The 55,513-nt window shown below is 58.6% G+C and carries 63 protein-coding genes and 1 pseudogene (1 of these 64 cut by a window edge); 15 read left to right on the top strand and 49 right to left on the bottom strand.

Features of this window, described 5'->3' with window-relative positions:
• The 4 genes from OO25_RS09745 to OO25_RS09730 form a co-directional block, all read left to right on the top strand.
• Positions 1–181, top strand: the end of a protein-coding gene (locus OO25_RS09745; RefSeq protein ID WP_040179874.1) for a glutathione S-transferase family protein. Its footprint begins 512 nt before the window's first position; 181 of the gene's 693 nt are visible here — the last part of the coding sequence; its start codon lies beyond the left edge, outside the window; its stop codon occupies positions 179–181.
• 126 nt (positions 182–307) lie between these two features.
• A complete protein-coding gene (locus OO25_RS09740; protein WP_082035322.1) occupies positions 308–718 on the top strand; it encodes a GNAT family N-acetyltransferase in 411 nt (136 codons plus the stop codon).
• Positions 719–762: 44 nt separating this feature from the next.
• Positions 763–1,152 carry a VOC family protein gene (locus tag OO25_RS09735; protein ID WP_040179872.1) on the top strand — a complete coding sequence of 130 codons (390 nt, stop codon included), beginning with the start codon at positions 763–765 and terminating at the stop codon, positions 1,150–1,152.
• Entirely contained in the window at positions 1,133–1,750 is a 618-nt protein-coding gene (locus OO25_RS09730; protein ID WP_040179871.1) for a uracil-DNA glycosylase family protein, read from the top strand. Before OO25_RS09735 ends, OO25_RS09730 begins: the two co-directional genes overlap by 20 nt.
• A 636-nt stretch (positions 1,751–2,386) precedes the next feature.
• Here the strand turns inward: OO25_RS09730 and OO25_RS09720 are convergent.
• Together OO25_RS09720 and OO25_RS09715 are read right to left on the bottom strand one after the other, a co-directional pair.
• Complete coding sequence (locus tag OO25_RS09720) at positions 2,387–2,656, bottom strand: hypothetical protein (protein ID WP_040179869.1); 270 nt, start codon at positions 2,654–2,656, stop codon at positions 2,387–2,389.
• 160 nt (positions 2,657–2,816) lie between these two features.
• Positions 2,817–2,996 carry a hypothetical protein gene (locus OO25_RS09715; protein WP_040179868.1) on the bottom strand — a complete coding sequence of 60 codons (180 nt, stop codon included), beginning with the start codon at positions 2,994–2,996 and terminating at the stop codon, positions 2,817–2,819.
• A 43-nt stretch (positions 2,997–3,039) separates the two neighbouring features.
• Here OO25_RS09715 and OO25_RS09710 point away from each other — a divergent pair, with 43 nt between their 5' ends.
• Positions 3,040–3,519: a hypothetical protein gene (locus tag OO25_RS09710; protein ID WP_175304818.1), complete on the top strand. Its 480-nt coding sequence runs from the start codon at positions 3,040–3,042 to the stop codon at positions 3,517–3,519.
• On the opposite strand, the gene OO25_RS09705 is transcribed toward OO25_RS09710, so the two are convergent.
• Positions 3,476–4,165: a hypothetical protein gene (locus OO25_RS09705; protein ID WP_139044769.1), complete on the bottom strand. Its 690-nt coding sequence runs from the start codon at positions 4,163–4,165 to the stop codon at positions 3,476–3,478. The two genes, OO25_RS09710 and OO25_RS09705, sit on opposite strands and share 44 nt — an antisense overlap.
• Positions 4,158–4,949 carry an AAA family ATPase gene (locus OO25_RS09700; protein WP_040179865.1) on the bottom strand — a complete coding sequence of 264 codons (792 nt, stop codon included), beginning with the start codon at positions 4,947–4,949 and terminating at the stop codon, positions 4,158–4,160. Before OO25_RS09700 ends, OO25_RS09705 begins: the two co-directional genes overlap by 8 nt.
• Positions 4,950–5,626: 677 nt before the next feature.
• Here OO25_RS09700 and OO25_RS22770 point away from each other — a divergent pair.
• Genes OO25_RS22770 through OO25_RS09685 form a run of 3 tightly spaced genes read left to right on the top strand, consistent with a single transcriptional unit; the run spans position 5,627 to position 9,986 of the window.
• Positions 5,627–6,175: a helix-turn-helix domain-containing protein gene (locus tag OO25_RS22770; RefSeq protein WP_040179864.1), complete on the top strand. Its 549-nt coding sequence runs from the start codon at positions 5,627–5,629 to the stop codon at positions 6,173–6,175.
• Positions 6,168–8,042, top strand: a complete 1,875-nt coding sequence (locus tag OO25_RS09690; protein WP_040179863.1) for a relaxase/mobilization nuclease domain-containing protein — start codon at positions 6,168–6,170, stop codon at positions 8,040–8,042. Before OO25_RS22770 ends, OO25_RS09690 begins: the two co-directional genes overlap by 8 nt.
• 12 nt (positions 8,043–8,054) lie before the next feature.
• Complete coding sequence (locus OO25_RS09685) at positions 8,055–9,986, top strand: type IV secretory system conjugative DNA transfer family protein (protein ID WP_052465646.1); 1,932 nt, start codon at positions 8,055–8,057, stop codon at positions 9,984–9,986.
• Between the two features lie 58 nt (positions 9,987–10,044).
• Here the strand turns inward: OO25_RS09685 and OO25_RS09680 are convergent, their stop codons facing one another.
• The 30 genes from OO25_RS09680 to OO25_RS22520 all read right to left on the bottom strand — a co-directional run bounded on the left by OO25_RS09680 (position 10,045) and on the right by OO25_RS22520 (position 38,726).
• Positions 10,045–11,235, bottom strand: coding sequence for a GIY-YIG nuclease family protein (locus tag OO25_RS09680; RefSeq protein ID WP_040179862.1), 1,191 nt, complete (start codon positions 11,233–11,235; stop codon positions 10,045–10,047).
• Complete coding sequence (locus OO25_RS09675; RefSeq protein WP_040179861.1) at positions 11,228–13,276, bottom strand: pseudomurein-binding repeat-containing protein; 2,049 nt, start codon at positions 13,274–13,276, stop codon at positions 11,228–11,230. The genes OO25_RS09680 and OO25_RS09675 overlap by 8 nt, the downstream gene beginning before the upstream one ends.
• A 175-nt stretch (positions 13,277–13,451) precedes the next feature.
• Positions 13,452–14,924 (bottom strand): ATP-binding protein, encoded by a 1,473-nt coding sequence (locus OO25_RS09670; protein ID WP_082035320.1) that lies wholly within the window; start codon positions 14,922–14,924, stop codon positions 13,452–13,454.
• Complete coding sequence (locus OO25_RS22945) at positions 14,921–15,070, bottom strand: hypothetical protein (protein WP_175304817.1); 150 nt, start codon at positions 15,068–15,070, stop codon at positions 14,921–14,923. Before OO25_RS22945 ends, OO25_RS09670 begins: the two co-directional genes overlap by 4 nt.
• Positions 15,067–15,483: a hypothetical protein gene (locus tag OO25_RS09665; protein WP_040179860.1), complete on the bottom strand. Its 417-nt coding sequence runs from the start codon at positions 15,481–15,483 to the stop codon at positions 15,067–15,069. Before OO25_RS09665 ends, OO25_RS22945 begins: the two co-directional genes overlap by 4 nt.
• Positions 15,480–18,206: a DNA methyltransferase gene (locus OO25_RS09660; protein WP_040179859.1), complete on the bottom strand. Its 2,727-nt coding sequence runs from the start codon at positions 18,204–18,206 to the stop codon at positions 15,480–15,482. Before OO25_RS09660 ends, OO25_RS09665 begins: the two co-directional genes overlap by 4 nt.
• Entirely contained in the window at positions 18,203–18,625 is a 423-nt protein-coding gene (locus tag OO25_RS09655; RefSeq protein ID WP_040179858.1) for a type II toxin-antitoxin system VapC family toxin, read from the bottom strand. The genes OO25_RS09660 and OO25_RS09655 overlap by 4 nt, the downstream gene beginning before the upstream one ends.
• 3 nt (positions 18,626–18,628) lie before the next feature.
• Entirely contained in the window at positions 18,629–18,877 is a 249-nt protein-coding gene (locus OO25_RS09650; RefSeq protein ID WP_040179857.1) for a plasmid stabilization protein, read from the bottom strand.
• Positions 18,878–18,968: 91 nt separating this feature from the next.
• Entirely contained in the window at positions 18,969–20,228 is a 1,260-nt protein-coding gene (locus tag OO25_RS09645) for a TRAFs-binding domain-containing protein (RefSeq protein ID WP_040179856.1), read from the bottom strand.
• Between the two features lie 2 nt (positions 20,229–20,230).
• A complete protein-coding gene (locus tag OO25_RS09640) occupies positions 20,231–21,664 on the bottom strand; it encodes an alpha/beta fold hydrolase (RefSeq protein WP_139044768.1) in 1,434 nt (477 codons plus the stop codon).
• Positions 21,665–21,687: 23 nt separating this feature from the next.
• Positions 21,688–22,242, bottom strand: a complete 555-nt coding sequence (locus tag OO25_RS09635) for a hypothetical protein (protein ID WP_139044767.1) — start codon at positions 22,240–22,242, stop codon at positions 21,688–21,690.
• The gene (locus OO25_RS09630; RefSeq protein WP_040179854.1) at positions 22,239–22,706 is read right to left on the bottom strand and encodes a TIR domain-containing protein; all 468 of its coding nucleotides are present in this window, start codon (positions 22,704–22,706) and stop codon (positions 22,239–22,241) included. Before OO25_RS09630 ends, OO25_RS09635 begins: the two co-directional genes overlap by 4 nt.
• A gap of 1 nt (position 22,707) precedes the next feature.
• A complete protein-coding gene (locus OO25_RS09625) occupies positions 22,708–23,298 on the bottom strand; it encodes a 7-cyano-7-deazaguanine synthase (RefSeq protein ID WP_040179853.1) in 591 nt (196 codons plus the stop codon).
• A complete protein-coding gene (locus tag OO25_RS09620; RefSeq protein WP_040179852.1) occupies positions 23,295–23,993 on the bottom strand; it encodes a DNA lyase in 699 nt (232 codons plus the stop codon). The genes OO25_RS09625 and OO25_RS09620 overlap by 4 nt, the downstream gene beginning before the upstream one ends.
• Positions 23,990–25,402, bottom strand: coding sequence for a toll/interleukin-1 receptor domain-containing protein (locus tag OO25_RS09615; protein ID WP_040179851.1), 1,413 nt, complete (start codon positions 25,400–25,402; stop codon positions 23,990–23,992). Before OO25_RS09615 ends, OO25_RS09620 begins: the two co-directional genes overlap by 4 nt.
• Positions 25,403–25,466: 64 nt before the next feature.
• Positions 25,467–26,606 (bottom strand): carbohydrate kinase family protein, encoded by a 1,140-nt coding sequence (locus OO25_RS22200; protein WP_052465644.1) that lies wholly within the window; start codon positions 26,604–26,606, stop codon positions 25,467–25,469.
• Positions 26,607–26,623: 17 nt separating this feature from the next.
• The gene (locus tag OO25_RS09605) at positions 26,624–27,097 is read right to left on the bottom strand and encodes a TIR domain-containing protein (protein ID WP_040179850.1); all 474 of its coding nucleotides are present in this window, start codon (positions 27,095–27,097) and stop codon (positions 26,624–26,626) included.
• A 244-nt stretch (positions 27,098–27,341) separates the two neighbouring features.
• The gene (gene virB11, locus OO25_RS09600; RefSeq protein WP_082035318.1) at positions 27,342–28,331 is read right to left on the bottom strand and encodes a P-type DNA transfer ATPase VirB11; all 990 of its coding nucleotides are present in this window, start codon (positions 28,329–28,331) and stop codon (positions 27,342–27,344) included.
• 110 nt (positions 28,332–28,441) lie between these two features.
• Entirely contained in the window at positions 28,442–29,899 is a 1,458-nt protein-coding gene (locus OO25_RS09595; protein ID WP_052465643.1) for a TrbI/VirB10 family protein, read from the bottom strand.
• Positions 29,900–29,901: 2 nt separating this feature from the next.
• Complete coding sequence (locus OO25_RS09590) at positions 29,902–30,618, bottom strand: TrbG/VirB9 family P-type conjugative transfer protein (RefSeq protein WP_040179849.1); 717 nt, start codon at positions 30,616–30,618, stop codon at positions 29,902–29,904.
• Positions 30,619–30,621: 3 nt separating this feature from the next.
• Complete coding sequence (locus tag OO25_RS09585; protein ID WP_052465642.1) at positions 30,622–31,266, bottom strand: virB8 family protein; 645 nt, start codon at positions 31,264–31,266, stop codon at positions 30,622–30,624.
• Between the two features lie 2 nt (positions 31,267–31,268).
• A complete protein-coding gene (locus tag OO25_RS09580; RefSeq protein ID WP_040179847.1) occupies positions 31,269–32,270 on the bottom strand; it encodes a type IV secretion system protein in 1,002 nt (333 codons plus the stop codon).
• The gene (locus OO25_RS09575; protein WP_139044766.1) at positions 32,270–32,758 is read right to left on the bottom strand and encodes a hypothetical protein; all 489 of its coding nucleotides are present in this window, start codon (positions 32,756–32,758) and stop codon (positions 32,270–32,272) included. Before OO25_RS09575 ends, OO25_RS09580 begins: the two co-directional genes overlap by 1 nt.
• A 3-nt stretch (positions 32,759–32,761) precedes the next feature.
• Complete coding sequence (locus OO25_RS09570) at positions 32,762–33,571, bottom strand: type IV secretion system protein (RefSeq protein ID WP_040179845.1); 810 nt, start codon at positions 33,569–33,571, stop codon at positions 32,762–32,764.
• Positions 33,561–34,592 (bottom strand): lytic transglycosylase domain-containing protein, encoded by a 1,032-nt coding sequence (locus OO25_RS09565; RefSeq protein ID WP_175304816.1) that lies wholly within the window; start codon positions 34,590–34,592, stop codon positions 33,561–33,563. Before OO25_RS09565 ends, OO25_RS09570 begins: the two co-directional genes overlap by 11 nt.
• Positions 34,593–34,814: 222 nt before the next feature.
• The gene (locus OO25_RS09560; RefSeq protein ID WP_052465640.1) at positions 34,815–37,184 is read right to left on the bottom strand and encodes a VirB4 family type IV secretion system protein; all 2,370 of its coding nucleotides are present in this window, start codon (positions 37,182–37,184) and stop codon (positions 34,815–34,817) included.
• Complete coding sequence (locus OO25_RS09555) at positions 37,174–37,449, bottom strand: type IV secretion system protein VirB3 (RefSeq protein WP_040179843.1); 276 nt, start codon at positions 37,447–37,449, stop codon at positions 37,174–37,176. Before OO25_RS09555 ends, OO25_RS09560 begins: the two co-directional genes overlap by 11 nt.
• Before the next feature lie 23 nt (positions 37,450–37,472).
• The gene (locus OO25_RS09550; protein ID WP_040179842.1) at positions 37,473–37,757 is read right to left on the bottom strand and encodes a TrbC/VirB2 family protein; all 285 of its coding nucleotides are present in this window, start codon (positions 37,755–37,757) and stop codon (positions 37,473–37,475) included.
• Complete coding sequence (locus OO25_RS22525) at positions 37,754–38,164, bottom strand: lytic transglycosylase domain-containing protein (RefSeq protein WP_082035317.1); 411 nt, start codon at positions 38,162–38,164, stop codon at positions 37,754–37,756. Before OO25_RS22525 ends, OO25_RS09550 begins: the two co-directional genes overlap by 4 nt.
• Positions 38,165–38,384: 220 nt before the next feature.
• Complete coding sequence (locus OO25_RS22520) at positions 38,385–38,726, bottom strand: hypothetical protein (RefSeq protein ID WP_082035316.1); 342 nt, start codon at positions 38,724–38,726, stop codon at positions 38,385–38,387.
• Positions 38,727–38,923: 197 nt separating this feature from the next.
• Here OO25_RS22520 and OO25_RS09535 point away from each other — a divergent pair, with 197 nt between their 5' ends.
• From OO25_RS09535 to repC, 3 genes are all read left to right on the top strand, one after another.
• The gene (locus OO25_RS09535; protein WP_040179839.1) at positions 38,924–39,193 is read left to right on the top strand and encodes a hypothetical protein; all 270 of its coding nucleotides are present in this window, start codon (positions 38,924–38,926) and stop codon (positions 39,191–39,193) included.
• A gap of 85 nt (positions 39,194–39,278) precedes the next feature.
• A complete protein-coding gene (locus OO25_RS09530; protein ID WP_040179838.1) occupies positions 39,279–39,932 on the top strand; it encodes a hypothetical protein in 654 nt (217 codons plus the stop codon).
• A gap of 226 nt (positions 39,933–40,158) precedes the next feature.
• A complete protein-coding gene (gene repC / locus OO25_RS09525) occupies positions 40,159–41,310 on the top strand; it encodes a replication initiation protein RepC (RefSeq protein ID WP_242407018.1) in 1,152 nt (383 codons plus the stop codon).
• A 120-nt stretch (positions 41,311–41,430) separates the two neighbouring features.
• On the opposite strand, the gene OO25_RS09520 is transcribed toward repC, so the two are convergent.
• The 14 genes from OO25_RS09520 to OO25_RS09460 all read right to left on the bottom strand — a co-directional run bounded on the left by OO25_RS09520 (position 41,431) and on the right by OO25_RS09460 (position 51,188).
• A complete protein-coding gene (locus tag OO25_RS09520) occupies positions 41,431–42,138 on the bottom strand; it encodes an IS6 family transposase (RefSeq protein WP_040179836.1) in 708 nt (235 codons plus the stop codon).
• A 94-nt stretch (positions 42,139–42,232) separates the two neighbouring features.
• The gene (gene cysE, locus OO25_RS09515) at positions 42,233–43,066 is read right to left on the bottom strand and encodes a serine O-acetyltransferase (protein ID WP_040179835.1); all 834 of its coding nucleotides are present in this window, start codon (positions 43,064–43,066) and stop codon (positions 42,233–42,235) included.
• A gap of 19 nt (positions 43,067–43,085) precedes the next feature.
• Positions 43,086–43,775, bottom strand: coding sequence for an SDR family NAD(P)-dependent oxidoreductase (locus OO25_RS09510; RefSeq protein WP_040179834.1), 690 nt, complete (start codon positions 43,773–43,775; stop codon positions 43,086–43,088).
• On the bottom strand, positions 43,768–44,100 hold the full coding sequence (locus OO25_RS09505) for a putative quinol monooxygenase (RefSeq protein WP_040179833.1): 333 nt from the start codon (positions 44,098–44,100) through the stop codon (positions 43,768–43,770). The genes OO25_RS09510 and OO25_RS09505 overlap by 8 nt, the downstream gene beginning before the upstream one ends.
• Positions 44,101–44,979 carry an SDR family oxidoreductase gene (locus OO25_RS09500; protein WP_040179832.1) on the bottom strand — a complete coding sequence of 293 codons (879 nt, stop codon included), beginning with the start codon at positions 44,977–44,979 and terminating at the stop codon, positions 44,101–44,103.
• Positions 44,976–45,611: a TetR/AcrR family transcriptional regulator gene (locus OO25_RS09495; RefSeq protein ID WP_242407016.1), complete on the bottom strand. Its 636-nt coding sequence runs from the start codon at positions 45,609–45,611 to the stop codon at positions 44,976–44,978. The genes OO25_RS09500 and OO25_RS09495 overlap by 4 nt, the downstream gene beginning before the upstream one ends.
• 164 nt (positions 45,612–45,775) lie before the next feature.
• Entirely contained in the window at positions 45,776–46,069 is a 294-nt protein-coding gene (locus tag OO25_RS09490) for a DUF1330 domain-containing protein (protein ID WP_040179831.1), read from the bottom strand.
• Positions 46,070–46,088: 19 nt separating this feature from the next.
• On the bottom strand, positions 46,089–47,051 hold the full coding sequence (locus tag OO25_RS09485) for an SMP-30/gluconolactonase/LRE family protein (protein ID WP_040179830.1): 963 nt from the start codon (positions 47,049–47,051) through the stop codon (positions 46,089–46,091).
• 89 nt (positions 47,052–47,140) lie between these two features.
• Positions 47,141–48,043, bottom strand: coding sequence for an AraC family transcriptional regulator (locus OO25_RS22195; protein ID WP_052465637.1), 903 nt, complete (start codon positions 48,041–48,043; stop codon positions 47,141–47,143).
• Positions 48,044–48,198: 155 nt separating this feature from the next.
• Positions 48,199–48,336: a hypothetical protein gene (locus tag OO25_RS22940; RefSeq protein WP_175304815.1), complete on the bottom strand. Its 138-nt coding sequence runs from the start codon at positions 48,334–48,336 to the stop codon at positions 48,199–48,201.
• Positions 48,337–48,405: 69 nt separating this feature from the next.
• Entirely contained in the window at positions 48,406–48,786 is a 381-nt protein-coding gene (locus OO25_RS22190) for a hypothetical protein (protein ID WP_139044765.1), read from the bottom strand.
• Positions 48,787–49,246: 460 nt separating this feature from the next.
• The gene (locus OO25_RS09470) at positions 49,247–50,056 is read right to left on the bottom strand and encodes an RNA polymerase sigma factor (RefSeq protein ID WP_040179829.1); all 810 of its coding nucleotides are present in this window, start codon (positions 50,054–50,056) and stop codon (positions 49,247–49,249) included.
• On the bottom strand, positions 50,053–50,454 hold the full coding sequence (locus tag OO25_RS09465; RefSeq protein ID WP_040179828.1) for a hypothetical protein: 402 nt from the start codon (positions 50,452–50,454) through the stop codon (positions 50,053–50,055). Before OO25_RS09465 ends, OO25_RS09470 begins: the two co-directional genes overlap by 4 nt.
• A gap of 119 nt (positions 50,455–50,573) precedes the next feature.
• Positions 50,574–51,188, bottom strand: coding sequence for a CGNR zinc finger domain-containing protein (locus tag OO25_RS09460; protein ID WP_040179908.1), 615 nt, complete (start codon positions 51,186–51,188; stop codon positions 50,574–50,576).
• A gap of 174 nt (positions 51,189–51,362) precedes the next feature.
• Here OO25_RS09460 and OO25_RS09455 point away from each other — a divergent pair, with 174 nt between their 5' ends.
• From OO25_RS09455 to OO25_RS09440, 4 genes are all read left to right on the top strand, one after another.
• Positions 51,363–52,310 carry an alpha/beta fold hydrolase gene (locus tag OO25_RS09455; RefSeq protein WP_040179827.1) on the top strand — a complete coding sequence of 316 codons (948 nt, stop codon included), beginning with the start codon at positions 51,363–51,365 and terminating at the stop codon, positions 52,308–52,310.
• Positions 52,311–52,345: 35 nt separating this feature from the next.
• Positions 52,346–52,975 (top strand): FMN-dependent NADH-azoreductase, encoded by a 630-nt coding sequence (locus OO25_RS09450; protein ID WP_040179826.1) that lies wholly within the window; start codon positions 52,346–52,348, stop codon positions 52,973–52,975.
• Positions 52,976–53,232: 257 nt separating this feature from the next.
• A complete protein-coding gene (locus OO25_RS22515) occupies positions 53,233–54,447 on the top strand; it encodes an ISL3 family transposase (RefSeq protein ID WP_175304814.1) in 1,215 nt (404 codons plus the stop codon).
• A 9-nt stretch (positions 54,448–54,456) separates the two neighbouring features.
• A complete protein-coding gene (locus tag OO25_RS09440; RefSeq protein ID WP_040179825.1) occupies positions 54,457–55,167 on the top strand; it encodes an IS6 family transposase in 711 nt (236 codons plus the stop codon).
• Between the two features lie 42 nt (positions 55,168–55,209).
• On the opposite strand, the pseudogene OO25_RS22510 reads toward OO25_RS09440, so the two are convergent.
• Positions 55,210–55,513: pseudogene (locus OO25_RS22510) on the bottom strand (DUF1403 family protein); the annotation flags it as partial.

The following is a 55,513-nucleotide window of genomic DNA, read 5'->3' as shown; positions in this document are numbered from 1 at the left end:
TGTGTTCGATGGGCTGGAACGGGTCATAGATTGGCGCTGCGAGCTGGCCGACCGCCCCTCGGTGCAGGGCGCCGTCGGACCGGACTACGACAACCTGCTCGCCGGATTCATCGAGCGGCGCGGTGGTGCCCTGTCGCGAATGCTCGGACAGGGCGCTCGCGCTGTAGCATCATTTGCCTGAAACTGGAGTTCAAGGTTGCAACAACTGACACAAGAACGACGCGTGCGGCGGACACCTTGGCGGTTTGCCCCCGCGATCACCTTCGCCCGGCTGACCGAGGTGCCGCCCGATCTCCTGGTCGCGCACATGTCCGATCCGCGGATGGCAGAACACATGCCACTGTTGACCGAACCTTGGGACATCGCCGTCGCCAAGCGCTTCGTGACGGCAAAGGAAGCCACATGGCAGCGCGACGGGCTTGGTCACTGGGCGATCCTCGCCGATGGAAGCTATGTCGGATGGGGCGGGTTCCAGAAGGAAGGCGATGAATGGGACTTCGGCCTTGTCCTGCGGCCAGACGCCTTCGGTCTTGGCGCTGCGATCACCCGAGCCGCACTGGACTTCGCCCGGGCTGATCCGCGGATCGCCTTCGTGACCTTTCTGCTGCCGCCTTCGCGCCGCAACCTCGGCGCGCTGGCACGGTTGGGCGCCCGTTTCGTTGGCGAGGTGGAGCATGCCGGGGCATCGTTCCGGAAATTCCGGCTTGAGATGGATTGAGAGGCCGTACGGCCGGGGCAGAGCACAATCAGGAGAAGAGGATCATGACCATCATCGATCACATGAGTCTCGGCGTCGCGGACGTACCTGCAGCGAGAGAATTCTATTTGACGCTGCTTTCCAAACTCGGGATTAACTGTCTTGCTGAGGGAGAGGGCTTCGCCGCCTTTGGGCGCGCGCGTGTGGAGGTCCTGCTGCTGGCACCCTTCGATGGCCGCGCGGCGAGCGCCGGCAATGGTGCACATGTCGCCTTCGCCGCGCCCAACCGGGAAGCGGCTACGAAAGCCCATGCCGCCGGCCTTGACGCAGGTGCAAGCGACGAAGTCGCGCCTGGCATGCGCGCGGCCTATCCGATGCCAGACGTCTTTGCCGCCTACCTGCGCGACCCATGGGGCAACAAGACCGAACTGGTCCATGGCGGATTCAGCGCCTGATCACGGCCGGGCCGAGATCGAAGGGCTGCGCGCGCAAGTCGCCGCCTGCACGGCATGCGCGGACCTGCCCCTCGGGCCGCGTCCGATCGTTCAGATCGGTGCAGGCGCGCGCATTCTGATCGCGGGCCAGGCACCGGGGCGGCGGACGCATCTTGCTGGGCGCCCATTCGACGACGCTTCAGGGGTGCGGCTGCGACAGTGGCTCGGCCTCGACGAGGCCACCTTTCGGGATCCTGCGAAGGTTGCCATCCTGCCGATGGGTTTCTGCTATCCCGGAACCGGCCGATCGGGCGACCTGCCGCCACGCCCCGAATGCGCGTCGCGATGGCGCCAACGGGCTCTCGATCTGCTTGCTAACGTCCAGTTGACCGTCGTCATCGGACGCCATGCCCAGGCTTGGCACTTACCGGACACCGCAGGCCTGCCGCTGGTGGAAGCAATGCGCGACTGGCGGGTGCGCTGGCCCGAGACCGTCCTGCTGCCGCATCCAAGCCCGCGCAACTCAGGCTGGTTACAGCGCAACGGATGGTTCGAAACCGAGCTGTTGCCACGTGTGAAGTCTCGGATAGAGGCAGTCCTCGGTGATTCAACGTTGTGACGCACACAATGGCCCAATTCCTGTCCAGCGAAATCATCGGCGAAGACCACCAACCTGACGATAGGCTGCGAAAGCATGGTAAAGTCTTTTTTCCCGGCCACGGAGCCACGCGTGGGTGGATAGGGCTCATAGAGGATCAAAGCGCCAGTCTCGCCCCTAACTGCAATGGAATTGAGAACTTCTCCTAAGAAGGCAGAGTAAGTCCGACGCTGGCCCATCCTCTCCGGCATGTGTTGTTTGTGGGTGCCGCAAACCGAGCCTTCCGCAAAGCTGCCGGTGAAGCCCTTTGCATCGAACGTCCGCTTTAGGCCGAACACGATGCTGCACCTGCGAAGTAGGCTTCCATGCTGCGATGTGCATGACTGTCTACAATGGTGAAGGTTTCAACATGGGCAAGCCCCGTAAGCGGGGCCGGGCTGCTGAGGCTCCGCCCTGAATTCCGACCTTGCTGTCTTCCTGTGCCAATACGTCTTGGTCTGTCTCATCCTGAGCCATCCCAAAACGTTTGCCACATGGTCGCCTTCACGATCCGCTTTCAGCCCTGACGGGTCTGCATCCCTCTTGCAAGGTGGACGCTGCCGCCGGGCGAAGCCGAGGGGCTCTAGTCTTCGCCACCTGGCATAAGACTCCGAAGGGCTATGCGTCTGGCTTCTGGTCGAACAGAATAACGTGCGCGCCTTCTTCACTGTCAGGGTTGCCTACCAGCACGAACGGCATATCCGACCCGTACTTCTCGTAGAGACAGCGGTATTTCATCTCGCCGCTGAGCGGATCGCGCACTTGGTCATAGCGAAAGCTGTGCTGAACGCCGTCTTCGATCCAGGCCTTGACGCCATCGGGGGTCACCAGTGCAAGCGGCGCGCCGTCCAGCAAGATTGTCTCGCCAACGTTGAAAATCTCTTTCATCTCATGGGTCTCCTATCGGTCTTCTTTGGCAGCGTTACAAACCATCGTCGCCTTTGCAACGATCTCTGCCCCGCGTGTTCTCTCTCTCGGTGTCATTGCCCCCGGATCACAATCGTGTCCTGCTCCGGTCGCTCGCGAGCATTTTAGGGCTGGAGGCGTTCTATCCTGCGTCCTCATAGGGCTCGTACCTCAGGTTCGCACCGTCCGACGGCTCAAAGTCATCGGACCATCTGGTACGGCGCATGCCGCAGATCCACTGGAACACGACGCCAACCTCGACATCTTCACCGTTTACCGTCGCCCAAATGACTTCGACCGGGTAACCCGCATAATTCTTCATGCTCAACTCCTGACCTCCATTTGGTCGGAGCCGCAGTTATCAGGTGGCAGGTATCTGCCTGTCCCTATATATGCTTGGCCAACACAAAACGGAGTTTACAAACTTGCTTTACAGGCCTCTACATATTGCGCTCTTTCTGGGCGCGGCTTCATCGGCTGTCGCTGCCGAGTGGGAGATCGGCTTGTCGCGAGGTCTGGAGACCTATGCTGCGACTGCAAACGACGGGACCTTGCTCTTAGTTTGCGATCCTGACCGTGTCTACAACCCAAACGAGAGCCATGCGTACTTTTTGTCGCGTCAAAGCGATGACAAAGCGCCACAACGCATTGTCTTTCTCGCGGCGACCGGAGAGCAGGCTGCCTTTTCTGTGCAGCACGGGATCGCAACGCAACGAGATGCTGATCCTGCCGAATGGGCACAGCTCATCGATATGATCGAGGCGGGCGGTCAGATTGCTGTCGTGACCGCACGCGATGCCTTTACGCTGGATCAGGACGCGCTGCCCGGGCTTCGATGCCGCTGATCTTTTGAGCGAGCTCTTCGATCTCGGAGTGCAGCAGCGCCTTACCGAAGGCGGATAACAGCTGCGTCACCCCATAGACGTTGAGCGGGTCATCAATGCTTGTCTGCAACGCCGCCATATGGGCGGCGTCGAGCCTGATCATCGATTTCATGAAGGGGGCACCAGTGCCTTTGGGCTCGGCCAGGCGTGGTCGTGCAGCGGAGGCAACCTCATGCCAGGTCGCGGTGTCGCGCAGGTTTTGCATGCGGGCGCGAACCGCTTTGATCAAGGCACGCCGAACGTAGTCCGGATCAAGGCCAGATCGTTCTGCCAGCGCCTCAATCCGTGCCTGATCCTCAGCTCCGATGCGCACGTAATAGGTTCGAGACTGCCCTTCGGTGCGAGTGTTGCAAGCATCATCCGCCACCGGCTGGGTGGATACCCCCGAGTTGATGCGCGCCGTTTCAGCCGCGGCTGCCTTTTCCCCTTTCCGGGGTTCATTCTTGACCACTGATTTTACCGCTGGGCCTTCTGTCGCGACCGCTTCCGCCGTACTCTGATCGAACGCGGCATATTTCGTGGCGCTCGTGGCGAACTGCCGCGACCGCGCCAGCCTGTCTTCGTTCGAGACAGCGGTCCCGGACCGGTTTGGAATCTTCCTAGCCATTGGCAGCATCCACCACGGCCTCGATGTCGCCAAGGATCTCACTGCATAAGGCGAGGGCGGAGGAAAGATGCCCCGCCTGCAACCGATGACGAAGATCTTGTTCATAAATGTCCCGCACATATCCCAGTGGCCCGGTCAGCGGCATGCGCTGGATCGCGGCGAGATGGGGCACCGGCGTGGGCAGAAGTGGCAGGGTTGAAATCACCTCGAAGACCTCAAGGTCCTGCCGGTGAACCCTGCGTCTTGCCGCATCACGCTCAAAGTCATCGCCTGCGGTCACGAAATCGATCGCGCGTTTGTCCGCGTTCATCAATACCGCGGAAAACAGCGGGGCGGGGTCATCCGGCCCGAGGGTCTCGATCATGCGCATAACCCATGTCAGGGTTTTCAGGGCCGCCACGAAATCCGATTGTACCGGCACGGCCGGCACCAGGATCATGTCGCAGGCCAGCGCCAGTGTTTCGGTGTCGGGGTGCTCGCCGGGGCGGGTGTCGATCAGAACCAGATCAACACCTTCAGCCTCAAAGCTGTCCAGCGCGTGGTAAAGGCCTTCAACGGTCTCGGGGGCATCGGCCACGGTCAAGCCTGCGGGCCATGGTAGGCGTGGCAGATCACCGAAGTCGGCGCGCGCGCTTTTTGATTCCCATTCGAGGATTTGCTTGTCAGCATCCGCATCCATGACATGCACACGGCGGCCGCGTGCCAGCATGGCGGACGCAAGCATCTGTATGAGAGTTGTCTTTCCCGAACCGCCCTTCGCGGAGATGGCCGTCACAACAAGCATTCTTCGACTCCATAACGTATATTTTGCGCCGTTATGGCAATGCCTCGGGATGGCGTCCAGACCTTGCGGGATACAGGCGTTCACCCTTTGGGTCGGACAGATGTGCAGCTGCTGAGGCGATGTGCTGTTTTGGCGATCATCTGCGTACGCGTTCGGTCAATTGGTCAGCAGGTCACTCACGCCGACCGTGATTGCAGTGTCCATCCTTTTCGCCATCGCGTCGTTGTGGCAATTTCCCAATGCTGCCATCAGCCTTCGAGGTGTCGGGTCACCTGACCATCGACTATCCGTATCAGCGCCGACGTAATACGCACGGTGCTGCGCAGGCGTTCCAATCCCACAAGGTCTTCTTCTCCTTCCGGGAGAACCCCTTTGAGCATTCAACGCCAATGAAGGGATATCGTGTCGGCTGCGCCGACGTCATTCCCGCGCCTGTTCAGGATCCGGGCCGGGGTCCCGGATCGCGGCGCGGGGGAGGCGGTGTCCCTTCGGTCTGTTCGTTGTCGCGAGGGGTTTACAGCAGGCATGGCCAAGACCCTGCCTGCTGATCACCGAAGGTGCGACAACGGACCGAAGGGACGTTGACAGGAACGGTATTGTGTATGACAAAACTTGTACGGCGACTCATTAGAGTTTTCGTGTCTACAAAAACTATCTAATGATAAATCTTGCCGCCCATGTCGAAACGCCTCTCCACCATAGCCCGACAGGAGGTTCTCCGGCTTGCCGCTCAAGGGCTTGGCGATGGGGAGATCGCCGTGCGTGTTGGCTGCTCCCGACCCACTGTCGCCCGCGTGCGGGCGCGCGGTGTGGTGACGGATCGAACCACAAAGGGCCGCGTGCTGCAGGTTCGGGTGTCCGCCCGTGAGGCCGAAGCATTCGAGGCGCTTGTGGCTGAGACTGGCATGACCACGTCGGGTTTGCTCCGGCACATGATCCGTCTCTCATCCGGCATTGTCGCGTTTCGCCGGGACGAGGTCACGGCGCTCAAGGCGTCGGCCAATCAGCTCAATGCCTTGGCGCGCAATCTTGTCCAGATGCTGAAGCTTGCCCATGCGGGCAAGCTGCGGTGGAACGCGCGCGACGCGGCAATGGTCGGTCGGCTTGCGGATCGGGCCGAAGAGGTTGCCCGGGCCGTGCAGGCTTTGCGCGCGGCCTCGCTGCGCGGGTCCTTCGTCCGGGTGTCCGATTTTCGGGACGTTGGGGAGGGGCAGCACGATGGCTGAAACACGCACCCTCCAGCAGGCGGTATTGGGCGAGATTCTGCCTCATGTGGGGCGGCGGTCTGCAGCCATGGCAGGCGAAGCGCGCGTATCGTCGGGCCGTCGGCGTGGCACGTCCGGCGGGGCAGTTGCGGTAATGTCCTGGAACGCGCTGCGGGTGCCGCAAAGCGTGGTGAAGCGGGTCGGCACGGGCGGGTGTCATTCGCCAAAAGAGTTACGCCGACAGATGAAATACATTCTGCGCGACGAGGCGCGGGTCGCAGCCTGGTCGAACCAGATCGGCATCGATCGCGTCTTTGGCGAGCGTGGCATGGAAAATGTCATTGCCGATTGGAGTGCTTCCTGGTGCGGGGCGCCGAAACGGGGTCATACCGATCACATCATCCTGTCTTTTCCCAAGGGAACCGAGGCGGAATTGGCGGAAGCCATCTCGCGCGAATGGGCGCAAGAGGTGTTCGGCGGGGATTACCGGGATCGATATCGGTATGTGGCGGCCCTCCATTGCAACACAGACCATGTGCATGCCCATGTTCTTGTCGACAAGGTCGGGATGGAGGACGGCAAGTTCCTCTCGATCAGCCGCCATTCCGAGATCAGCTATGACATGATGCGCGAGCTGCATGCGCAGATCGCGGGCGAGCACGGGCTGGTACTGAACGCCTCTTCCCGTCTGTCGCGCGGCATCATGGAAAACGCCCCGCGGGACACTGATTTGCAGGCGGCCCGCAAGGAGGGACGGGAGCCAGTGGTTGCCCCGCTGGATCCTGAATGCCGCGCTCTGCGAGAGGCCGAGATACGCAGACACGCCGAGGGGTATCGGCAGCTGGCGCAACTTGCGGGGATGGGCCTGGAGGCCGACACCCCTCCGGATGGATGGATGGGGCGCATCGCGGAGGGCGCAGAGCTTGCCGCCACCAACTTGATGAAAGGAATGCCGGTGAAAGAAGGGTTTGCCGAAGGGGTTGATATCCCCGCTGCCGGAGCGGATGTGATCGGTCGTCTGATCGCCGCCCGCGAGACATTGCAAGCGGAAGCCGACACCGCGTGGAGCGCCATTCAGGACATGGCTCCCGGTGCCGAAAAGGTCGAACTGGAACAGCTCTTTGCGGGGCAGGCCCGCGAAATGGGCAGGCTTCTGGGCCGCGACTTTCTTGCGGATCATTCTTCATCGGTGTCGCCCGAGCGCGATCCCTACAGAGTTCAGGGGATTGCGGGGCTGGCCGCACGGGCAGCAGAGGAGGGCAATCCGCTCGTCGCTGAGGCCGATGCTGCACTGGGTCGTTTCAGAGCGGAATTGGCGCGCGTTCTGGCACCGATGGAGGCACGATTCGAGGAGGCGGGCAGCAGCATCGAAGAAGTCGCTGCCCGTTTCACCGCACCCCATCGCAGCGAGGCGCAACTCGAAGCCTCACGCCCAGTGGACGCCCAGGAGCGCTCGGACTGGCTTGGGCTCGAACGCGACCAGCAGGCGCGCGCGCGTGATGTTTTTGCGGGGCTGCACATGGATCGTGATCTTTTGGCGGATCTGGCGCGTCAGGATATTCTTGACGCGGGGCAGGGCAGTCGCCTTGCCGACATCGCCACGCTGGACAAGCTGATCTCCGACGTGCGGCAAGACCTGCGCGACGGGGATATGGATCAGCTGGCCGCTGGCCGGATCGATCCGCTCATGGACCGCATCGAAGACCCCGGTCTGCGACAAGCCGTGTTCTCGGAGCTAAAGGCCATCGCCGCAGTGGATGCGGGTGATGACATTACCGGGCGCGACAGCGAACCAGCCGCCACCTACCGGACCCGGATCGAGGCTTTCGAGCGCGCCGAGGAGCGGGGGCGCGACCGGGACGATACCAGTGGCGATTACGGCCTCTAGAGGATTCAAAACATGCTGCATTCAATGGAAAGCCGTTGGCGGTATCCAATCGCCATCCTGCTCGGTCTCGGTATTGGCACCTGGATCGGTGCCGCGATCGCCACGCTCTATCTGATGGCGCGATTTGGCGAAGACCTGGGTGGGTTCGATATTTTCGAACTTTGGCTGCTCAATCTGTCTGATCCACGGGTCAAGGCAAACCCTGCGGTGGAACATACTGCGTGGCTCATCACGGCACTTCCTGCCCTGCTTCTGGCGGCGACAGGAGCGACATCCGTTCATCGCGGGTCGCTCACCGATTATGATGATGCGCATTTCCAGTCGCGTCCCGAGCTCCGCCGCAACCGTATGTCTGCGTCTCTTTCCCAGAACGGCTTTCTGTTCGGCAAGCTCGGGTCACCTGCGTCCCGTGCGCCTTTCGTGTCGGCCACGCCAGATCGCTTCCCACACGCAATGATGATCGCGCCAACGGGCCGGGGCAAAGGGGTAGGCTTCGTTTTACCGAACCTTTTGCACTTCCAGGGCAGTGCCGTGATCCTCGACGTCAAGGGCGAGAATTTCGAGAAGACATCCATCCACCGCCAAAAGGCGCTGAACAATCAGGTCTGGTACTTTTCGCCCTATGACTACGTTCAGCCCGAAGGCAAGAACGGGCCTGTCCTGACCCGCACGCACCGGTTCAATCCTCTCCAGCGCATTGCCGATCTGCCCAGCCCCGAGCAGCAATACACAGCCGTCAACACCATGGCGGACTTGTTCCTCATCGTCGAAAGCGTGAACGCGCAGAGCTTTTTCCAGGCCGGACGCAGCCTGTTCGTGGCGTCTTGCCTCTATGCCATCGAGACCGGAAAACCGACGATCGGTGAGGCGCTGCGGATCATGACCGGCGGCGGCAATAAAAAGGAATTCTACAAACGGGCCGCGATGCAGACTGCGAACTCGGTGGTGTCAGAGATTTTCCTGAGCATGGCCGACGAAGTGGACAAGATTCTCGATTCCTATGTCAGTGTGATCCGCGGGGCCGGATTGGAGCTTTGGCTCGATCCGGCGGTGGACCGGGCGACACAGGCAAGCGATTTCGATTTCGGGACGTTCCGACGAGAACCACAGTCGCTCTATATTGTCGTGCAGCCGGAGCACCTGAAAACACTTGCCCCCCTGATCCGGCTCCTGTTCGCCGATGCCATCGCATGTTTGCAGCGCGCGCATCCGGGACCGGACGAGCCGCATCCCGTCATGTTCCTGATGGATGAATTCGACCAGCTGGGCAAACAACCCCTGGTCTTGCAAAGCATCAAGACGATCCGCTCCTATGGCGGGCGGCTCTTTATTATTTCGCAGTCGATCCCCGGTCTTGAGGGCATCTACGGCGAAACCGACCGCCGCGCACTGCAGGCCGGTGCTGGTGTACAAATTTACATGACCCCCCAGGATGATCGCACCGCCGACGTGCTGTCCGCAGCCCTCGGCAAGCGCACGATCGTGGGCAAGACCAGATCACAGGCAACCGTGCGCAAACTCTCGGAAAGCGCAAATATCAGCCGTCGCTCGGAAGAACGGGCGCTGGTATCCCCCGCTGAATTGCTGCGTTTCCCGCTCGACAAGGTCCTTGTCCTGCCCGAGGGGCAATATCCCATCAAGGCGGATCACATCCGTTACTATGCGGACCGACATTTTGAGGAGATCGACAAAGCACGGCAGGGGCATGCCTTGCCCTATCCTCCTGCTGCTGCGCCAAACTCGAGCAGGCCGAAGAAAATCACCCTCGAGCAACCAGAACCCGCAGCACCCGCGGCGATCTCCATGGGCGACAAGGAATTCGAGACTGCGGTCCAGACCTATACAGGAGCACTACAGGGATACGCAGAGGCCGCTAGGGCACAGCCAAAGAAAACACGATCAGGTAGTCGGACGCGGCTTTCGGAAGCAAAGGCGAGGGGATGATCTAGAAATCGAACGTGGCTGTGCTGTTACCTCGCTCGGAGCAATTGCTATGCGCCAGCTACGAGACAGATACCAATCGCGCCTGTTTCGGGTCATAGACATAGCCCGAAATCGTCCCGTCCTTGATCCGTTCGACCGCATCCTTGATCGCGAATATTGGCACGAGGAACCACTCCCTCGGAATCACGGGTCGACCGAAGCGATCCATGATTTCGATCTCGAGTCGTGCGGGTTCGAAAATGCGATGGATCAGGTTCTCCAGCTTTGTCCGGTTGATGTTGTATAGTTCATAAGCTGCAACCACCTCCACATTCGCCATGAGAAACGTTGGCTGCAGATGCGCGCCAGCGATCCGCTTTTCAACGCTCATATTGGTGACGCCGATCTTGTGTACGAGGTCTCGATTTTCGGCGACAAGTGGATGATCGGATTTGCTGCGAAGCACATAAATCGTCCCGCTCGCCTCATCGCCATCGATTGTCTGATCCGAAAAAAGTGGCCCTGCCGATGGGTCTGTGATCCGGCGTCCGGCGTCGTCCTTGTTCAAGGCGCGCTGAAGCGAGCGCATCAGCATGTTGCTCTCGGTTCCGTTGTCGAAAATCACCCGCAGACGCGCGTCCGTGCGACCTTGCTCGTTGGTGATGGTCTCGCCCTTGTCGGCGACATAGGCTATCTGACCGCTGACGATGAAGAAGCGTCCCTTCTCGATCTCGGCCTTCATCTCGAATGGGCGGGTTTCGCGCAAGCCGCTACCCAGCTCTTTCTGGACCTGCTCGAACAAGGGTTTGAACGTCGCAAAATCCTCGCATTTCTCGCGGTTTGCGACTTCATCTGCCGCCTTTTTCTCGGCCGTCGACCGGACATGCTTTAATTCCGTGAGTGGTGATTTAGCGACCTCCACGCCCAGTTCGGCGAGAAGGGCATCGTCATCGAGGTCATCGGATTCCGACTCTAAGTGCGTAGGGGAGCCTGCGAGGAGTCCCTGCTCGTCCAGTGGGGCCAGGAGGTCGCGACACTCCTGCAATTGACGGATCTGGTCAAGACGCACCGCGTAGAGGCGTTCGAAGATATCGCGGTCCTCCCCGTGCTGGGGAGGCCGACCATGCTCCTCTGCGAATCGCAGGATTTCCTCGAAGCCTGCGATGATGCGCTCTTCGCGTGGTGTGCGGCTGAGCTGCTTCTTGACCTCGACCTCGACGCCGAGCTCAGCAAGAAGGGCGTCGTCTTCGTCGGTGAAACCCTTAGCCATTGGCAGCCTCCTGTTTCATGCGCGCGAGATAAGCCACGCCTTCGGCCATTTTCTTTTCCCAGGGGTCCGGCGATGTAATCGACGGCAGGCGGCCTCGCTCTTGCTTGAACTTGACGGCTCGCTTCGCAAGATCGCGCGCCTCATCCGGTGACAGCTGCACTTTCTTCGCTGAGATTACAGCCTGAACCTGCCGAAGGCTTTCTTCGCTCATCGTTTTGGCCAAGATCGAATAGGCTTCGCCGAACGGATTGATGCGATCGATCAGGTCGATATCGAGCTCTCGCACGTCCATTGCGAATTTCCGCACACCGTCGATCAAGGCGGTATTGCCGTTTGTTTCTGTGTCATCGCGGCTCGACAGCGCGATCTCTTTCGCCTTCTGGGTCAGATTCAGTGCGGCGACTGCATGTTGGCGAACTGCTTCCTGATCTTCGGCATCCAGCTCCGGGAACCTGGCGCCGACGATCTTGCCCATACGGACCTGCGTCAGTTCCTCCGGCACCAGCTCTTCGTCGAATAGGCCCCGTTCGATCGTGGTCTTGTCCTGGACGAAGGCGGTGATCACCTCGTTCAGGTCTTCTTGGCAGATGCGCTTGGCTTCCTTGCTCTTAGGCGGGGCCAGCCCCTTGATCTCGATCTGGAACTGCCCGCTGGCCTCGTTGAAACCGACGTTTTCCTTGGCGGGATCATAACCGCCTTCTCCATACTCAAACCCTTCGACAGGGCCACTTTTGGGGGTCTTGGGCGTGAAGTTGAAACGCGGAGCCAGCACCTGCTCCATCAAAAGGCTCGCGGCGATCGCCTTCAGCGTATCGTTTACCGCCTCGGTCACGGCCTCGGCTGCCGCGTCCGGCTCCGCGATCAGGTTGGTGAACCGCGCACGGGTCTTTCCCTCGGCGTCACGAGTGGCACGGCCAATGATCTGCACGATTTCCGTCAGGCTGGCGCGATAGCCGACCGTCAGGGCATGCTCACACCAGATCCAGTCGAACCCCTCTTTCGCCATCCCGAGGGCGATGATGATGTCGACATGGTCGCGGTTGTTCTTCTGCGCGGGGTCTTTCAACGCGGTGGAAACCTTGTCACGCTTGGACGACTCGTCGTCCACCAGATCGGCGATGCGCAGGACACGTCCCTCGGGCGCCCTGACCAGCTGAAAGCCTGTGATGGGATCCGCTCCCTGCCAATCGCCCAGGGCGTCAATGATATGCTCGACTTCGCGATGTTTGTCCTTGGTACTCTCGCGCGAGTTCACATTTGGGATGTGCAGGATCGTCTTCTCGGCCGGGTCCAGCACCTTGAGGATGTCGTCCGCATAGGATCCGGAATAGAAAAAATAGCCGATATCTAGCGTTTTCAGGTATTTATAGCCGTTCAACTGCTGATAGTAGGTATAGGTGAAAGTATCGAACTTCGCCTCATCTTCGGGCGACAGAACGGCTTCGGCATCGCCGCGGAAATAGGACCCAGTCATCGCAACCAGATGCACCTTGTCGCGCGCGACAAGGGCGCCCAGATGCGTGCCCAGCTTGTTATCAGGGTTGGCAGAGACGTGGTGAAATTCGTCTACCGCGATGAGCCGATCGTCAAACGCTTCAATCCCGAACTTGTCCACGGCGAAGCGGAAGGTCGCATGGGTGCAGACCAGAACTTTGTCGTCGCTCGCCAGGAACTTGCCGACAGCGCCCACTTTGCCATCATCCCCGCCGGGAGCGTTGCACAGGTTCCATTGCGGTTGCACGGTCCAGTCTGCCCAGAAGCCGTACTTGCTCAGCGGCTCGTCGTTGAAGCTGGACCCGATGGATTTTTCAGGCACCACGACGATGGCCTGACGCAGGCCTTGATTGTGCAGCTTGTCGAGTGCGATGAACATGAGCGCGCGGCTTTTGCCAGATGCCGGCGGCGACTTGATCAGCAGGTATTGCTCGCCCCGCTTCTCATAGGCACCCTCTTGCATTTCGCGCATGCCAAGCTCGTTCGATTTCGTCGAGCTTCCATTGGCAGCGTAATTGACAGAGACGGAAGGAACCTGCTTTGTCATGATGCTTTCCTTCTGAGGGGCGCGGAATCATTCGCTTTTCGGCAGGCAATCAAAACCCGATCAAGTAGCCATACCGCACCCTGTCTATCGTAACGGTATGATTTATATGTATTTTCCAATTTATGCCCTCCAGCCCACATACGCACAATCAAAACCCGATCAAATGTTGTCCCTGTCACGCCCATGAGGGGACATAGCCAGCACGAGGGCGTTCAGCATCAGCTGGACGGATCAGATCAGCATCCAGCGTTGCGCGAATAACCCGTGACGCCTGCGCAGCGTTCTGGTCGTCGATGCCAAGCCGCTCACGAAGTGTCGCGTTCGTCATCTTCTGACCGCCTACGTATTTGAGCGCGGCGTGTTGGTAACACGCTCGCACGGCTTCTTCCGGTGTCATGTCCGCAAAGCGGCGTGGTGCAAACAGAACCACACGCACAGCGTCACCCTCCATACGAAAATCCGGTGGGGGCAACTGGTGGAGCTCAACCGCCGAGATCACCTTGTCGATGCCGGTGCCTTGTTCTTCGCAAAGTTTCATGCGCCGCATCAACGACGCAAGGGCTTCATTTCGTGAACGCGGCGGTGAGTCCAAAAACCGGTCGGGGCTAACTAAGGGGGCACCTGGATTCGTGATCTCCATTCGATCACTGAACAACTCGATGAGTGGTCCTGCGCCGGTGATCGTCATGTCCTGGTGGATCAATGCGTTGGCAATCAATTCGCGGATCGCTATCGACGGATAAAGCGGACGCTCCTCGCGGAATGCTTTTCCGATCAGCTCGTTGCGAGGCAGAAGGCCGTCGATGTAATCCACCAGCCCCTGAAATCCCGCTGCATAGCCGCGCTGGCCATCTTGGCGGTGACTGACGTCATCGGCACGTCCGGTACCGGCATAGGCCACGAAGCGGACGCCTTTACGCTCCACAGAGGGGCCGAAATCGGCAAGTTTTTTGGCATATAGGATTGCACCCAGATTGGTGATGTTCCAACGGTCGCTTACATCTTTCTGGATCAGGCGATCCGCCAATAGCTTGTCGAAGATCCCCTGCCTGTTATCTGGCAAGGGCTGGCTCGTGAGGTCGAAGTAGTTGGCGTAATTCAGCCGCTCAAGAACGTCGTCGCCAGTCAGGAACTGCGCCGCTACCCCTGTCTCCCAAGCGTAGGGTTGCAACTTGGCCCAGAGGGCGCGCAGGCGTTCCGGATGGTCGGACAGGCGCGGCGTGGCGCTGCCGATGCGTAAATAGGCTGTGCGGTCGAATTCTACCGGGGCGGTTGCGGCGGCAGGGATGGTCAGCAAGATCAGGCCCCCCCCATCGTGATCGACCTCTTCGAAACGGAACTCGATGCTTGGCGATAGGTGGTTCGCAATCCACAATTCCAGCGGCTGCCCCTTTTCCTTCTTCGCCGTAGGCTCAAAAACCGTGCCGACAGCCGCATGATCACGGTCTCGCACCCCCCAGACCACATAGGCGAAATGCTGATCGGCGAGACGTGCGGCGTTGGACAAGGCCGAGATCAGCTTGCCGATCAACGGTCCGTCGGCATTGTTCTCCTTGAACTCGATCCAGGTGGTTTCCGCTGGTTTAGCGCGTAGATCGTCCACCAGTTTGCGGGTGCGTTCCGCGCTCATCACTGGGTCAAGCGTCATCGTGTGTTCACTTTCTGACCCATCACGACCGACCTGCTCTTCTCATAGGTGTGTTCCTCAGTCGCGTGCATACCCTGCTCGTTCCAAGTGGTCGAGCTGCCGTTCGCGGCGTATTTGACGGAGACGGAGGGGGCACCTTTGGTCATTGCGAAATCCTGTACTCGTTCAAATAGCTGATGGCCCAGGTGGGTGGACTCGGCCAACTGCGAAAGCCCTTCTGGTGCCAGGTCACGCTATTCGCGCCAATCTTGTCGTTTGCTTCCATGAAGCCGACGAGGGCATCGTGATCATAGAGATATAAATCGCCGTCATGAAGAAAGGCGATGTGAATGCCCTTGCCCGTGTATTTCCGATTGATGACGAGCCGCCCCTTGAGTTGAACCTTCAGGAAAGTCTCACCATCGAAATGCACGGCGATGAAATCCGCGCCCTGCCAGTCATCGGTCAGGCGGATGCTGTTAAAGCCGAAATCGGCCAGTCGCCCGGCGACCTTCTGGAAGTTGTAGTTCTCTTTCTGCCGCGAGTTTAAATCGGCATAGGCGACGCGCTGGAGCTTCATGCGCTCACCTTCGTCGTCATCTTCGTATACATATCGAACAGCCTTTCCAGCCGTTCAGTGTCGTTGCGGAAGCGGCGGCCGATGTAAATGCGTTCCAGCACCTCGTCGTTGTGGTCATGGGCGGCGCGGAGGTTGGCGGGCATTTTTTCAGGGTCGTAGAGGTCGGCGATGGTGGCGGGGAAATGCGACTCGCGGGCCAAAAGGATGTCCTCCGCCGCCGATGTCAGGTTGGCGCGGTTTTTTTCGGTCAGTTTCGGGACGGGGAAAGTGTTGTAGCAGATAGCAGACGAATATCTAATGTCCGTCTTAAGGCGCCCAGCCAAAACCTTGATCCACGCCATATGTAGTTGGCTCAGAAGGATTGCTAAGTGCCAAATTGGCGCATCATATATCGCCTGTGCTGAATCAGACACTATTGTATCAGATGAAAGAAGCCCAAATGGAATGTAGGGCCTGTTTTCCGAAGATACGCGCGGAACGATAATTACTCTTTCGTTCGCTGTGTGGGTGTATCGAAACTTGTGTGGGCGCTTAGAGAGGGTTTTTGCAACTTGACCGCCCATCTGTCGCACTGCGGAAACGGCGTCAAATCTCTTCTTAAGTTCTGGTATTTTTGCGGCTTCAACTACATCAGTATCCGCCACCCAAATGCAGTATCTTTGCTCTCCACTGATATAATCCTTAGAGCCATATATCTTTTTTATGAATCTACGGGCTTCCGGATAAGCATTGATGAGTTTTGCGCGCCCTGCCTTGTCAATAATGAGGTTCCCGCCATCATATGGGCTATTTCCTGTCAACATTGGTGTAAGCCCTGAAATTGAGGTCAGAGATTGCATCACCACTTGCTCAGTATTTGGTATCAGATAAGGCCCGATACTCTCTACACGTTGAGCCAAATCATTCTCGAAGAGAGTTTTTGGCAAGTTTGATCTTTGTTGAAGGCCGAGAATCGAACAGATCACCGCAGCGTTGTTTGTTGCATTATTACTCCATCTTATGCTCTTATGAGCAAAACCTATCTCGACTCCTTTTGAGAAAACGATGGGCCAAAGTTGATGGACTTGTGCTCCTTGATTTAGAGAATTGGTTGTAACAAAGGCTGCTTTGCAAGGCTGGATATTGATAAATTTCACTGCTTTAATTATCCAGCCTGAAACATAATCCAACTCGCCGATTTTCCCTTTAGTGTCAAATACAGCAGTCAGTTCAGCTTTTTGTTCAGTTGTCTGACCTTTGCCTCCAAGGTACGGCGGGTTCCCGCAGATATAGGTCTCGCCCCCCTCGTTCGCGAAGTCGATCTGCGCTTGATCCAGCGGGGACATGAACAGGTCGTCGGCCTGAAACTTCACCCCCGTCCCCGTGGGCGGGCAGACCGACAGCCAATCCAGCCGCAGGGCGTTGCCGCAGGTGATCCAGTTCTGCGCGTCCAGCGGCAGGAATTCAGCCAGCGCCTCTTTCTGGCCGCGATAGGTCACGTCGCATTGGTATTCCGCGATGATCAGCGCCAGCCGCGCGATCTCGGCCGAAAAATCCCGCAGCTCAATCCCGCGATAGTTGGTCAGGGGAATGTCGGTGCGCCGCTGCGGCTCGCCGCGCCGTTTGTTGATCTTATACTCCAGCGCGCGCATTTCCTTGTAGGCGATGACAAGGAAGTTGCCCGACCCGCAGGCGGGATCAAAGACGCGGATCTTGGCCATGCGTGCGCGCAGATTGGCCAGCTTGCGCGCGTTGTCGCCCGCCGCCTCCAGCTCGGCGCGCAGGTCATCGAGGAAGAGCGGGTTCAGCACCTTCAGGATGTTCGGTACCGAGGTATAGTGCATGCCAAGTACCGAGCGTTCCTCTTCATCCGCGACGGCCTGGATCATCGACCCAAAAATGTCGGGGTTGATCTGCGTCCAGTCGAGGCTGCCGATATGGGACAGATACCGCTGCGCTATCTTGGAAAAGCGCGGCACATCTGTGCTGCCCGAGAACAACCCGCCGTTCACATAGGGGAAGGTGTCGGCCCAACGGGACAGCTTGACCTCGACGCGTTTGGCGATGGGCGTGTTCATCGCGCGGAAAATCTCGCCGATGATCTGATGGGTGTTCGACCCGTCGCGGTTGGCCATCTGGTCGATGGTGGCGGTGAACAGATTGTCGCTGACGAAAATGTCGGTATCTTCGGCGAAGAAGCAGAAGATGAGCCGCGCCATAAAGTGGTTCATGTCATGGCGTTTTTCCGCGCTGCCCCAGTCGGGGTTGTCCTTGATCAGCTCGACATAGAGCCGGTTGAGGCGGCTGGTCGCGCGGATGTCGAAGGCGCTTTCGCGGATCTGTTTGACGGTGGAGATGCCAGCGAGCGGCAGGAAGAAGCCGAAGTGATCGGGGAAATCGGTGTAACGACAGGCGATGGTTTCGCCAGTGGTGATGTCCTCGGCCTCGAGGTCGATGCCATCGGTGGCGAGGATGAACTTCGCCTTGGCGCGGGTGGTGGCGGGGCTATTGCGCAGCGCGCTAAGCTTTGCCGCGATTTCGCCCGGCGCGCAGGTCGTAAGGTGGATGTTATTGGTCTGCAGGACGCCGCTGATGTCGGACTTGTTCGACGCGCCGGTGCGAAGCCGCTTGATGGTGGTGTCCTTGTTTCCGAAGGCCATGAGGAAGGCATAGGGGAACTCGGCCGCCTCAAAAGGCTGCTCGGCAAGTTCGGAAACGGCTTGTTCGATTTCAACGGCGTTCATGTGGCTGTCCAAGGGTTGATCAGGTCGATTTCGCAGCCTTCGAAATCAGGCGTGTTGCGGGTGGCGACGGTAGCCCCGCGGGTGTGGGCAATTGATGCAATCTGGCAATCGGCCTGGGCGATCGGTCGCCCGGCGGCACGGCGTGCAGCGACGATGGTGGCATAGGACTGAGCCGCGTCACTGTCGAAGGGCAGAATGCGACCAGCGAGATCCTCACGCAGGATACGATCCACTGCCTCAACCAGCGCTGCGCGACGCTTGCCATTTCCCATGATCGCGAGGCCGTAGCGCAGTTCCGCCTCCGATATCGAGGTCAGGTAGATGGACAACCCGTCCCGGGCGGACAGCCATTGTTCGACCTTCGGTTCCGGGGCTGGGCGTAAGAGCTCGGAGATGACATTCGTGTCGAGGATGATCACGCGTCAGGCCCGGTCGAATGCGGGCGGTTCACGCATGACCTCTCGCTGCGGAAGGTCCAGATCCACACCGCCGAGGGGTGCGACCCGCGCACGGATCGCTGCTGCAAGATCGTGGGTGGGCTTCGCTTTGCCCACGACATGGCGCAGTATCTCGCGCGCTTCCTCTTCCATCGAACGGCCATGCTCGGCCGCACGGATGCGAAGGCGCCGCTTAACATCATCGTCAAGGTTTCGGATGGTAATGCTTGCCATGATATCCTCCTGACAGGATTGTAATCATCGCAATCAATGAGATCAAGCGCAAACGCAGTCATGTTGAGGCAAGACGGGGGATTACCCGCTGCTAATCGTCTCTTCGTCTCGCTTTTTGCGCGGCACCAGTAGCTAGTGCATGTGTTCGTCCCTCCTCAAAGGTGGCGATCTCCCAGAGCGCGGGATCAAGTGCAAGAAAACGCTCTTCATGATTGGAAGCCGCATCGCTATCGCCAAGGGCGAAAAGGCAATTGGCCAGCGTGGCGTGTATCCATTTCATGTCACTGCGCTCAACCGAGGCAGGGTCGTTTAAGACGCGCTCGAGGTTGGCAACGATATTTTCGCGCGTTTTACGTGCGCTCATCCGGTCGAATAGCGCTTCTTCTGGATCAGACTGAAGTTCTCCCCGCATATCGTAGCAAGTTGCTAAGTTCTCACCGTTGTAGTAGTCGCCTCGCACTTCAAACCCCCGACGATAATGACGGATCGCCATATCTAACTGTTCGGGTTGGTTGGTCGCTAACCACAGCCGCTTATACATAGCACCCGTGATTCCACGTGTTTCTGGATCATTTGACTGTTCTGGATCTAGCGCAGAAATTATTTTGATTCCCTCGATTAGTGCGGAGACCTGATCTGGTTGCGCCGCCTTGTAAATTGTTAGCGCCAGTTGCTGTACTATGAAGGGATCGTTGGGCTTGAGTAAGTTGGCAGCCTGGAAAGCCGCCGCAGCTCCTACGTGATTGCTTTCCTTGTTTAACTTCTCGGCTTGGCGAATTAGGTCTGCTAGTCGTTTTTGTTCAGCTTCCATCTCATCGACCAACTCGTCAAATTCTTCCTCGGTGAGCATTGGGCGCCGCAATCGCGGAAGAAAAGCATAAACGGGGCTGTCGGGTTTACCCGAGGCTAGTGCAGCTTCTATGAGAACCCGAAGCTCACGTGCGGCACGGCCAGCTTCTCGCGCGCCAATATCCTCTCCAAGGTGCCGGTAATGGAAAGTGCTGATGTGGTCGAGGTCAAAATAAAGGCGACCCGCATCCTCCTTCATAACAATAGTTGAATTCGGGCAAAGCGCGTGCCGGACGCCGAGTTCGTAGATGGCATTGGGATTTCCGGTTGAGATGTCTGCGACTACAAGGTCTGATCTCAACAGCATTTCATACATTTCGAGGTCAATGACCCCCGAATGGGTCACTTCGTCGGCCCTGATGCAACGGAGACCAGCGTCTTCCACTGCGGGGCGTATGATTGCCTCATATGTCGCATCTAGGTCGAGCGTACGACCGCTTTCATAGTCGGTCTTCTTTCCAAACCCCATGACAACAAAACACACTTTACGTTCGTCAGACATTTTCACCTCTTTGGGACTGTGTCGTTTGTCCCTGTGTGCCGTTCAGGCGGCACTATGCCAAAAGCGCCATCGATATGATCGCGCGCATCAATGCCGTAGATGCGCACAGTCACAGCTGCCGCTTGGATATGCATGGAATTTTGGGCACGTACCGAAGTGGCAGCAGCACTTGCGTCCCGATAGGCTGCTATCGCATCTTCAAACTGCCCCAATACTAGCAGGGCCTCGCCGCGTGTCGCTATCCCCCAAGGGCTGGGTGAAGCCAACTCCACGTGCTCAAGCGCCAGGCGTGCTGCCTCGAGCGCTGCCTGTGGGATTGGATCATGATCGGCGCTTAATGCTAGATGCAAGAATGCGACGTTAATTCCCTGATAATAGGCTTGGGCGAAATTCCCCGCCGCAATCGCGGCAGCTCGGCTCTCAGTGTAAAGCAACAATGCCCGCTCAAAATCCGTCTGGCGACGCTCGAGCAGCCATCGCCGCTTCAACCGACCAGCGAGAACCCCGCGCGGATCCAGTTGATCCCGACCGTCCGCCCAAGTCTCGATAACATCGAGGGCTGCTTGTGATCGTCCGAGGCTTTCAAGGGCGAGCGACAAGGTGACCACGGCATTGCCGTCGAGTTCAGCAACTCTGGGCTCGAGTAGGTCGACTGCGCGCTGGAACTCCCGGCGCTCGACGGCGAGCCGTGCCGTATCGGTTACTGCATGCGGAGGAGCATCGCCGCGCAGCAACCGCCTCAGAATATCGTAAGCCAAGTCGTTACGCGTGGCAGGGCGGACGATCTCGAGGTGGTTCCCCGGGATTGCTGCCTGCTGGCTAATTGGGAACGGATCGAGCGACGACATCGGCGGAACGAAGGCATCAACCTCGCCAGCAACCGAAGTAAACGCGAACGGACTCTTGTCTCCGAATTCCCGCGTCCAGTCAGAACGTAGCTGGGAGATAAACGCTCCCCCGCTATCCATGTCGCGAAGCTGAAATTTGAGCAGTCGTGCGAGGCCAGCCTTTACTAGGCCCGCGCTCGGCGTCCCAAATATGACAAGGTGTGACAGGCGGCCGTCAAAACATGCCGAATCTAGCACTGCGCGCTGTGCGACAAGGCCGCCCATGCTGTGGGCAACGAGTGCAATGCAATCATATCCCGCTAAAGCGCGCGAGGTCAGTTTGGTCGCAAGGCTGCGCGCGCATAGCCGGATGCCGGGATCTGCTTCCCACAACGGAAAGTCGAGCGACAGCCGTGACGGATATCCAAGGCTGAACGCGTCCCAATCAGAAAAGTCAGGGTCATCAACGAACAATCTGGAAAAGTCCGTCCACGTTCCGTTGGCTGTGCCAGAAAAGCCATGTAAGAAGATAAGGGCGGTTCGGCTGCCATTGTTGCGCAGCTCCAGAGTATTCGGATTGGGTACTGAACTGCCCTTTCTTGAGAACAAGCCTACTAGGCGCCTCAACCCTATCATCGGGTGTGGTCCATGGTAAGAATCTCGATGACTTTGAGACCTTCGGCCCCGGCGTGTTCAGCCAGATCAGCCGTAAAGTCGTCTTCTGCGCGCGCAGTCCCATTCCACACTACAATGGCGAATTTCTCACGGGCATTTGCCCCTGATACGCGTGACACGATCTCATGATTGGCCTCCAAGAACCCTTCCTGGTCTGTTCTTTCATAGCCAAGCTCGATAAGATCCGATTGTGCGCGAGCCCGAGCTATCACTTTATCGAAGCGTGGCCCCCAATCGCCAGGACGGTCGGTGACTGACACTTCGCGAAACTCGGCCACCGGAAACGGCAGAATGATTGTGGCGGGTATGGCTAGCGCTTCGCAAGCCTCGAGTGCTAAAATATCGGCACCACACGCAGCTGCACACACAAGTCGAGCAATTTTTCGCTCCATCAGCGCGGCTGCAATTGCCTCTCCTACCGCAGGTGCACGATGTAGTGGAAAACTCGGCGTTTCGCGACCGACAGGGTCGATCCGGCGACCGGCGAGACATGCAATCGCCGCAATAGTCATTTGATCTCTGGTGCCAGTTTGGACCAAGGGACCATCTTGATTCCGTTTTTTGTTAACCAGCTCGGCTGGCGTCCAGTAAAGCGGTCGCCTGCGTGAACGGCGACCACCTTTTTCCCCAACTCGAGGCTCTTTTGTACTTCCCAACCGACCCAACGGCTTTCTGCTGTTTTGTCTGAGACATAGACAACCGTCACAGAGGAACGGTTGATCCGTTCGGTAATCTTCTGGCGAATGTACTCGGCGCGTTCGCTGTTATAGGGGGCACGCACCGAGTGGTCATTGAACTCAATGTCGCTGTTCTCGTTTTTTGCCTGGGCGCGCAACAGATTGACCTCGTTAATGTCTTCCGTTGCAAAACTTATGAAGACATTCCGCTTCCCGCTGGTAAGAGCCTCGCGCGCCTTTTGCTCCAGGGCGCTAATGTTACCCAACTGGTTCCAGCCGCCGCCGCCGCCACCGCCCATGTTATGCCTCCCCAAAGTTAAATTCATTGCAAGCGATACATGCGCCGCATGCCTCGTCATTGCCTAAGTGACAGGAATAAGTTCCGACGATACCTTTTTCCTGCGCTAGCGCAACGACGTCAATTTTATGAAATTCTGCTAGTGGAGCGATTACGCGAATCTTTCTCCCCATGCTTACTGAAAGCAATGCTTCTACTTGTACTAGGAAGGCGTTGGTCTGGTCGGGAAAGAGGCTGGCATCTTCGTGCAGCAAACCAATGGAAACGGCATCAGCACCACGCTGTATGGCGTAAGACGATGCCAACAGAAGAAATAACAGGTTGCGCCCAGGGGTGAAGGCATCCTCTAACACCCGCAGAGACGGATCTGTCAAACCTGAGCGGATCAAGCCCCCAAAACCACCAAGTTCGGCCACCTTTGGTTCTGGCAATCCCAGTCGGGCGAGAACGGCACGACAAGCGGCAAGCTCCTTGTCCTTTGATCGCTGCCCATAGTCGACGAACAATGGGTATTGTTCCAGCCCTTCCTCGCGGGCAAGTACGGTAACCAGCGTGGAATCCAGGCCCCCTGATACCAGTGTGACGATGCTCATTGCGCGTACCTCTTTTGTTGCTTGGCGATGCGCATCACAATCCAGATTGCCCAGTCGAGTATGCCCACCGGACATTTCAGATCTTCCGCGTGAACGCGCAGGACGTCCTCAAGCGGTAAATAGTGCTTGAGTGAGTTTACTGCGCTGCCTCCCTTCGAATGAAGACCGGTCAGCGACATATAGTCGAGGACGTGCCGATCGATTATCGCCAGGTCATATGTGAGCGCGACATTGCGCAAGAACATGCTTGCTTGCTTTGGGCCAATGCCGTGTGCGTTGTCCACGAGCCATCTACGCGCCTGGTTCGCTGTTGCGAACCCTGTAAGAAGGGTCGAGAGACTATCCGTGTTGCTCAATACACTGGAATGAATGCGTTCAAGTTGGACAGCTCTGACTAATGGGAAGCGGTAGAGCCGCTCGCGGCCACCTACCTTCAAGGGTGTACGCAGTATGCCGTGGATCGCGTTTCCGACATCGCCGCAGTGATGACTGCGATACAGTACTCCTGATTTATCGATCGCGTCGGCTGCGGCAGTCGCCAAAGCATAAGGCACCTGACTACTCAACACACAGGCCGACAATTCCCACCACAACGCACGTTCGTCTGCAGTATTCCTACATTGGGAGACTCGGTTTTCGATGTCGGGACAGATGCTCGCCACTGCGGACTGCAATTGCCGGCCTTCGTAGCTCATGCCTTAAATACCTCCGGGTTAAGACGGAGAAGCATCTCGGTAGCTGCCTTGCCTAGCCGACTAGTCACGAAGCTTTCTAATCGATCTTCTCTCGCCATTTCCCGTAACCTCACATTGAAGCGCATGAAATAGTCGATGTTGTGGAAGGCGACTTTTCCAGCGAAATCGACGTCTGGGTCGTCAAGCGCTTGACTTGCAATCGCCAAGTCCGCGAAACGCGTCTGGTCGGTGAATAGGTCAAAATGTTGAAAATGATTCAATCTGTCCGTTTCGTGGTCAACAACAGTGCGGCACCACTCGAGACCATCAAAGCAGTCAGCACCAGCAGATGCCAATATTCCCACTGTCCATGGATTGCCGGTACCGAGTAAGTGAATAGGTTGATAGAAGGATAACTGGTCGAGTTCACGGCGTACTTCCCGCATTGTGGCGACGCGCTGGCTGACACCAGCGCCAAGTTCGCGTTCTGGAATTCCGATCATCGGCGGATGGAGCGCTTCGGCCACTAGTCGTGTAACCTTTGGTATCATCTCAGCTTTGTAACCTCCGGAATTCAAGCGTGGCACGTGGATGACCGGCATTACCGGAGCATCTGTCAGCGCTTGATCGCGCCTGGCGTTCTCGATGATGTTATCGGCCAAGCGCGAAGGTTTACTGGGCAGTCTAGTTTTAGTTTTGTCGAAGCAGAACGCCCAGTCGAACGGGACGGCGCCAAGAACCTCTTCGAAATCACTCCTTGTCCAGCGCTTTGCTGTAAGCCTGCTCGCCTCATAATTCCCAGAATCCAACAGTATGAATCCTCCGGTGTCTTTATATTCATTGAGCGCATTGATGAGCGCATCTGGTTTGCGCCGCTTGACGAGGTCCCAAGCAGAGACAAGCAGTGTTGGCGCTCGCGCTAACGCAAGCGCCTTGACAGCACCATGAGGAACGAGCTGTGTTTCAAACGACGAGACTGAAAGGAACACACTGGGTAGTGGAAGACGTCCGTTTGCAATATCAGCAGGTCGCTTCGCGCGCTTGGTAGGCGGCAGGATTGCCGTCAAGCGATCAAATAGCCGCGAAAAGGCGGCGTGATCCTCCTGCCCTTCCCAAGAGGAGAGATCAGTCGTAGCGTACCCACCAAACCCGTACGCTGGGCCACTTCCATCGAGACTCGCGCAAATGATCGGCACTTCATGCTCCTGAGCGAGCCGAACTTCGTCAATCACAGTATCTTTTGTTCGCGATGTTTCCGACCAAAGCACAAGGGCGCATCTCGTGGCCGGAAGCTCCTTGTGAATATCATCTACAAAGCGTTGCTTAACGAGCCTATCCCACCACACTATCCAGCGTTGAGACAATAACTTGACCAATTCTTCGGTGCGGCCTTCGTCTTGGCGCCCGTAAATAATATAAATATCCGCCAAACTAATCTCCGTACCTATCCACTGGCAGTAAAACGCCAGACAAAGGATAGGTGCAAGCTTAACCTCAGATTGTTTTTGGTCTCGAGACAGCCCAGGCCACCTGGTAAAGAGCACTCGTGAAATCTCTGTTCACAGTGACCTTCTGGTGTAGGCTTTCAAGATCTACGGAATGCGCTTCATCGAGCATGATTACTGACTGACCGGAAATAGAATGTGCTCCAGCATCAGCGATGCAATCGCGGGAAAGGCCATCGGCAAGCACGAACAACGCGACATGTCGTTTTTCAATGGGAGGCGTACGGACATGCGCGGCATCGATGCCCAGCTCCCTCAAGCGGTGAAGCGTCTCTTCAAGCACGTATTTATGTCCCAATGTATCGGACGCTGCCAAGACTGCAACGGAGCCTTGCGGCGTACCACCAACTGGTTCTGATATTGGATTGAGCCGCTCCGTCGGAAAATCTCGATGCTGCACATAATATGCTACGGCGAGCGACGCCTGTTGCGCCGCTGTCGTTGCATCCTCGCCTGCAAGTCCCCAATAATGCGCGAAGGTCGCAGAGAACACGTCACCGGTGCCGATTTTGAAGACGCTTGAAGAGCGAAACGCTGGCACGAACGATGTCTGCTTGCCGCTTTCGACGACAATCGCTCCACGCACGCCTTGCTTAACTATGACGACCGAGGCGTGGCCTGCGTTGACCAGACCGTGCGCGGCATCATCGATGTTGGTGATGCCGGTTCCGCTGATGAGCTCCTGGGCATTTAGGACGAGCGTGATCTCGTCTGCATCTGAGCCATTCTCCCTAAAGTGGACAGGGCCGCACCTGCCTTGGGGATCAAAGATCGCACGCCTTGCGCGCACCACGGCATCACCCTCGACCAAGCCAAACCTTAATACCGTCTCGGCATCTACATAGAACACGGATTCTTGCACTATGTCGCGCGGCTCAAGGTGGGGGGTGGAGAGGGGGTGGAAGTAAGCAAACGCTATCGGCGATTTTCGAAGCCTGAGTTCCAACGCGATCCCGCTGTCCCGATACGGCTCTAAGGCGTTCGACTGGTCATTTTCGAAATAACTGTGAAGGGTTACTTGGTCACCAAGAGCGGCTAGCGTCTGGGCCGCGCGTCCACCTGAGCCGAGCAAGGTGTTCCACGCCGGGTGAAGGCAAATTTCCCGATAAAGTCCTCCAGCTATGTGCATTTGAACGCACCACCCTGTCACTTGTAGCCGAGCCGTTGATACACCTGTTTTTTATAGTGCCAATTGTTCTTGGTCTCCATCCTCCAGTTGGTGAGAGCATGTGCCACAATTTTTGGAGAGAATGGAACAAATATACCTCCAATACCCTTGATAATAGGCGGGCATGTAGCCTCTTCCATGTCGCGCGATCCATTGAGATTGATGCCAATGATGCGGCACCTCTTCTCCAAAGCGACCTCCATTTCCCAGCGTACGTACTTATGCTTAGATCTGGTGTCCTGTCCAATAAGGACGGCGAACGTGCCTGCTAAATCGATCCGCTCGCGGCACTTGCGCTTGATGTATGCCTCGTTCTCCGAATTGACCTCTTGTGCAAGCTGGCAGTTGGCGAAGTTGAAGTCGATGCTTTCGTTTTTCTTCCATGCGAGCATCAAGCGATAGTAATGAATGTCAGAGCTACTGAACCCGACGAAAGTACGTGGAAGCCCCATCTCGCCACCTCCCAATAATTGGTCACTAGTCTCCGGATATAACTGTACCACCAACTAATAGGAAGTCACGGAGCCCCTGGTGTCCGGCTTGACGGTCTTGTCACCGAAATTGCTCTGCCAGGGAACGAACGGCACCGTTGGGTAGATCCTTGTTTCATCATTTTGGCCGCCGGTTGGTCACGGTACACCAATTTTCTTTCGTTCGCACCCATCAAACGCAGATCAGCTGATCAAACCTAGCTTGTCAGCTATCCGGTAACCACACCTGTACGACCCCCCGCCGCCCGCCCTTCCGCCCGAGCTGTACCACGACGTCGATGCTGGAGGCGGCATAGCTCCTTACCTCTTCGAAGCTCATATTGATGCCCACCGACATGACCATGAGGGCAAGGCGGTCGAGCGCCTTCTGCGCGGTATCGGCGTGAATTGTGGTGAAAGAGCCGGAATGGCCGGTGTTGATCGCGTCGAGGAAGGTCTTGCACTCATCGCCGCGCAATTCGCCAAGAATGATCCGGTCAGGACGCATGCGCAAAGAGGTCTCCAACAATTTGGCCGCTGTGCGTTCACTTGAGGGGATACGGTCCGCCTTGAGCATCGCGCGATTGGGCTGCGGAGGAAAGAGCTCGAATGCGTCCTCGATGGTCACGATACGTTCCGTCTCGGTCACCAGCGCGAGAAGTGCCCGGGCAAAAGTCGTTTTGCCCGTGGACGTCCCGCCGCTGATCATGATGTTCAACCGCTCGTCGATGCAGAGTTTCATGGCGGCTCGAATATCCCCCGCCTCGGTCAGTGCGATCACCCGTTCGGCTTTTGCCTGTCGTTCGGCGTCCAAATCCACCAGTGCACCGTGTAACAGACCGATGTCGCCCAGGGTGAGTTGGTCTTCACTATAGCGGCGCAAGGTGATCGAGGGCCCGCCATCCACGACCGGTGGATAGACGACCTGTGCCCGGATCGGCTTGCCATTCATCTCAATCTTGCCGGAGACGAGCGGCTTTTTCTCGCTGATCTGTCCGTGAGTTGCGCTGGCAATGGATGTTGCAAGGTCCCGAGCTTGGGCAGGGGAGTAAAATACGCCCTCGAGGCCGACCATATGCTCAGCCCCCCGGGTTTCTACCCAGACCTTTCCATCGGGATTAATGGCTATTTCGACCACGCAGGGATCGGAGAGCGGTGCAGCCAGAGGTTTTAAATAGGTCGAAAGAAAACTGGTTTTTTCTGCCGCCTGGTTCATGGCTGGCAGCCTGTGCGTTTCAGGTTTGTGTTGCTTTGAGACACGCTGCCTCTCCCTTCGGTCGAACGCGTGTTTCGACACATGATTATTTTGTCGAACCTGAAACGCACTTAATAGAACTCGAGATCACGGTCGACGATCACACTGATCGCAGCACCAGGCTGGACCGAGATAACCGGAGGCAGGGCGGCATATTCGCCGATCACCGCATCGGTGGCCTGCGAAAAACTGCCCGCGACATCCTCGGCAATTTCTGATCCGGTCTCGGAGCTGGCCTCGGATGCGGCGATTGCCGGTCCTGCGCCGATGATCGAGAGCAATGCAGCTGTGCCAAAGCGCAGCCCAAAGCGGGAGTTCACGGAGCCCGTCACGCCCGACCGGCCCTGATCGTCCGCGCCAAATGCGGCGAGCTGAACCGATTGCCCCTCGGGTGTGACGATGCGTGACCAGCCAACCAGAATGCGGGCCTGGCCCAAAGAGACATTCGAATTGTAGGTCCCGAAGAGGCGGGAGCCTTCGGGAATGAGAACGCGGGACTGATCGAAACTCCAGACCGGGTAGTTCACGATGGCCGTAATCTGTCCGGGCAATGTGGATTCGATGGCGGTTTCCAGTGACGCTTGAATGAGCGTGCCCTGCAGAACCGTATTGGAAGGATTGGCGATAACCTCCGCTGTCGCGACTTGAACGGGCTGGGCACCGTCCAACACGAAGGCGCGCGCGGCTGCATCTCCGACCGCAGGTCCCCTCTCGGGGTCGGATGCCGGACTGCCCGTCTGGCCGCCCGCATCAAAGATCACCCCTTCGGACCGGATTTGTGTATTGCGCAGCGCCGCCGCCTCGGCACGCCGACGGCCCAGTTCAGCCCGTCGCGCGGCTTCCTCGGCAGCGAGTTGATCCCGCTCGGTTTGCGCGCGTAGAGCATCATTCATACCGTCATCGATCTGCTGTTGCAGGGCGTCGTTCTGGCGCTGCAGTCCGAGCATTTGCTCCATCAACTGCTCCATCCGGCCTTCGGCAACACGTGCGCGTGCGGCAACCTGCGTCGCGATACGCTTTTGCGCTTCAAGATCGGCTTCTGCCAGTCGGGTGTCCATCTCGCTTTGCATCTGGGCGATGAGCGCCGTGTTCTGTTCCTGGACCGAGCGCAGCGCTTCGGCCAACTCGGCGGAATTGTCGGGGGCAGGGGCCTCGGCCAGTCTTGCCAACTGGGCTTGTAGGGCGACCACGTCGCTCGCAAGCTTGGCGTTCTGCTCCTCGAGCGCCAGGCGCTGTGCCGCGAGTTCATCCTCGATTGGACCGGGATCGAACCTCGGCTCCGATCTTTGTTCGGTCGGTTCAGCGTCTGCTGTCATGCGGCCGAACCCGTCACCGTCGACCTGATCCTGAAAGTCGTCGGCTTTCGATGTTTCAACGGCAGAAGTGATGCCGCTGCCTTGCACAAGCGGGTAGGCAATGATGGCGGTCCCTGCCAGAAGCAATGCACCCAAACCAAGCCTGAGCCCGAGAGATGCGCGCCGCTTGGGCGCGAAGCTGTATTCCTTTTCCCCTGTTTTCTCGTCGCTCATGATCAGAACTCCCGTCCACGCAGGGCGGCCACGGCAGCAGCCTCGGTCGTGAACCCACCAGTCTCACGGGTAATGCAGATATGATCGTCGCCCATGCGGATCGTGTAGGCGTCCCGCACGACCGCACCTTGCGTCTGGCTGTTCTGGGTGATCTCGTAGCCTTGGGCGTTCAAGCCGAAGATCGAGGGCCGCACGCCGGGCCGAAATTCAAAGAAGGTCGAGCGCCCATCATTCCAGACCCGCACCGGGCGGATCGCACCGCTGCCCGCGAACTGATAGCCAGTATCTCGGCCTCCAGCCGCAAGCTGGCGCCCGGCGGGCCGCTCGTCGGGAAAGTTCACGACGATCCGGAACGACTGTGTCCGCGTGCGTCCCTCTGTCAGATAGAAGGCGACAGCGCGGCGGTTGGTATAGATCGTCAGGTTTGTCGCGGCCCGTGCCTCGACAGGCTTGATCGAGATCGTATTGCGGTTCGACAGAACCTCCACTTCATAGGACGCGGAGTCACCGATCAGGACCTGATTGATCCGTTCGCCGGGACCGAGTTCGATTGACGTGTTCACCCGAAGGTGGGTGTCGACCCGGATCACATCCGTGGGGTTAAAGGTCACGTGGCGAACGCGGGCGTCCTGTCCGATGGTGACCGGTGCGCGCTCGGCCAAGGCGGGCGTTCCGAGCAACCCGCCGACCGTAGCGATGGCAAGTAGAAAAGTTTTCATGAATTATTCTCGTGTCAGTGTTTCGGCATCGACCCGGTAAGCGGTCACCGAGAAGCCAAGGGGATTTTCCCAAACGCGTGTCAGGGAGCGTTCGCGGCGGGGGGCAAACTCAAACCCTACGGTGGCGATGAATGTCTGCGTGACCGGTGCCTGGTTGGGTCGGGTGAGGCGTTTGTCGAACCGGATCTGGGCCACTTCGTCCTGCAGGAAGGTGATCGCCCGCACACGGACATCGACCTGCGCATTCGCGCCATAGCTGCGCGGTGGATAATTCTCGGAACCCGTGGTCCAGAGTTCTATCAGTGAGGCGCGGGCTGGCCCACTGGAACGCCGCTGGACACTTTCGAGCCGTTCCTGAATGCCGTTCCTGAAATAGCTCTCGCGGTCGCTGATATAGCTGACAAGCAGAGATTCCTTGATCGCTTCCTCATCAGTGATGCCGGTCGGCTGAACCTGGTAGATGCGCTCTGCTGCACCCGACGTGCTATCAACGAGGACGGTAAACACTTCGGTTTCGCGCAGGGGCAACATGACCGTGATGGTCAAGGCCAACAGCACGGTAACGGCGCAGGAACAGCCCGCAACGATCCATGCGGCGCGCGCTGCCCGGCGCGGACCCATCACCAAATCGATATCGAAATCACTCATGACTATCCCTTCTTCATCTTTCCGGCGAGCTTGACCGCACCGCCTGCGTAGCTCCCGGCACGGGCCGCGCTGGACGATCGGTCAGAGACGCCTTGTCCCAGAAGCCCTGCGTTAAAGCCTCGTCGCATGTCATCGCCGCCCCGGATCGCGGCACCTGTATTGCGCCACGCGTTCCCGGGCATCCGCGCGGCATTTGCACCGATCGAGGCGAGGCCGATGTTCGTGGCGGCAAGCCCTTGGGCGAAAGTTGGCACGAGTAACATCAAGCCGGCACCGATCATCATCACCACGACGAATGAGATCGCGTCCCCGAGCGTTTCTACGCTGTCGAGGCTGCCTGGCGCGACGGCGTTGCCAGTGGCGATGGTAAATCCAGCCATGGCAGCCACGAATAGCGGCACGAAGGAAAAACCGATGGCGAGTTTGACCCAGGCCTCGAACACAGGCGCTGTTTGTTTGAACAATGTGCAGGCCACGGCTACAGGTGCGATGGCGATCAATACCGCCAACATGATCTTGGCAGCCGACAGAACGATGATGGTGATCGTCGCCATGGCTGCGGCCACAAGAAACATGACCACGCTGGTCATGGCACCGGCCAGCCAGCCCCCATTCTGGCTGATAGCCTGACCGACATTCAGGGCTTGGGAATAGAGATCGTCGATCCCATCATAGAGGTTCCCAACTGTGCCGCCTGACAGTGAGTTCAGTATCCCGGCGCCGAGTTCCGCCGGGGCGTTTGTCAAAGCGTCATAGGGGACAGAGAGGTTCGCGAAGGTCAGGAACACGTTCACCAGCGCCAAACGCAGACCAAGGGCGACGATCGTTGCGCGCGTAAGTTCAACGCTTTGGATCAGCAAATTGGCACCAACTAGGATCGTTACCAATACGGACGCTGCACGCACTACGGGGCGCACAGCCGCAACGGTGTTGTTATAGGTATCAGCTGCGACACCTGCCACAGTCGCGTCGACCATGGTCAATACGTCCGCGATGATCGCCATTACGAGCCACAGCTTTCTTCGCGAAAGGTTGCATACCGTTGATCAATGGTATTCCACTCAGCGTTTCGATACCGGCGCATGGCATTGAAATCCGCCGCTGTGAGCGCATGCGCAGGCTTGTCGACCCGTTCTGTTGTGAACGCATCGAGCGACCCGAGATCATAGATGCAGCCGCAGAAGCCCTGCGACATTGCAAGCTCTCTCAGGTCGGTGCCGAAGCCCCATCGAACCGCGCCACGGAAAATCTCGTTGCCGAAAAACTCAGTGTCCGGATAGCTGAAGGTGCAGGTTTGCGGCTTCGGAAACATCAAAAGCCCCCTTGCCTGTACCTCGCGCATCAGATCGAGGAGCCGTTCGTCCTCCCCATTGTCAGTGGCAGTGACGACCTCCCCGAGCAACGTATCGTCTGGCAGGTCTTGCAAGTCTTCCGCCCAGGCACTGCCTGCTAGGGTGATGAAAACTGCAAGTGCTTTGAGTGATGTATTCAAGGGTCAGTCCTCGGCGCCGGAAAAATCAAAGAAGGAGCGTGTGCGGGCCTGCTCGGCCGCGAAATCGATGCCATTTTGACCTTGCGCCAAGCCTTGGACGGCATTCAGGCGCCACATCTGGCCCAGCATGTAATTCGTCTCCGCGGCCATACGCGTGTTGAGATCGATCGATTCCTTGAGCGTTTCCTGATCGCCAATCGCTTCCACCAGCCCATCGATACGCTCGATGCTCTGGGCGGCTTCCTCGTAGGAAATCTGGGCTTGCCCGATAACCATGGCATTGGCAGCCGCCAGATCGGCTATGGCAGCGCCTTGCGGGTTCCCGGCGTCGTTCAGCTCGGTGAGTTTTTCCGAGGTGAACCCCGCACTGGCCATGGTCTCGCGCATGGCATCAGCGGCCCGGCGCTCTCCCATGGTGACGTCGCCATCGAGCAGATCGTCCAGCAGGCTGTCAAAATCCCCGAGCGACAGGTTGTCCATGAAACCCGATAGATCGGTGATCTTCTGGGCGCGGGCACGCAGGTCCTCCACATCGTTGTAAAGGGCCGCGATTTCATTCAGGCCGGTAACCGATCCCAAGACGTCATCAAGCAGGCCCTGAATATCAGTGAGGCGCTCGATCTGGGTGCGCAATTCCTCGATTTGCTGGAGCTGGTTTTCCGCATCGCGCAGCGCGGCCTGCAGCTGCTCGATATTCTGCGCGAGGTTCGATCCATCGATCACTGGCACACCCTGAGCGAAGGCAGGGGGCAGGTGGGCAGCCATGAGCGTGCCCGCGACAAGGAAAGCGGCAAGGCGGGTCTCAGCCCTCATCGGAGTACCTCCAGAAAGTGGATTGCTCTAAGTGATCGGCGGCCTCGGTCAAACCTTGCGCTGCTTCGACTTTCACGTGGGCCGCGCGCAGACGCAGCGTCAGCGCCATGAGCCGCGCCCGTTCAGCAAGCATGTAGGTGGAGCGGTCCAGCGCTTCTTTTGCGTTATCGGGCGGATCTTCACGCAAGAGCGCCGCGATCCTGGTCATGGCCTGATCGATCTGGGTGCTCATGTAGGCGCCATAGCCGACCGAGGCATCCGCCCAGTTGCCCCAGGCGGCCGAGGCGCCATCGAAGCCCGCTAGTGACCCCGTCATGTCGACGCCGGTGATGGTGCCAAGATAGTCGTTGTAAAAACCGTTGATGCGCTGGACGTAGGTCTGGGTTTCCTCGAAAGGAGGCACACCACCATACTCGAGAACACGGCCGGGGCCTGCATTATAGGCCGCCAGAGCGTGATCGATCCGACCGAAGCGGTTCAGTTGCGCGAGAATGTAGCGTGCGCCACCGTCCAGGTTTTCCCAGGGATCATATGGGTTCACACCGAGATCCGATGCTGTGCCCGGCATCAGCTGGCAAAAACCGCGCGCACCCACGTGGGAGACGGCTGCATTGTTGAAACGACTTTCCTGCTTGATCAAGGACTGAAACAGGATACGCCATGTCAGTGGCGTAAGTCCGGCGGCCGCAACACCGGGATGACCTTCATAGCGCCGCGCCACCGTGATGATCATGCGCTCCACGTCGCTTGGCTCACCGAAGAGGCGATCGGCATCAGGATGATCTTCCTGGGCTGGGTAAGTCTCTGCAGCGCTCGCCCAGTCAGGTCCACCCGCTTCGAACCCACTCAGGTCGGTGATACCGGTGGTCTCCTCAAGGAAACGCTCATAGGCTTCAAGCTGCTCTTGATAGATTTCCGCTTGTTCCTGGCGGGCGTCGCGCTTCTGGCCCTGCCGCAAGGCATCGCGTGCGAGTTCTTCGACGCGAGACACAGCGCGGGCAAGGTTGGAGCCATCGATCACTGGCACGCCCTGCGCGGAGGCAAGAGAGCCAAGACCCAAGGCCAACGGAATCGCCATTCTAGAAGCTCTGGAAATCACAATGCGCATTCCGTGAAACAAGGTCGGGAGCAGGGGCCGAGAACGCCATCGCGGGCCGCTCAAAACAGGGCGAGCGCACGCCGGTTGAAGCCCCTTCGCAAGCGCTCAGGGCCGCCATGGCGACCAACAGAAAAAATCGTGCTTTCACATCATGTCCTTCCAGAATTCTTCTTTCTTGCGCCAATCGGCAGGTGCCTTTTCCTCGCCGGTCTTGCCGCCACCAAGAACAGTGACCAGACCGCCCAAGCCTGCGAGATCGGTATTGACGAACACGCTGTCGGCCCCAGAACGGATCAATGCCAGCCGCAACCCGGCTGTCGGGCTGGAAAGAAAATCCGCCTCGCGCGCGTTCAGGCGCAGGATGCCGTAATCCTCCGGATTTGCCCGTGGATTGGGAAACAGGATCTGGGTGGCCACACTTTCTGCGATAATCTGGCCGACCGAACTTTGGTCCAGATGGCCCGGTGTCTGGGTCAACATCATCACCACGCAGTTGCGCTTGCGCATGGTAACCAGCCAGTCATGGAGGCGCTTGACGAAGATATCGTCGGCCAACATCTTCCACGCCTCGTCGATCACAATGATCGTTGGTCTGCGATCCTCGATCACGCGCTCGATACGGCGGAAGAGATAGGCGAGTAGGGCGGAGCGTTCTGCGTCCTGGTCCAGAAGTTCGGTCATGTCGAGACCAAGGACATCCTCGCCAATGGCAATCGACTGGGCACTGGGCCTTGAGAAAAGCCAACCGTACCGGCCGACTTCTGTCCATTCCCGCACGCGGGACACCAGGTCGCCATCATCATCGGTAGAGGCCACGAGACTTGCCAAACCATCGAAGGTTCTGAGGCCCGGCTCCGCAGCGGCGATCTGACGAACCGCCTCGTTCAGCGCGACGGTCTGGACCGTTTCGAGTGGACGGTGACGGGCCAGAATGTCGCCGAGCCAATCTGTCAGCCAGGCGGCCCCCCGCGCATCGGTCTCCGTGGTCATCGGGTTAAAGCCGGTGGGCTGGCCGACCTTGATTTCACTATAGCTGCCACCCAAAGCGCGGATCGCCATCTCCAACCCCTGGTCCTTGTCGAAAACGATGACCCGCGCGCCCACTCTGCGGGCCTGCGCCATGAGAAAAGCCGTGCCGAGTGTCTTGCCAGACCCGGTGCGGCCCAGAACGAGCGTGTGCCCGACGCTTGGCTCATCGGTCCGGCGCCCTGCTTCGTGAAAGTTGAACCGGTAGAGGCTGGAGGTCACGGTCGGGAAGGCCGTGATCGTCTTGCCCCATGGGCTGGCCTCAGGTCCGCGCCCTGGCCTTGTCTTGTGAAACGCCGCCAGCTCTGCGAAATTGTGCGACGAAACGATCCCGTCACGGATCCGGTAGGCCCAGTTCCCGGGCGCCTGCGCGAAATAGAGCGCCTTTGCGGCCCAGGATTCCCGTACCAGAACGGCACCGGTCTCTTGCCCCGCCCGCCAGATCTCGGAAGCTGCCTGTTCCAGTTCCTCGGCGCTGTCACAGAAGACCTGCACGGAGGCATGATGTGTCCCAAAGGTCGACCGGCCGGATGCCACGGCGTCGGCGGCTTCGATCAATTGCTCTGTCAGGCTGACACCAGCATCCTCGGAGGCACCCCGCTGGCGAAAGGTGCGTTGAATGCGCTCAACCATCTCGTTGGCGCGCCGCGGCGTGAAAGAGTTGGTGATCGTGATGTCATAGGGCAGTTCCAGCGCATCCAGCATGGTTGGCCAGGTGCGGCTGGGATAGGATTTCATCCCAAAAATCGCACCGTATCTTGGGCTGCCGCCGCTTTCCAGCCGCATGGTTTTGCCTTGAAAGCTGACGTCGAAATTGCTCATCGTGTCGGCCAACAGTTGCCCGGGGGCCGCGATGACCTTGCCATAGCTCTGTCCGTGAAGCGCGGCCAACACTGCAAGCCAGTCCCCGCTCGAGACTGTCAGTCGCGCCGCACCTGCGTCGGAATACATCGCCATGATCAGGGTCATGGCCTCCTCCAGGGCAACAATTCTCGTATCGATGTCTTTCTGGAAATCGCGGCCGCCGCCAAGGACGCCCAGAACCTTCGAGAATGCCTGCGCCATCGACGGACGCATCAGCACTGTCAGCATCAAGGTGCGGGCTTTCAGGTCACGTGCGCGCAGGCTTCTCTGCCACGCCGCGTCTACCGCATTTGCAAAGGGCATACCGTCAGGCGCAGCAAGGTCCGCGACGTCCGGGCGTGACACCTTGTTGATGTGGAAACCGAAACGCTCGCCCAACTGACTGACGATCCGGGCAAAGCCTTCGCTGATCTCATCGATCCGGGCGTCATCGCTGGTGAAGCTGTCGATCCCGTCGAGCGTCACCGACGCCATCAGATCGCCCTGCCGCGTCAGGATGACATTGTCCCGCACCGCAGCGATGTAGGGTAGATGCCGCCCAACACGCTCGGCTTTCAAAGCCTTGTCCCCAAGTGCATCCCGAACGGCACTGCTGGCACGAAACCCCCGATATTCACGCGACATAGAGATCGCCCCCATCACCGGATCGCACACTCGTTCGCGGTGTGCGCGACATCACCACGTTCAGAATCTGAAACAGATGTGGATTGCGGTCTGCGACCAGCCAAAGCGGTGGGTAGCCTGCGACGAACACCAGCAGGAACCGCATGTCGTCAACCAGAATGAATGGGATCACGGATGCGAAGACCAACGCCACGAAATATCCGATCGGAAGACCGAATATCCGTGGCGGCTTGGTCAGCCCCAGAAAGAGTGGTGTGTCGCGCATGTGGATCTCTGCGTCCGCTCAGATCAAGGAACCGCAAAGCCGTCGATGATGGTCTCGGCCGAAAAGATCAGCACCACGCCGACAAACACGGCAACGAAGATCGGCCAGTTGAGGCGCCCGAAAAACATCATGACACCGGACCCCACAAGAGCGAGCACGCCGAGGCCACGACCGATCGGGCCCGTCACCGCGTCGATGATGTTGTCGATCATGTCAGAGACCGGGCTGAGGTCCTGTGCAAGCGCCGGGGCTGCGGCCAACATCAGCAACGCGGCCAATGCCGCCCGGGTATAGTCAATGCGTTTCATATCTGGTCTCCGATGGATTGGGCATAGACGGCCATGACCTTGCGGACATGACCTTGGGTTTCGCGGTAGGGGGGGACACCGCCGTGACGCGCCACGGCTTCGGGGCCGGCGTTATAGGCCGCGAGCGCAAGCTGCGGCGTGCCGAAGCGATCAAGTTGTGTCAGCAAATAGCGGGCGGACCCATGCAGGTTTTGCTCAGGATTATGCGGATCGACGCCAAGCGCGCGTGCGGTGTCCGGCATCAACTGCCCGAGCCCGATTGCGCCGACATGCGACTGCGCGCCTGGATCAAATGCGCTTTCAATGGCGATGTTGGCGCGAAAGAATGCAAGCCAGTCGCGAGAGGTCATCCCGGCCCTGCGCAGGGCTGGGTGGTCCGCATAGACCGACCCCACATCGAGGATCATAGCCTCGATCGCAGGGCGACCTGACGGGACCCGAGACGGGGAAAGGCGTGGTGAATTAAGAGGGACGACCTCAGAACGTGCGACAACGTCGCTTTGCTCGGGTTGAGGTCTTGCGAAGTCGAGAACGCTGCTGGTCAGTCGACCAACACGGTCTGGAGCATCGAGATCGATAACGGATTGTGCATAAGAGGAAGGGCCTGAAAGCCCCCAGATAACGAGGCTAGCCGCTGGTAGGATACCTTGTCGTCTCAAACTCCCACGTGCCTCTCTCACCTTCTCGGAGCGGGCAACTGAATACTTTTGCGTCGAGCTCCAGGCAGAAGCTCATGAGCCCTGCTGCGGTCTTGAAGACGCGTGGTTTCAGATCCCGGTTGGTCACATAGACCGACCGGTGCACACCGCCTTGACCGTCATTGGAGCAGACGAAAACCGTCCAGCCACCCCTATGCGTATTGCCGCCCTTTTCCGGGGCCTCGACGCATTCCACCTCGATCCATGCCCCACCCTTGATCGCCTCTTGCATGTGCGATGTTAGGATCACGGGGTATTTTGTTCCTGCCATTTTGCCTCCGAAGGAAAGAAGTTCCTACGGAAGTAACCTGCTTTTGCACCGCTTCAAACAGTGCATGTCACAAGATATGTGGCGACGTAGCGGAAAACGCTTTAAGTGGTCAATAGATATCTTTTGATTGATTGCGATATTTTTTCGGTGATAGGTCCGACACACGATTCGCCCCCAGATTGTCGGGAGACCACCAGATGTCGCGGTTGCTGGCATGTAGCACATTCATCGCCCTAGCGATCCCAGCAAACGCCGAGACGCTGGCGATGGACTGCGTGTTGCCGTTGCGACCGGAGCTGTCGGCCTCGCCTGCGCTCCTGAACGAGTACGGCGACGACATCAGAGCCGAGTTCAACACCTACTTCGATGAGGCACAAACCTATCTGAATTGCCTCGCCGCAGCATCAGCTTCCGCGCAGGCCGAAGTCCGTCTTGTGCTTGACGCTTACCAGGAGATGTTCCAATGAAACGACGCACAAAATATGTCAGTAATTATGACACAATTAACATAAGTCTGATTATACGACAACGCTTTAGCGGCGGCGCTCTGTCATGAGGCGGCTTCTGTCAACTGCCGCGATCATCGCGATCGGGCTTACACCGCTTGCTGCCAAACCTGCCGCCGCACAAGGCTACCAGATCGATTGTGCGATCCTCCTGTGCCTCGCAGGCGGTTGGCCGCCTTCGGTCCCATGTGCCCGGGCGCGCGCGGAGTTTATCCGCCGGATCACGCCCTGGCCAGTCGAACCACCGCTGCAGATCTGGCGTTGTCCAATGCGTGCTGAGTTCGAAGCGCCGAACCCGGTTGAGCGTCTCTACAGGTTGGCGGGGTTCAATCCGGGTCCAGCAGTCTCCCTGCCCCGAGAGCGAGAAACGCTCCAACTCGCCCAAGCTGTCGGGCGTGCCGCCGATATCGATGTGACGGACCCTGCTTTTGATTTCATCCGCTCCATAGATGTCTTTCAGGTTACGGCACGTCAGAGGGAGGGCCGTGACGATTGCAACAGATATGCTTCCGTGCGGCGTGGCACGTATGATCATGACGGCCAATTTCGGTGGCAAAACAGCTCGATAAGTGCCCTTCCTCCAGCCTTCCGAGGGGCCGAGCGATACGGCCAGAACTGCCCCGATATCTGGGTCCGTGCTGTGTTCGTCGATTGGGAGGATTTTGAGGGCACCTATGGCTTCGAACAAGTCAACTACTGATCTCAAACAGTCACAGGCAAACGATAAAAAAGAAGAAACCCCCGCAAGGCGGCAACCAAGCGAGGGGCTCAAAGAACAACGGAATTGGCGTTCCGTCAGATCAAATCAAACTGTGATCTCGTTCTAGCAGTCCCGACAGTCAAGGCAATGAAAAAACGTGTCGCTCGCGGGGACACGGATGCCCTGTTGCAGCCTTGTCCCAATTCACAAGGACTAGACATTGAACGTGATCCAAACCCATCTCACCCTGCCGGACGGCTGGACCAAAGGTGCTGTTATGGCACTAATTTCAGAGGTTGCCCCGCATATAGGCCTGCGCCCGGCGCGCCTCGCAGTTCTGAACTACATCATCGGGCGGACCCGCGCATCCGACTGGACATCTCCCCATCGTGAACCGGTGTTTTTTGGCGCGCAAGATCTCGCAGCGGTCGAACTTGGCAAGACGTCGCGCCAGTTGCGAACGGATGAGGCCGCGCTGGCCAAGCTTGGGCTGATCGTGAAACGTGTCGCGGCGAATGGGGCCCGCTATGGTCGCGCTGGTCTAGGCTTGATACTGACTCCGCTGATCGCGCGACTGGAAGAGTTCATAGCCCTTCGCGATCGGCTCCGTGCGGAACGGAGGCATTTGCGCGCTTTGAAGGATCTTCGGTCCCTTCGTTTGCGTCACATGAAACGGTGCATCGCCGCCCTGCCCTCCTCGGCTATCAACGATCCTGAGATCGCCAAGATTCTGGCCAGTTTCGATGAATGGCCACGCAGCGATGCGCTAAGCCGTCTCGGTCTGGAGCGGCTCAACGCCCATTTGAAGGCCAGTTCCGATCTGTGCAACAGCCTTGAAGATTGGCTTGAAAACCATGGGCTTTCTTCCGACCAGCCAGTGGAAAACTTCCGGCCCTTTACACAAAACACCAGAGAAGAAACTCAAATTGTAGAGACGCCGCCCGCTGTGGATAACTCTGAAAGACACGCGGAAATCGCACAGAGTGAACCGCCATCATCAATTCCCTGCCCCGCGCCACCCGCTCTGACGCCAGAGAATCTATATCGCATTGCCGGCGACGGCTTACGCATGATGCTTGACGCGAGCCGAGATCAGAACCGACCTCTCAAAGAGCGCGACATCATCGAGGCTGCCTGGGCGTTGCTGCCGATGCTCGATATCCATGCTTCAGTTTGGCACGAGGGCCAGAGCACCTTGGGCGACCACGGGTTGGCTTTCTGCCTACTATTGGTTGATGCGCAGCGAGATCACCCGAGCTACCCTGTTCGCAATCCTGGCGGTTTGATGCGCGAACTGATCCGTCGAGCCAAGGCAGGAAGGCTGGACTTCGATGCAAGCGTTGCGGCTCTGCAAAAACGGCGCAATGGGGTGAGGTAGAGTTTCCAACCCGCAACTGAACTTGCCCAAAAACGCGCTGAAAATCTGGTAGTGAAGTTTATGTGGGACTGTTGCATTAATTGATCGGGGTTGATCGTTTGCGTTGATGGGTGCGCTGGATCATGCGGCATCGAAGAGTTTGCAGATGAACTGGATCTCGCCCTGAACGCCTGGTTGTTTGTGATGGATGTGGCCACGTTTGATGGTTCGCATCGTCTCAATCCCGCTCAGGGTTGCCTTGGCTGATCTCAAGGATCGAAAGCTTTGTCGGTAACCAAGCAGTCGTTTCATGGCGGCATGGTCGCTTTCGATTAGGTTGTTTCGCCATTTCTTGTCGATATGTCGGATGCTGTCGAAGTGCGGATCGTAGCGATGATTGATTTCGCAAATGACGCGTCGATAGGTCGGGGCTTTGTCGGAGCATATCGTTACCGGGCGATGCAGCCGCACGCGTTCAATCGCATTGTTCAGAAAGGCTTTGGCAGCTTTTGCATCCCGTCGCGCGGTGAGGCGGAAATCGATCATCTGGCCATTTGCATCAACGGCACGCCACAGATAACGCCATTTGCCGCCAACCCGGATGTAGGTCTCATCAACATGCCAATCGACGCTGGCACGCCGCAGATGCTTCTCGGTGCGTTTGGTCAATTCCGGCCCGAACTTTTGAACCCAGCGATATACCGTGGATCGATCAACCGTGATCCCACGCTCCGCTAGCAAATCCACGACATCCTGATAGGACAGTGGATAACGCAGATACCAGCGCACGGCACAAAGAATAATGTCGCGGGGAAAGCGATGGTGTTTGAAAGGTGACTTGCGGGGCATCAGAAACCTCAAAAGCCTGATCTTGGCCAAGACCCTCGATTAATGCAACACTCCCCCTCACGCCACAACAACTTGGCAATGCCGTTGGAGTCGTTCAGATACGCTGATCCATGGCTTGCGATGGCATCCGTGCTGCGTCGTGCCAGCGAACCACCTTGGCGGGGACGCCTGCGACCGTGCAGTTCGGCGGAACGTCTTTCACGACAACGCTGCCCGCCGCAACCTTGCTCATTGCACCGATTTTGACATTTCCAAGAACCTTGGCGCCGCTGCCGATCATGACCCCCTCTGCGATCTTGGGGTGTCGGTCCCCGGTCTCATTGCCGGTGCCGCCCAGGGTAACGTTCTGCATGATCGAGACATTGTCGTCGATGACCGTCGTTTCTCCGATCACGACACCGGCGCCATGGTCGACCAGAATGCCGCGTCCAATGCGTGCTGCTGGGTGAATGTCGGGTCCCAGCACCAGCGAAACCTGGCCGGATAGCCAGGCGGCAATCTCCGCGCGGCCATCCGCCAGGAGGTGATGTGCAATGCGATGGGCCTGAACCGCCTGGAACCCTTTGAAATTGAGCAGGGCGTGAAAGTAGCTGGTACAGGCCGGATCGCGGTCGTAGGCAGCTTCGAGATCCGCAATCGTGGCATTCGACACGGATGGATGTGCCTGCAGGGCTTCTGCAAACAAATCCGACAGGGCAGAGATATCCACCCCCGGCAGATGAAGAACCGTCGCAAGGTGACGTGCGAGCATCTCTTCCAGCGACGGTGCATCCGCGAGGGGGGCGAGCACAGAATTCAGGATCGGTTCCCGCGTGCGCAACCGGGCGACCTCGGCCCGGAACAGCTCGAACATGGATTGCCTTGTATTCTCATTAGTCTTTTTCAGTGTCATCAGCATGGTAGATCCCATCCCGGTTGTTCGAGTCATCCTGGCGTCCGGACGGACGTCAGAAGATTTCAACATTGGGCCGCAACTCGATTTCATAGGTCCAAGCGCTCTTGTGCTGCCGGGACAGCTCAAGATAGGTGCGGGCAATTTCGTCGGGGTGCAGCGTGGTGTCCGGATTTGCGTAAGGCTTACCACGAGCAGGCTGAAGGATCACGCCATCCAGAACAACGTGGGCGACGTGGATGTTTCTTGGCGCCAGTTCCCGCGACAAGCTTTGGCAAAGTCCGCGCAGCGCAAATTTTCCCATCGCGAAGGGTGCGGATTGGGCAAAGCCCTTCAGCCCAGCGGAGGCGCCGGTGAACAGCATGGTGCCACTGCCCTTCGCGATCATCCGATGTGCGGCGGCCTGGGCGACAACCAACGCCCCCCAGGCATTCACCGACAAGGTTGCGCGTACGGCATCCAGATCAAGATCCGCAATGGGGCCACGGGTGTAGGCCCCTGCATTGTAGACAACGACTTCCGGCGAGCCCAATTCCTCGTCTACCTGAGCAAACAGAGCCTTCACGCTTTCTGCGTCGGACGCGTCACATACATATTGCTTTGCACCGATCTCTGCACAGAGGGCTTGCAATGACTCCGCACGTCGCGCCGCAAGCGCCACATCGTAACCGTTCTGCGCAAAGGTCCGGGCCAGCGAGGCCCCGAGACCGGGGCCGACACCGACAATCAGCGCTACTTCAGCCATGCAACTGCTCCCAACTCCCCCGAGAAGTCGCCGACATCTTGGTGACCTCAACAGGTGCGGCCAGCCAGTTTTCGTATTTCTTGAAAACGCTTTTCGTGTAGTCCTGCGCATAGTGGAAATTCAGCGCGTCCTCGTCCTCGAAGCATTCGAAGAGATGCAGGGTGTTGCTACGGTCCTTGCTGGCGAATGCCGAAAAAACATGGCAGCCCGGTTCATCCAAGGTCGGCGGGACGAGCGCATCCAATGCGGATTTGGCATCGTCGAAATGTTCGGGCTTGGTTTCGATCACGGCAAACAGGAACAGTTTAGGTTTGAGATCGGACATTTACATGGCTCCCATGTAGACGGGTTTCAGGCCTTTGATAAGCTCGGCCTGAATTGGCAGGACTGCATCGTTCACGGCAGAAACGCCCATGTCATGGCCGACTTGCGTTCTGATCGGCCGCGGTGCTTCCGTGTCTACAAGATCCGCGATGCGATTGGCGACATTGCCGGCATCGGTGCTGGCATCACCCTGATCAAACATGCCCTGGAACATTCCGAGTAGACGCTCCCGTCCCTTGGCCAGATCGCCATAATCTTCGACACGCTGCACGTCGGAAGGCGCAGGGGCCGTCGTGACCAGATCGGTTCCGTGACCGCTGGGCTCAACCAGAATGGACTCGATGCCAAGCGATTCAAGTTCGTAGTGCAGCGATTCACAATAAGCTTCCATCGCCCATTTGCTGGCACAATACAGCCCGAAGAATGGCATCCCGAAGCGCCCTGCAGCAGAGCTGAGGCTTATGATCAGGCCGGATTTTCTGGCGCGCATTTGCCCTAGAACGGCGCGGCTCATCCGCATGATGCCATAGACGTTCACGTCGAAAAGATCCTTGGCCTGTTCAAGCGTGTAGGCTTCGGTCAGTCCAACGGGCATGATTCCCGCGTTGTTGATCAAAACGTCGATCGGGGTCACCGCTTCGATTTGCGCAACGGCTGCGGCGCAGTCTGTGTCGTTTGTCACATCGAGCTCGATCGGCGTGATGCTGCCGTCTGTGCTGTCGGAAAACGCGGTCAGTTCAGCAGCGGCATCCTTGTTGCGCCCGGCCATATCGCGCATTCCGGCATAGACAGTGTGCCCCCGTGAGGCGAGCGTTTTGGCCGTGAGCAGGCCGATGCCCCGGCTTGCACCAGTGATGAGGATCGTTTGTGGAGTTGTCATTGTCTTACGTCCTTTGTCTTGAAGATGGTCTGCATGAAAAGCGCGAGAGGTTCGTCACTACCGCAAACTTTCATGCGCGTGAGGGCTCCGCTCCAGGCGTTCATCAGCCAGTCGGCTGCCTGTTCCGGAGTGAGGTGGTCCAGACCGAGATCGGCCAGATCGACGTTGTTCAGGCATCCCGCCACCACGGTGATCAAATCCCGCCAATGTGTGTCCAAAGCCACCCGAAACGCAGGTCTTTCGTCAGCAAGTTCGGTGGAGAGATTGCACATCAGGCATCCCTGCTGGAATTTGCGGTTTCCCATGTCCCTACGGGCACCTTCAAAGAAGGCGCGCAGGCGGTCGACGGCGGGAAGTGACGGGTCTTCCAGGCATTCCTTTGCCGCCGCGATTTGCTGTTCGCTGTAGCGATTGGCCACCGCAATCCCGAACGCCTCTTTTGAGGAGAAGTGGTGGTAGAAGGACCCTTTGGGCACACCCGAGCTTGCCAGTATCTCGTTGATCCCACTTTCGGAAAAGCTGGTTTCCCGAAAGGCATGTTCGCCCGCATCCAAGAGTCTTTCGCGGTGCGACAGGTGTGTTTTTTCATCTCTAGGGCGTGCCACTTTGGGTTCCTCCAGCTGCTTTCGCATATTAATTAGACCAGTCTCTTATTAATTAAAAGCACCGGGCGGTCACACTGTCGTTACCCCCTTTTGAACGGTTAGGGCGTCTCTGGTTCGGTGATCAGGTGCAGGGAGGATCTAAATTGGCGCGACTTCCGCCGCGCCAATATCGCCGTGATCGGGATCAGGTGTCAGTCACCCAGAATGTAGATCTCCATCAGGGTAAAGCTGTCATCTCGAAGCGGTATCAGGTCCTGATAGGCCTGCTGATCAAAGAAGCCCTTCGCCGCTACCTGATCGGGGAAATCAAGAACCAAAACCGTGGCAGGGTCGTTCTTGCCTGCCAGGACTTCAGCAACGGGCGCACGCAGTTTCGGCGCAACGCCTGCGGCTTTCAGCAGGGGTTGAACGGATTCCGCATATTTTTTTGCGCCTTCTGCTTTGGCGGGGTCCGGTTTTGAGAGTACGATAGCATGTGCCGTCATGGCTTTTGCCCTTCCGTCTTTATTGTAATTTTCCAGGCAATTCGATTGCGAGGATGCGATACGGATCCGGGCTGCCTGCTTCCGGGTCGAACAAATGGTCGAGCTGACCTTCTACGACGTAGGCTGTCTTGCCGATCACCGTCGCCGTCGTAGGCACATTCAGATCTTCCGAGATGGCTTCGAGCTTGACCTCTCCATCGGACACAACTGCCCCCAGAAGCGCGCCCCGCGCCCCAGCGTGCAGCCCGCCGCCTTCAACGATAAGAAACCTGTGATCGCCAAGGGCTGTCAAACCGTCCGCGCCGTGGAGTTCTGCCGACATCTTAAGGTCTGCAATGGGTCCCGCCTGCCCGTCCACGCCCAGGTCAACCTGATGCAACGTGCCGGTGTTGTAGCGCGCGACATAGACCGCGCCGTCATCATAGGCGATACCGTTGAAATTAAATCCCTCGCCAGCAAAGCGGCTATCTTCCAGCCAAGTTTCCAGCTGATCAGCGCCAGGCTTCAGGGCGTAGATGCGGGGCACGAAGCTGTCCGTGGCCAGGATCGTGCCATCGGGCAGTGCGGCTATGTCGTTGCAGAATATGCCACCCTCGGGCAACGGATAGCGACCGGTGGGCGCGCCGGTTTCGGTGTTGAAGGACACCAGCGCTGGGGAGGCCGTTCCTGTCAGGGCACTGATGCCGGGATCGGACGAGCAGGCGTAGATTTGATTGCCTTCGACATGGACACCGACCACGGTCACCAACCCATTTGCCCCGGCGGAGGCGAATTCCGTGACATCCCCGGTCTCGGGGGAGATCTTGATGATGCGACCTTGGGCCAGGCTGCCGACAAAAAGGTTGCCTGCCGCATCATGCGAGATGCCTTCGGGCGCGAATCCCGCGTCCGGCAAGGGGATATTGCTCCCGGCCAGTGCGAAGGCAGGCATCATAGCAGCAAGGGAACCCGCAAGCAGGAGGGGTTTGAGGGAGAGTGTCATAGCGTTCCTTTCCAGAGTTGCTGGAAAAGATTTGGGCTATGTGCGCGCAGGCCGCGCGCTGCGGATGGTCAAGGGCGCGCTGCAAACGGTCAATTGCGCGTTCGGTGCTGATCCAGGGATACGAGGTCACCGATGGGCCGTTTCTGCGTCGCGCGAAGCTCAGTCGGGCTCATGAAGAAGCGCAGGCGGAACCGTTCGGCGAACCGGGACTGCGATTGGTAGCCGCATTCAAAGGCGATCTGTCCGATGGGCATGTCCGAGGAAATGACCCGCTCCACCCCTTGGTTCAGGCGCGTATCCTCAAGAAGATCGCGAAAGCCCGTGTTCTCGATCTGAAGCCGGCGGCGCAGGGTCCTTTCGCTCATGGCAAACGTCTTGGTCAGGTCCTTCACAGACCAGTCGCGCGGCAGGTCTGTTTTGAAGTGATGCGTGATCCGTTCGGAGAGGGTTTCGTCATGGGACAGCAGAAGGTTTCCGGCCAGTCCCTGCCGCGCCAGGATCAGAAGGATCTCGACCAGCCTGTGACGGGTCTGGATCAGGTCGGCGGGATAGTTCTGGTCATGGGTGATCCAGTCCGCGATCAGCGAATAGAGCTCATTCGTTCCGGCGGCCTTCCACTTCGGCGTCAGTTCCCAATCCTTGAGCCCATCGGAATAGGCCCGGCCGAACAGATCAAGTGTTTCGTGGTCGAACACCAGCGATGCGCCCAGAAAGCGGCTTTGCCCTAGTTCGGGAATATTCTCGGCATCACAACGCACGCCTTTGGGGAGCAACAGGATTTCGCCCGGACGTGAATTATAGGTCTGACGATCCGCTATGATCCGTTTTTGGCCGATGATCGGGAACATCAGCATCGGTGCGGACATATCCATTCGGGTAATCGTTTGCGCCTGCTGGCAGCCATTGATCCAGACCCCCCGCGCGGTTTGCCCGGACAGGAAGGCCATGGTCATCGCTGCCTCCAGCCGTGCCATGATGTTGTGCTCGAGCATCGCTCCGTTCCCATGACTGTCTGACTACTGTGCGTTTATCAGCTCTTTCACTCGATCGGTCGTTAAAATCGAGTTTGACCGTTTGCGGCGCAGAATTGGCCTGACGCGGACAAGGGCGCTGCTGGCGGATGGAATGAATGGCCGGTTGTCGCCGCTCAGCCGTTCCCCCAGCGCTTGCCCTGATCGAGATGCCGGTCGATGATCGCATCCGTGACAAAGGCCGCGTCTCCGCCGACACCCAGAAAGCGCCCGGACCCCCAGGTGTGCAGCCGACCGAGGCCGAGGAAATACATCCCGTATGCTTCACAGATGCCCCGGCGATGTCGGGGGCGGCCGGTATCGTCCAGGCAATCCACGCTCAGTCAGCTATCACTGGGCCGGAATCCGATACACCACAAGACAGAGGTAACCCTCTGGTCGTGCGCATCAATCTCGGTGATCTCTTGCTCGGGCCGCCAGACCTTGCGGAATGTCTCTGCCTCGGGCACGGCAATATCGATGTCGAGCATGTCGCTGATACCGACGTAGCTTTTGTCCGCGTCGTCCGAATTGCGATTTAGGTCCGGTGCGAAACAGATCGTCGTGCCCTCTATCCCTGACACGGAACCGTAGAGCGGCAGACCGTCGCGGGCGAAGGCGCGCAGCTCGATCTCATGACCGCCATCGCGCCCCGTCAAGCAATGGTTAGTCTTCGCCTCGGTGGCTTTCGGGTCCGGCTGCTCCGCGATGCGCAGATCCTCCATAAATTGCACGCCGGATTGCCCGGTGCCCACGACTAGGCAGTGGCCTTCGGGCACGTCCTCCGGGCGACGGTAATTGTGCATGTGAAGCTGGGCGATGGCGGGGTCCAGATCGGCGACATAGGGAGGTCGTATCCGACCGAGGCGGCGATGACATGATCCGCCGACCAGAGACCTGCATCGCTATCGACCTCGAACCGGCGATCACCGGCGCGTTCAACGCGCGTGGCCCAGCATAGCAGCCCCCTAGCAGCAACTCGCGAAAATCGGAGGCGCAGGCCGACACTGACCGGTCGCTCTCCCATCGCTCGTCCGAGGCAATCAGCCAAGGTTCATGGCGGTCAGCAATGCCATCAACAACAGCACAATCCGTCCCCGCCACAAGCCAGTTCCCATTGCAAAGATGCGCAATGATAATGAATACATCCAACCAGATCAGCTCCGACAGAGCGCCATCATCGAGCTACTTCATCACCTCCATGATCAGATCGCCGACATTCGTCGGAAAGGCCGGATTCGATCGCATCAACGTGGCGGCGCGCCGACCCTCTTCCAGTCTCCTGATCTTGCGGCGCAGCTTGGGGATGTCGGTGGCCAGGGCGGCCAACCCGAATGCCGGTGCGCCCAGCGAGATCCGGCCACAGTCCTGCGCAGCCGTCAGCCGCTTTTCGCATCGGCAGGCAGCACTTTTTGACACGACACCGCAAGAGGTCTTCACGAAGCGGGTGACTTCTTGCCGGGCGCGGCTCAGCCGCTGGCGGTAGGCGGCAGCTGAAATTTCGAGCACCTCTGCCGCCTCGCTGTCGGACATCTCGAAAATGTCGCCCAGAACGTAGGCGATGCGCAGGCTGCGGTTAAGACAGGTCAGCATCGCCAGGGTGCAACCGATCTTGATCTCTTCGATGGCGATGGCCGTGATCGCGTTGTCGGGCGAGCCGTCCGGATCGGCGAGCCCGCTTTCCAGATCGTCGCCGAAATCCTTGAAGCTCATCCGCATCGCCTCCACCCGGCTACGCTTGCGCATACCGACAAGGTGCCGGGACGCGACCTTCAGCGCCCAGCCCCCGGCCGCCCCGTCCTCGCGGATCGTCCCTAGATGGGTGATGATCTTGATGAGAATTTCCTGCGTGGCGTCCTCGGCATCAGCCGGATGCGCCAGCATCCGCATGGCAAGCCCGTAGACCGGGAGCTGCAGCGACTGCACTACCGATGCCAGCGCCGCGCGGTCCCCTTTCCGCGCGGCGCGCACCTGTTCCGGATCCAGATGGATCACCCGTCAAACTTTGCCCGAAGCGATACCAGCTCTTCGGCCAGTATCTTTTTCTGGCCTTCCAATGCACCCTCCAGCATTTCAAGCGGCACCGGCGGTGCCATCAGAACAAAGGAATAGATCGACGTATCGTCGCTGTCCTCGGTCACGCGCGAATAGGCTGCGCCCTTGGCCCCGTCGGGAAAGGTCATGATCCAATCAACAGTCCCCTGTTCAGCAGAGACGCGGGTTTCCAGCTTGATCGGAACCGCGCCATTCGGTGTGACCAACTCTGCACTCTCGGCATCGGCGGATTTGAACGCATTGGTCCATTTGGGCAGGTTCGTGGGGTCGGCGATATAGGCAAAGACCACTGCCCGGGGTTTCGCGATGCTTATGGATTGCACGTCATGGGTTTTCATCTTGTCGTCCTCATTGAAACGCACCGGGCCAATCCCGGTCGCATATTAGGAAAGAGGCGGCGACCGATGAGACTGTGACAAAGAAATTTGAAAAAGTTCTCTGTCCTGCCAAGCTGTGGTCAGCGCTTGCGATAAGCTGCGGCCTTGGCCCTGTTGCCACAGACCTCCATCGAGCACCAACGCCGCTTGTGGTTTTTGCTGATGTCGAGAAAGAAAAGTGTGCAGGTTGGCCCTTCGCAGTTTCTCACATAGTGGAAATCCGCTTCGGCAATCAGGTGGGCGGCGGCGGTTGCGATCCTGACGATCAGATCGCTCGGGTCGGTCAGCGGGTGCTTGTCGACAAGGATGAGAGACTGCGTATCGCCTTCCGTTGTCGGCGCGATCTGCTGGAAACGCGCCCCACGCGTGAGGATCGCATTGATCTCGGCAATGATCGGGTGTTCCGGATCTGTCAGCGGGCTGCCGCCGGCCTCTTCAATGAAGGTCCGGAACCTCTCGCGCAACGCGACGATCTCTTGCCGTGCGCCTTCAAGTGCGGGCGCAGCATCGGCTTTGCGGAACGGGGCGAGTTCGGATTCCGCAGCCAGCCCCGCCGCGACGAACCAGTCCAACAGGCCCGGGCCCGCCTCCAACCAGTCGTAGAGCACGGATCGCGGCATCGCGATGCTGTTCAGGAAGTCCAGCGCGGGGCTTTCCCCGACAAAAATCGGTGCCGGTCGGTGGTCCTGTGTCATTTGATGCTCCGTTTGCGAGCCAAGGGAGTGATCCTCCCACATAACCTATAATATTATACTTTACCAGTTACATTTCCGTGTGCGTCATCACAATAAAGTAACTGTCAAAAGTGGTATTTAACGGATATATGATAACCGTCAAAATTATATTTGACAGGTTAACAATGGTGCAACATGACCCAATCCTTCTTAGGCCGCCCCACGGTCGCGGCAGCCCTGACGCTTGCTCTGCATGCTTCCCCTTCTTTCGCCGACAGCCCCGACTCCTGGCCCGTCAGCTACCGGACCACCGAGATTGGCGAGGTCTCGATCGCGTATCGCGAGGCCGGACCGGCGGATGCGCCCGTCATGCTTTTACTGCATGGTTTCCCCTCGTCGTCGCACATGTTTCGCGACCTGATCCCCGAAATCGCGGGCAGCTATCGCGTTATCGCCCCCGACTATCCCGGCTTCGGACAATCTGCAGCCCCTGCGGCCGAGCATTACGATTATGACTTCGCCACCCTGGCCGAGACCATGAATGCCTTCGTCGAGGATCTCGGGCTGTCGGAATACATGCTCTATATGCAGGATTATGGCGGCCCTGTGGGTATGCGGCTCGCGGTGGCGCACCCGGAGCGCGTCTCAGGTCTCGTGTTCCAGAATGCCACCGTGCATGTCGATGGCTGGTCCCCTGAGGTGGTGGCGCGGTTCACCCCGTTTTGGACTGACCGCACCGCCGAAACCGAAGCGCCGGTTCGTGGATTCCTCGCCCCCGAAACGACGCGCTGGCAATATGCACAGGGCAGCACAAGGTCCGGCAGGTTGAGCCCCGACGCATGGGTCAGCGACCAGGCAGGGCTGGATCGACCGGGCAATGACGCTGTCCAACTTGAATACCTGTGGAACTACCGCGACAATGTCGCGTCCTATCCCGCGTGGCAGGCATATCTGGCCCGCGAACAGCCCCCGACACTGATCGCCTGGGGCGCTAACGATCCCTTCTTCACCATGGAAGCCGTAACCGGCCTGCAAGCGCTGATGCCGGATGCCGAGACACGCATCTTTGATGCCGGTCATTTCGCCCTGGAAACCCATGCCCCAGAAATCGGCGCCGCCATCCGCGACGCCTTCGATCACTGATTTCACCAACCACCCCAACCGAAAGGAACGACCCAATGACCAAGATACTCCATATCGCAGCATCGCCACGCGGAGCGATGTCGCAATCCGGCAAGCTGGCCGAAGCCTATCTTGACGCCCGGAAGGCGGCCCAGCCGGATGCCACCATCGATCGGCTCGATCTATGGAGCGCCGATCTGCCGGAATTCGACGGCGACAAGGCGGCGGCGAAGATGACCTTCTTTGGTGTCGGCGACATGGACGCACCGCGTCAAAGCGCCTGGGACCAGGTGGTCTCCGTCACCAACCGCTTCATCGAGGCGGATGAATATGTGCTGTCAGTGCCAATGTGGAACGGCGGCATCCCCTACAAGCTCAAGCAATACATCGACATCATCACGCAGCCCGGACTGCTGTTCGGCTTCGACCCCGAAGCGGGCTACAGCGGACTGCTGAGCGGCAAGTCGGCGCGCGTCTTCTACACGTCTGGTGTCTATGCGCCGGGCGCTCCCGCCAAATACGGCACTGATCACCATTCGACCTATCTAGACTGGTGGCTCGACTTCATCGGTGTGTCCGAGATCGAGACGGTGCGATTCCAGCCTTCCCTGCTGACTGCGGACCCGGTCGGAGACCAGATGAAAGCGCTTGAGCGGGCCGCAGATCTGAACCTGGAAAAGGCCTGAGGGCAACAGCTCCGCCCCGGTGCAATCGACGCCGGGGCGGCAGTGCTACAGAGGGCGGCACGGTCAGCGCCAGATCTTGATTGCCGAAGGTAGAACGTAGTCTTTCGATGCGATTTTTCAAATACTTGCGCTTTGCGCGGCAGGCCGCCAATTGCATTGGCAATAAATGCCCCGCTGTCGCTTTGCCCTTAAATCGGGTCATCCTCAATTTGTGTGGCGCTACTATCCTGAGACTGAAAAATTCAGGAGGATTAGTCATGATTTCGAAGCACCACTGGTCGCCGGGCAGCGATGTTTCGGTTCAAAGCGTTGAACGAAGCCGATGCGGCGGGTGGATTGTATCGGGCGTTCTGACACCAAGCGGCATCTGCCCAGACTGTGGATTGTATTCACGCCGACGTCACGGCTGGCGGCGTCGGCGGCTGCAGGATTATCCCGCCCATGGAGACGAGGTAACGGTTGATCTCGCGGTTTGCCGTTGGCGATGTTTGACGCCCGCTTGCCCGCGCCGAACTTTCTCGGAGCAGATCGCCTCGATTGCGCGTCCTTTTGCGCGGCGCACCTCGCGTGTCGGGGAGATTATCCGCCACCTTGCTCATGCGGCCGGCGGGCGGCCTGCCGAGCGGCTCTTGCACCTTTTGGGCCTTGGGGTCAGCGATGACACTGTGCTCAGGGAGCTGAAGAAGTGTGCTCAACGCACCGCCGAGCCTCCGACGGTCATCGGGATTGACGACTGGAGCTGGCGGAAATCGCAAACCTACGGCACGATCATAGTGGATCTGGAGCGTCGTGTGGTGATCGACATTCTTGAGGATCGAGATGTCGTCACCTGTACCAACTGGCTGAAGCGACATCCCGATTTAGAAGTGATCAGCAGAGATCGGTGCGGTCTCTACGCCCAGGCTGCACGGCAAGGGGCACCGCAGGCGAAGCAGGTCGCCGACCGGTTCCATATCGTGCAAAACCTGCGGCAGGCCTTCGAGGAGCAAATGAACCTTCACGGCCGTGTGACCGGCAGGGCGCTGCTGTCCGACGCCGACAACATCACCGCGGCCGGAAGCCTTCTGAAGTCACGCCTTGCGCACAGGACGTCTCGAGAGAAGATTTTCACCACCATCTATGCGCTCCGAAATCAGGGACTTACCTGCAACGAGATCGGGCGACAAACAGGGTTCCCGCGTCGTAGCATTGCGAAATGGCTGCAGTTCGATACACCACCGGACCGCAGGCGGGCCGCTTTGAAACCGACTTCGCCATGGTACTTTGAAGAGTACCTGAGCCAACGTTGGAAGGAAGGCATTCGAACTGGGAGCGCCCTTTTCGTTCTGATCCGAGAGCGTGGTTACGAGGGGAGTCTGACGCATTTACAGCGGCTTCTGGCGGGCTGGCGCAGAGCCGAAAAGCAAACGAAGGGCCCCGCCGTGGAGCACCAGAGGCACTGCCAACTTGTTAGTACGCCGGGCTTTGGGTAGGCGACTTGCATGAAGATGCCGACCGAATTGCCGCGCCTGAAGGGCTTCCGTTTCCCACGTGAAATCATTTCCTTTGCTGTCTGGGCCTACCACCGGTTTGCCCTCAGCACCGCGGATGTCGAAGATCTTCTGGCAGAGCGGGGTGTGAAGGTCAGCCGTGAGACTGTACGCAAATGGGTGAACCGGTTCGGGTCGCACTTCGCAAAGTGCGTGAAACGGGATCGGCCCGCTGCCAACGACAAATGGCATCTCGACGAAGTCGTTATCCCAATCAATGGACGAAAATTCTGGCTTTGGCGGGCCGTCGATGCCAATGGCGATGTTCTTGATATTCTACTTCAGAAGCAGCGTAACGCGAAGGCGGCCAAGCGTTTTATGCAGCGCCTGATTGACCGCTTTGGCGCGCCACGCGTCGTCATCACCGACAAACTGCGCAGCTACATCAAGCCAATCCGCAACCTAGTAGGAGGTGCGGATCACAGGGCACACAAGGGCCTGAACAACCGGATCGAAGGATCGCACAGGCCGACGCGAAAACGCGAAAAGCTAATGGGGCGGTTCAAATCGCCCCGACAGGCACAGAGATTTCTGGCTGCCCATGACCAGATCAACACTGTCTTTCGCCCGCGCCGCTATCGCCTTTCCTCCGTCTCATACCGCCACGCCAGATCCGATGCCTTCGATCTCTGGAAAGACTATGCCCTCGAGATGACTGCTTGATTGGTCAAGTTCACGCAACTCTCGGACCCGCAAAAAACAAGTTGGCAATACCGTCAGCACTGCTTCCAGCACCATCGCCCCACGGGTTGCCGGTGCGCCTTGCGCTACATCGAGCCACGCCGCGATCGGACCCGGCTCGAGAGTCGGCAAAGCCCGACCCAAAGCCTTGATGGACACCGGCCGCTCCACCGCGTGCCGCCAGGCCTGATAAGCTTCTCCGGCCGGTCCAGGCAGATCACCGGGACGAAGCAAATGCACGGCGTCGCGCAACTCCCCTGCCCGCTCCGGTCGCCCTGAAAACGCAACACAAGCCTCGGCCGCGCGCAGCGCGAGCCGGTCCCGCAAC

It is taken from the genome of Phaeobacter sp. S60 (assembly GCF_000826845.1).
GTDB classification, from domain to species: domain Bacteria; phylum Pseudomonadota; class Alphaproteobacteria; order Rhodobacterales; family Rhodobacteraceae; genus Phaeobacter; species Phaeobacter piscinae.
The sequence above is the reverse complement of the archived record's forward strand: the minus strand, read 5'-3'. Positions and strand labels throughout refer to the sequence as shown.

Coding starts and splice junctions, on each gene's coding strand:
- OO25_RS09595 (WP_052465643.1), bottom strand. CDS start 29,899: ATGAGCGACGAGAAAACAGGGGAAAAGGAATACAGCTTCGCGCCCAAG.
- OO25_RS09605 (WP_040179850.1), bottom strand. CDS start 27,097: ATGGGGCTTCCACGTACTTTCGTCGGGTTCAGTAGCTCTGACATTCAT.
- OO25_RS09450 (WP_040179826.1), top strand. CDS start 52,346: ATGACCAAGATACTCCATATCGCAGCATCGCCACGCGGAGCGATGTCG.
- OO25_RS22200 (WP_052465644.1), bottom strand. CDS start 26,606: ATGCACATAGCTGGAGGACTTTATCGGGAAATTTGCCTTCACCCGGCG.
- OO25_RS22770 (WP_040179864.1), top strand. CDS start 5,627: ATGTCGAAACGCCTCTCCACCATAGCCCGACAGGAGGTTCTCCGGCTT.
- OO25_RS09675 (WP_040179861.1), bottom strand. CDS start 13,276: ATGACAAAGCAGGTTCCTTCCGTCTCTGTCAATTACGCTGCCAATGGA.
- virB11 (WP_082035318.1), bottom strand. CDS start 28,331: ATGAACCAGGCGGCAGAAAAAACCAGTTTTCTTTCGACCTATTTAAAA.
- OO25_RS09620 (WP_040179852.1), bottom strand. CDS start 23,993: ATGAGCTACGAAGGCCGGCAATTGCAGTCCGCAGTGGCGAGCATCTGT.
- OO25_RS09570 (WP_040179845.1), bottom strand. CDS start 33,571: ATGAGGGCTGAGACCCGCCTTGCCGCTTTCCTTGTCGCGGGCACGCTC.
- OO25_RS09630 (WP_040179854.1), bottom strand. CDS start 22,706: ATGGGCGGTGGCGGCGGCGGCGGCTGGAACCAGTTGGGTAACATTAGC.
- OO25_RS09495 (WP_242407016.1), bottom strand. CDS start 45,611: ATGCGAAAGCAGCTGGAGGAACCCAAAGTGGCACGCCCTAGAGATGAA.
- OO25_RS09485 (WP_040179830.1), bottom strand. CDS start 47,051: ATGACACTCTCCCTCAAACCCCTCCTGCTTGCGGGTTCCCTTGCTGCT.
- OO25_RS09720 (WP_040179869.1), bottom strand. CDS start 2,656: ATGAAAGAGATTTTCAACGTTGGCGAGACAATCTTGCTGGACGGCGCG.
- OO25_RS09550 (WP_040179842.1), bottom strand. CDS start 37,757: ATGAAACGCATTGACTATACCCGGGCGGCATTGGCCGCGTTGCTGATG.
- OO25_RS09505 (WP_040179833.1), bottom strand. CDS start 44,100: ATGTCCGATCTCAAACCTAAACTGTTCCTGTTTGCCGTGATCGAAACC.
- OO25_RS09460 (WP_040179908.1), bottom strand. CDS start 51,188: ATGACACAGGACCACCGACCGGCACCGATTTTTGTCGGGGAAAGCCCC.
- OO25_RS09670 (WP_082035320.1), bottom strand. CDS start 14,924: ATGACGCTTGACCCAGTGATGAGCGCGGAACGCACCCGCAAACTGGTG.
- OO25_RS09580 (WP_040179847.1), bottom strand. CDS start 32,270: ATGGCGATCATCGCGGACGTATTGACCATGGTCGACGCGACTGTGGCA.
- OO25_RS22945 (WP_175304817.1), bottom strand. CDS start 15,070: ATGACCAAAGGTGCCCCCTCCGTCTCCGTCAAATACGCCGCGAACGGC.
- OO25_RS09690 (WP_040179863.1), top strand. CDS start 6,168: ATGGCTGAAACACGCACCCTCCAGCAGGCGGTATTGGGCGAGATTCTG.
- OO25_RS22525 (WP_082035317.1), bottom strand. CDS start 38,164: ATGATCCTCGATGTGGGGTCGGTCTATGCGGACCACCCAGCCCTGCGC.
- OO25_RS09680 (WP_040179862.1), bottom strand. CDS start 11,235: ATGGCTAAGGGTTTCACCGACGAAGACGACGCCCTTCTTGCTGAGCTC.
- OO25_RS09685 (WP_052465646.1), top strand. CDS start 8,055: ATGCTGCATTCAATGGAAAGCCGTTGGCGGTATCCAATCGCCATCCTG.
- OO25_RS09650 (WP_040179857.1), bottom strand. CDS start 18,877: ATGGCAAGCATTACCATCCGAAACCTTGACGATGATGTTAAGCGGCGC.
- OO25_RS09705 (WP_139044769.1), bottom strand. CDS start 4,165: ATGGCTAGGAAGATTCCAAACCGGTCCGGGACCGCTGTCTCGAACGAA.
- OO25_RS09665 (WP_040179860.1), bottom strand. CDS start 15,483: ATGAAGCTCCAGCGCGTCGCCTATGCCGATTTAAACTCGCGGCAGAAA.
- cysE (WP_040179835.1), bottom strand. CDS start 43,066: ATGACTCGAACAACCGGGATGGGATCTACCATGCTGATGACACTGAAA.
- OO25_RS09735 (WP_040179872.1), top strand. CDS start 763: ATGACCATCATCGATCACATGAGTCTCGGCGTCGCGGACGTACCTGCA.
- OO25_RS09635 (WP_139044767.1), bottom strand. CDS start 22,242: ATGACTATTGCGGCGATTGCATGTCTCGCCGGTCGCCGGATCGACCCT.
- OO25_RS09625 (WP_040179853.1), bottom strand. CDS start 23,298: ATGAGCATCGTCACACTGGTATCAGGGGGCCTGGATTCCACGCTGGTT.
- OO25_RS09510 (WP_040179834.1), bottom strand. CDS start 43,775: ATGGCTGAAGTAGCGCTGATTGTCGGTGTCGGCCCCGGTCTCGGGGCC.
- OO25_RS09590 (WP_040179849.1), bottom strand. CDS start 30,618: ATGAAAACTTTTCTACTTGCCATCGCTACGGTCGGCGGGTTGCTCGGA.
- OO25_RS22515 (WP_175304814.1), top strand. CDS start 53,233: ATGATTTCGAAGCACCACTGGTCGCCGGGCAGCGATGTTTCGGTTCAA.
- OO25_RS09520 (WP_040179836.1), bottom strand. CDS start 42,138: ATGCCCCGCAAGTCACCTTTCAAACACCATCGCTTTCCCCGCGACATT.
- OO25_RS09730 (WP_040179871.1), top strand. CDS start 1,133: ATGGCGGATTCAGCGCCTGATCACGGCCGGGCCGAGATCGAAGGGCTG.
- OO25_RS09700 (WP_040179865.1), bottom strand. CDS start 4,949: ATGCTTGTTGTGACGGCCATCTCCGCGAAGGGCGGTTCGGGAAAGACA.
- OO25_RS09530 (WP_040179838.1), top strand. CDS start 39,279: ATGAGGCGGCTTCTGTCAACTGCCGCGATCATCGCGATCGGGCTTACA.
- OO25_RS09535 (WP_040179839.1), top strand. CDS start 38,924: ATGTCGCGGTTGCTGGCATGTAGCACATTCATCGCCCTAGCGATCCCA.
- OO25_RS22520 (WP_082035316.1), bottom strand. CDS start 38,726: ATGGCAGGAACAAAATACCCCGTGATCCTAACATCGCACATGCAAGAG.
- OO25_RS22940 (WP_175304815.1), bottom strand. CDS start 48,336: ATGTATTTCCTCGGCCTCGGTCGGCTGCACACCTGGGGGTCCGGGCGC.
- OO25_RS09560 (WP_052465640.1), bottom strand. CDS start 37,184: ATGTCGCGTGAATATCGGGGGTTTCGTGCCAGCAGTGCCGTTCGGGAT.
- OO25_RS09740 (WP_082035322.1), top strand. CDS start 308: ATGTCCGATCCGCGGATGGCAGAACACATGCCACTGTTGACCGAACCT.
- OO25_RS09715 (WP_040179868.1), bottom strand. CDS start 2,996: ATGAAGAATTATGCGGGTTACCCGGTCGAAGTCATTTGGGCGACGGTA.
- OO25_RS09585 (WP_052465642.1), bottom strand. CDS start 31,266: ATGAGTGATTTCGATATCGATTTGGTGATGGGTCCGCGCCGGGCAGCG.
- OO25_RS22195 (WP_052465637.1), bottom strand. CDS start 48,043: ATGCTCGAGCACAACATCATGGCACGGCTGGAGGCAGCGATGACCATG.
- OO25_RS09660 (WP_040179859.1), bottom strand. CDS start 18,206: ATGAACGCCGTTGAAATCGAACAAGCCGTTTCCGAACTTGCCGAGCAG.
- OO25_RS09555 (WP_040179843.1), bottom strand. CDS start 37,449: ATGCGCGACACACCACTCTTTCTGGGGCTGACCAAGCCGCCACGGATA.
- OO25_RS09645 (WP_040179856.1), bottom strand. CDS start 20,228: ATGTCTGACGAACGTAAAGTGTGTTTTGTTGTCATGGGGTTTGGAAAG.
- OO25_RS09465 (WP_040179828.1), bottom strand. CDS start 50,454: ATGAAAACCCATGACGTGCAATCCATAAGCATCGCGAAACCCCGGGCA.
- OO25_RS22190 (WP_139044765.1), bottom strand. CDS start 48,786: ATGGAGGATCTGCGCATCGCGGAGCAGCCGGACCCGAAAGCCACCGAG.
- OO25_RS09500 (WP_040179832.1), bottom strand. CDS start 44,979: ATGACAACTCCACAAACGATCCTCATCACTGGTGCAAGCCGGGGCATC.
- OO25_RS09490 (WP_040179831.1), bottom strand. CDS start 46,069: ATGACGGCACATGCTATCGTACTCTCAAAACCGGACCCCGCCAAAGCA.
- OO25_RS09440 (WP_040179825.1), top strand. CDS start 54,457: ATGAAGATGCCGACCGAATTGCCGCGCCTGAAGGGCTTCCGTTTCCCA.
- OO25_RS09455 (WP_040179827.1), top strand. CDS start 51,363: ATGACCCAATCCTTCTTAGGCCGCCCCACGGTCGCGGCAGCCCTGACG.